We start from the raw sequence: 56,930 nt of genomic DNA on the forward strand, positions 1-56,930 counted from the left end.
CGATCCATGTGCATAAGCATGAACGGCACAACCCGCGGGGTATAGAACGTATTTCGGCCAGCATTTCCCCCAAAAGGCTTAGGCTTGGCGGAGATACAGCTGCATATCCACATGCTACCTTTTGGCAATAAAGAGGAACAACAATAGACAACACTAGGTTGCCATCTATGTATGTCATGGGACTTCTAACATTAGTTGTCGGTATTGTGACACTGATCGTACCTGTTCGACTGTCATTCATCATCATGAGCCTGTCGACGGTCTTTGGCGCTGCTGCCGCCTTCAGCATACCCGGCCTTGGCGGAGCATCCGTGCTGGTGCCAAGCCTCTTTCTGCTGTTTTTCGCGGTCCGATTGTTCGCAGCCTATGGCGAGGCACCTTTCCTCGCTGCCCTGGCCCCCTGGCGCCCAGGCTTCTTCCTTCTGCTCCTGACGGCATTTGGCATCTTCACCGCGATCTTCTTCCCGCGACTGTTCCAGGGTCTGGTGCAGACAATGACGGTGGAGCGGTCGATCGGGGCGCGTAGCCTTATCGCGCTAGTGCCGCTGCGCTTTTCTTCAAACAACATTACCCAATCGGTCTATGCCGCCGGCGGGCTCGTCTGTTTCATCGCCACCTTCGGCTTCTTTCGTGGCAACGGCGTTCCGAAAATTTTCATCAGCGGCATTTTGATTGTAGCGGGCGTCAACCTCGGTTTCGCGCTTGCCGATATCATCACGCATTTCACGCACACGGATTTCCTGCTCGACTTCGTGCGAACGGCCAATTACGCGCTCTTGACCAATGCGGAGAAGGGTGGACTGAAACGCATTTCCGGGACTTTCCCCGAGGCCTCCGCATTCGCCGATTTCACGCTCGTCCTCTTTGCGATCGTCACAAGCCTATGGCTCTCTGGCATCCGCTCCGGCGCGACCGGTATCGTCGCGGGTTTGCTTCTTATGGCGCTGATCCTGTCGACATCGGCAACCGCCCTTGTCGGGCTCGCCATGATCCTGCCGATCCTCAGCCTGCAGTCGTTTCTAGCCTCCCGGCGCGACCAAGGTGCCGGCCGGCCCGTTCTGATCGTATCCATTCTCGCCAGCATGCCGCTCGTCATCTTCTTCGTTCTGATCGTCATGCCGGATCTTGCGCACAATCTGCAGATCTTTCTCGACGAAATGCTGTTCTCGAAGGCCGGCAGCCAGTCCGGGCGTGAGCGTTTGATGTGGAATGCCATGGCCTATGAGGCGTTCGTGGATACGATTGGATTTGGCGCCGGCCTCGGAAGTGCTCGCGCATCGAGCTTCGGTCTCGTCCTTTTGTCCAATATCGGCATCTTCGGCACGTTGCTCTTTGCGCTCTTTGTCGGCCGAGTGCTGATGGTCGATACGCGACCGGGGCATCCGTCATCACGCGAGGCCGTCGCGGTCGTGCGCGCGGCCAAGGCCGGCTTCATGACAGTTCTCGTTTCCGCGGTTATCTCAGGCACGGTCTACGATCTCGGATTGATGTTTTACATCCTCGCGGGCACCGTTTCAGCGCTCACCGCCGGCATGCGCGAGGTCAGGGCTGATTACAGCCCACACTTGAGCACCGCCGGAGGTTTGAGATGAAGATTGTCGTCTTCAACGTCAAATATAGCGAGAACCTCGGCGATGGACTGTTGGCGGAGTGCGTCGAAGCCGCCTTGATGAAAAGCGGAGACGGGATCGAGGTGGAAACGATCGATCTTGCCGGGCGCCGGGCCTATGCCGCAAGCAGTGGCGGTCGCCGGCGCCTGGCGCTCGGATTGCTTCGCAGGCTCCCCTTTTTCGCCCGGCGGCGGCTCGTCCGTCTTGTGCTGGAGCGCCGGCTGAACAAGCTGCGCGGCCTGTGGGACGACAAGATCGCACTTGCGGACGCCGTCATTATCGGCGGCGGCAATTTGTTTCAGGACGATGATCTCAATTTTCCGTTGAAAATCGGCGAGGTGCTCGATTGCGTCTCCCGCTACGATCGTCCTCTGGCGGTTTACGCCGTCGGTGTCAGCAAGCAGTGGTCGGAGCCCGCCTATGACCTCTTTGCGCGCTTGAGGCGGACAAGGCTTGTCCATCTCTCCGTGCGGGACGGCTTTGCCAAGGACAATTGGCAGGAACACTTTCCCGAAGGCCCAAGCGCGAAAATCGTACGGGATCCCGGACTATTGGCCCATGCGACGCCGATCGCGGAAAAGCCCGCCTCATCCGCCAAGCGCCAGCTGACTGTCGGTCTCTGTGTGACCGATCCCGTCATCCTGTACAGGCACGGCGCGGATCATGCCTCCCATATCCCTTTTTCCAGCATCGGTGCCTACAGGGATCTGATCGGCGTGCTCCTGGATGACGGTCAGCGCGTCGTCTTGTTTTGCAACGGTGCGAGGGAAGACCACTTGTTTGCGGAGCGCATCCGGAATTCGGTCAGCAAACATCGTGTCGTCAAACCCGGCGCGCTCGATATTGCCAGTCGTCCGCGGGTTCCGGCGGATCTCATTCAAATGATTCAGTCGATGGATGTGATCCTGGCCCATAGGCTGCATGCCTGTATCGCGGCCTATGCGCTCAAAATCCCGCATGTGGGCCTAGGCTGGGACAGTAAGGTCGAAGGTTTCTTCAATTCTGTCGGCCGTGAGACCTATTTCATAAAAGATTCACTGTCGCCGGCCGTGCATGTCGCCCTGCTGCTGAAAGCGGCTGAAAAGGAAGGGATAGAGGCACTCCGGCACCGTATCACAGTTGCGGAAGCCCGAGCGGGAGTCTCGAACATGCGCCGTCATCTCGTCGGAAGCGACGAATGCGCCATATCGGGAATATAGCCGGCGCGCTGGAAAAAATACTGCTTGATTGGAATATATGTAACGCGCAGATGAGTTCAGTATTATTGCTGATACATTAAAGTTGCATTAGTCTGTAGGTTGCAACGGCATCCGTTAGCAGAATGACGAATATTGATTTGCATTAAAGACATCAGCGGATTTTTATGATATCCAATACTTGGAGATAGCGAAGTTTATATTTTATGATCGTCATTTTGGTATTCGGGATATGCTTGTCGACCGAGGGGATCACAGCATGGCAGGGCAGATTTCGATCGAGCATATCCAGAGCATGGGTGGCACAGCGCGGACCTTTGCCGCCGGTAGCGTGATCTGCGACTACGAGAGCAATGCGCCGCGGCTTCTCTTTCTCTTGGATGGGTGGGCAGCGTCCAGCAAGATGCTGCCGAACGGTACGCGCTTCGTGACTGAATTCGTTCTGCGCGGCGATATGATCTCGACGTCATTGACGGTGCTTTCACGCGAGACCGTGCAAGCCATTACCGATGTATCCGTGATGGCCTTTCCGGATTTCGCCTCCATTCCCAAAATTGATACGCCAGCATTGTTCTATCGAATTGCCATCGCCGAATTGGTGAGGCGCCAGGCTCGCATGTCGGAAAGTCTCGCCAACATAGGACGGCGTGATGCGCTGGAGAGGACCGGCTACCTGCTGCTCGAGCTCGGGACGCGGATCGGGACCGCGCAAGACGACCCCAATGCAGAATGCTTTGATTGTCCACTAACGCAGTCGGACATCGGAGATGCCGTCGGCTTGTCGACGGTTCATATCAATCGCGTGCTGAGGGATATGCGCGAAGCCGGTCTCTTGTCGTTTCGCAACGGTGTCGTTGCTTTTCTTGACCGCCCGCGCCTCATGGATCTCGTCGATTTCGACGAATCTTATTTCGACACAACTATGATTTGAAGAATAAAGCGAATCAAATTCAGACTAAAGTCTGAAAAGAATTCTTTTAGTCAATATTTAAATTCATTGTTAACATATGTTAATGCGCGTAAAAGCAAAATAAGCAATTACTGCAGTAAGAAAAACCTAAAACAAGGGGGACGATATGAGAACGAAAGAAAAGTTTCAATTTAGACAAAGTTCTTGCTGTCCGTATGGAGTCAATACTGAGCTAGTTACAAGAAATACAGAGGCCACTTTAAGAGTTGGGGATGCCGGCCATGAATGGACAAATGCTCACAAGTGAGAAATTCACCTCCGATGCAGGCGCGCGCCTTATTTCGGTTCGGACGTCCGACACCTTGCGGCCGTTCATTGCGTCCGGCACGCCGGGCGTCGACGAATGGGAAGATTACATTCTTCTCGTCGATTCCCGAGCCCTGGATCGCGAGTGCCTGTCGAAGAGCCTAAGCGAATACGACGACGCCATGCATATCGTCACGGTGGGGTCGCTCGACGAATGGCAGATGCGCAACATGCAAGTACTGCCGTCCGCGGTTCTTTTCATGATCGGCGGCCGCAAAGTATCCGACACCGACGTCAGCGCGAAGATCTGTGCCCTGGTGGAGAGATTCCAGACAAGCCCAGTGATCGTCGGCGCAGATGGCGACGAGCTTGCGCAGCTCCTGCATGCGCTGGAGTGCGGGGCTCGCGGCTATATCCCGACCAGTGTCGGGATCCGGGTTGCCGCGGAAGCCGTTGCTCTTGCTCGCGCAGGCGGCGTCTTCGTGCCGGCAAGCAGCCTGCTTGCCGCCAAGGAGGCGATCACCCCCGTGGCCAGCCGCAATGACTGCCTCGACAGCCTCTTCACGCCGCGTGAAGTGGTGGTCGCGGATGCGCTGAGGCGAGGAAAGGCGAACAAAATCATCGCCTATGAGATGGATCTTTGCGAGAGCACCGTCAAAGTTCACATCCGCAATATCATGAAGAAGCTGAATGCGACGAACCGAACGGAAGTCGCCTATAAGATCCGGGAACTTGTCCGCTGAGGGCTCCGCCGGGTCGATCGCCCATCGCGGGAACAATATGGTGAGCCCGCTTGATGTATTTCGCAGCTACCAGTCCCGGCATCGGGGCAGGGCAGGAGTGAGAAAGATTGGCCGGCAAACGCATGCGCTGGCCAATTGCGGCCGATTGCCGAAGAGCAACGGCGCCCGCCCGGGCGCTGAAAGACTATATCGCGAAGCCCCAGACATCCGCCAAGCTTAAACCGTCCCGTCAGGATCCGAGTGATCCGGCCGGGCGGCCGCGCAATATGGCCGTCTCGTATTTGGCTCTGATTAGCTAATGCATGTCGCGCAAAAGTGTGTAGCGGTTTTGCGACAACGACATGCGTAAAGTCAAAGACCTAAAGCGCGAAAAGCGAATCTGAAAGATCGCGACGCGCTTGGAGCATTTCCGCTTTTCTTCAAATCGCGAAGACGCCCTATCTTATTGTTTTGCTACGCATTCCGGACGGAAAACCGCTTGCCCACTTTTCCTGGAATTGCTCTATTGGCGCGAAGCGGCACGAATATCTCCTTAAGTACCCAGCGCAACAAAGATTCGAGGAAGGGCACCAGCCAGATGATCCCGGTGTCGATTGACGAGGGAATTTGAGGGCTTGCTCAGCGCTGGGCTATGCGCAGGGAGGCGATTTCCGCCGGTTTGTCGTCGATTATCGCGCTGACCGTCAGCAGCCCCGGGCGGCGCAGTCTCAACGGTGAAAAGACGAGGCTGGCGCCGACCACGACGTGCATGGGGCCGTCGCCTGTTTCGTACCCATCCGTCAGGTCGCTCTGCTCGTTGAGCTGGGCTGACTCCAGGCGTTCCTCGAGAAGCGGCTGCTGATCTCCGGGCGCGACGCAGCGCAGCACGATGGAGCGGTAAGGCTGCGCCGCCAAGGTGACCAAATTCACATGCACGCAGAACTTGGCTAGTGAAATCGGAAATTCCGGCAGCATCAGCACGCCGCTATAGACGCCGATGAAGCTCAGCTTTTCGCCGACTTCGGTGCGAATGTCATCGCAAAAGATGCAATATCCGTAACGCATGCGTTTCAATCGCCTCTATCAATGGTGGCGCGGGCGATGATGGTGCGGATCGCACGCGAAGAGCTCCAGGAGATGACCTCTCTGAAGCCAATGGGATGAACGGCTGCCCGCGTCTCGACCCTCAGATCGGCCGGTATCTCGGCCGATCTCTCGGGTTGAGCAAGGCAACCGCTTTCCGTTGAACCCGCCGGATCGCGCAGTTCGACGTGAATTTCCTTGTCGAGAGCCCAGGCCAGATCCGCGATTGAGCGAAGCGGAAGCTCTCTCTGCCCGCAAAAATAGCGGTTCAATTCCTGTCGGCTGACGCCCACCAACTCCGCGAGCTGTTGCTGCGTAAAACCTGTTTGGGATCGCCTTTCGACGGCGGCGGCAATGAGATCGCTGCGAACGTTTGCGATGAAGCGGCTGGCCGCACGCGCACGCGCGCCTATCTCAAACCGAAATGACATCTTCCGGGTTTACTCCCTCAACGCACAACGCATCACCCACACCAAGTTCGCGGCGCAGTCGGCGCACCTCCAGCCGATAGCCACGGTAAAGATCATGATCCTTCACATGGTCGGCCCAGTCTCCGAAAACCGCTACAAAGCAATCGCGCATGGCAAACCACCCGAATATGCGCAGATCAACGGTCTTCAATTCCCAAACTGCATTTCGTTCGACCCGGATTGCCCGGAATTGTCTGCAATGAATAAGCGGCTTCCCGGAGACGAACGTATAAAAGAGAAAATCCAGTTGTTCGATCGGGGTGAGGACGGCGCCCAGCGACGATTGTTCGTTCTTGCTTACGCGTTCGCTCAACCAGTATGCAAAGCTCGGCGTCGCGAAAAGCAGCCGCTTGGGCAGCTCCCCTCCACCAAGCTGAATCTCAACTTTAACGATTGCTTCGGATGCTACGAGACTGTCAAACGTAGTCATGCCTGTCAACTAATCCATTATAATGTAGCAAGCCTTTCACTGGGCCTCCTTGAGGGTATCATGAATTGCCGCACATTTGGATTGTATTTATTTGCCTTTCCGATGGCGTAGTCTCGTCTAATCAAAGAAGAGTATACCCGATATGTCATGTCGGCACATGTTTCATTCGGTACCCATTTTGAGGTATGGCATTTATATTTGATGCTATCCTATGTTGTCGTCCTAATACGAACGGTTCTCTTGTTCGGCTCTCCGCTGCCGGCTTATTAACAAGCTCGAGGGCGGCGAATGGTCGCTTGCCCCGTCTTGGACAACAGGGAGGATCATATGAGGACGATTGCAGCTCTCTCCATTTTGCTGGCAAGTACGTCTTTGACTCTTGCCGGCCCCGGTGGCCCGCATGGCGGAAGCCCACCGACACCGGTGGAAAATGAATCATTTATCGGCCAGGTGGGCGCCTTCAACGGCGCTTTCGTCAGCCAGAATAGCGGCAACAATCAAGCGCTGACATTGCAGAACGGCTTTGGCAATTTCGCGGTTACCAACCAGGATACGGCCAAATCCAATACGTCCGCTATCCTGCAGTTTGGTTCCGGCAACTTCGCGTTTGCCGACCAGAAGGGCAAGACCAACGATCAGAGCACCCTGCAGGTCGGCACGCTGAATTTTGCCTCCACCCTGCAGCGTGATGGGGCGGAGAACAACTCGACGATCAGCCAGTTCGGCTTCGGAAATTCCGCCTTCGCGGATCAGTCCACGGGCGACAACTCCCAGGATACGCTGCAGGTCGGTGGCCTGAATTTCGCCTCGACGACCCAGACCGACGGCAAGCCTGGCTCCAATACGTCCAATATCATGCAGTTCGGTTGGGGCAACGGGGCGATCGTGGGGCAGGACGGCGGCAACAACGATCAGACGACGTTGCAGGTCGGCACGGGAAACTTCGCCGCAACCTCCCAAGGGGGCGTGATCGGAAGCAACGGCAATTCCTCTTCGACAACGCAGTTTGGCTGGGGCAACATCTCCTTTGCCGATCAAGCGGGCGGCAATAACTCACAGGACACGTTCCAGGCCGGCGGGCGTAACTTCGCCGTTACGGGTCAGTCCTCGTTCTTCGGCGTGAACAAGTCGGCGACGGCGCAGTTCGGTGTCGGCAACACCGCCTTGACCTCTCAGATCGCCAACCCGCTGGGCTCCAACGATTCGATGATCGTGCAGGCCGGCTATCGCAATACGGCGATCGCATCTCAGACCGGCGTGCAGACCGTGTTCCCCTACGGAGGCTCCAACCTCCAGGGAACCATTCAGATCGGTACGGGTAACTATGCCGTTACCTCTCAGAACAGCAAGAGTGCACTGACGAACACGTCGGTCACGGCGCAGTTCGGCTATCGAAACATGGCCGTTACGGTCCAGCACTGAGTGATTAGACGGAGGAGGCGAGAACAAATGTCCGCCTCCTCCTGCCCATCGACTGAGCCAGTTCCATGCGCCGGGATAGATTGCGGGCGATCAGTGTTCACCTTGCTGCTGAAGCCTTTCTTCCTGTCGACCCTGTTGTTCTCATGCGCCGTTCCGACCGCATCGCAGGCCGGTGTCGAATGCTTGATAAAGACGGACAGGAAGGAACCGTTTCTTGTCGTCAAGGCCATCGCAAGGTCCGAAGCGGCGGTATCCGGAAGGTACAGGCTGGTTCTCGTCAAGCATAGCGCCGCGGGCACGAGCCAAAGCATCCAGCAGGGCAGTTTTTCCTTGCTGCCCGGTTCGGATGGCCTTCTTGCGACGACGATGGTCGATGCGACGGACCAGACAGAGCTGACTGCGAGGTAATTGATCGAAACCGATCGAGGTACATCACAATGCGGATTACCAGAATGAAATGCCTGAACGGTTCAAAACACGCGCTCAGCGCTGTTGTCGCGTTGATTGCTTTGACGGCAGCGGAATGCCGGGCCGAAACCGCATATGTGGCCCAGATCCCGGCCAATGTGACGACGAGTGTGCCGTTCAGCGGCGTGATGCCCCAGCAGCCGCAACAGCAATATCATCACTCCGCGAATTATGCCTCGGCCGGCGTCGTGGGCTTGCCCGAGGCTCCCGTCGCGACGCACGGCGCCAATCTGGCGCAAACGCTGGAAATAGGTGTGCGCAACAGCGTTTTTCATCTTCAGTCCGGAGCCAGCAATACTTCAACTGCGGGAATTATCGGGAACTATGGCAATATAAATGTGCTTCAGGCCGGAAATAACCTGAAATCGAATGTCGTATTGCTGAATGGAGCGGGGTTGAGCGTAAGCGTTCTTCAGCCCGCCGGTTCCGCGCCGGTCAATGTCCTGATCGCGCGGTTGCCGGGCGGTGGTTTGCTTATCAAGCGTTGAGCGGCGCAGCGGCGTCCGGAAACAGGGGAGGGGAATGGTAATGATGATACGTATGACAGTGGTCGCAGTTGGTTTGGCGGCCGTCATGGCAGTGCCGGCTTTGGCGGGACAATTGGTCTACCAGCCGACCAATCCGACATTCGGCGGCAACCCGTTGAATGGCTCATTCCTGCTATCGACGGCGCAGACGCAAGGCGCTGGCGTCAAGTCCGGGCAGCAACAGACGCCGGATCTCTCAGGTCTCAACGATGCGCTGGGCAATCTCGGAAACGTAAATCAGGGTACGGGCTCGACCGGAACGTCTCCGATCATCGTGATTGGAAACGGTCAGGTGCCGACCAATCCTTGAGCCAAATTGATTGCGTAGCAATTCAGTTCTGTTGGGAGCGATTTATTCGAGCGGCGATGTCACGTATCGGTTTTCCCGTTGCAGCCATTTTGTGCGGATTAGGTTTAGGCGGTTGCGCTGCTGCGGGCAGCAGTCTCGATCCGATGAGTACTCCAGCGACGCTGATGCCTTCGACGAAGACCGGCGTGGCGCTGGAAAGCCTGCCACGGCCGAGGCAAAAGCTCGATGTGGCCGTTTACTCGTTTCCCGATCTCACGGGGCAAAACAAGCCCAATGAGAACTTTGCCGAGTACTCCCGCGCCTTGACGCAGGGTGGCGCGCAACTGTTGACGGACGTTCTGACCAGGGCCGGAAACGGCAATTGGTTCAGCGTCGTCGAGCGCACCGACCTGCAGTCGCTTCTGCAGGAGAGGCAGATCATCCAGAACACGCGGGCCGCCGTTTATGGCGCAAAGGCGGGTGGCATACCGCCGCTTCGCTTTGCCGGCGTGCTGCTCGACGGCGGCGTCATAGGCTATGATTCCAATGAAACCACCGGCGGCGTCGGCGCCAACTACCTGGGGATCGGCGGAAACACGCAATATCGCAAGGATATCGTGACCGTATCGCTACGCGCGGTGAGTGTCAGCACGGGTCGCGTGCTTGCATCCGTGAGCACGACCAAGACCATCTATTCCGTGCAGTTGCAGGGCTCAGCCTTCCGCTTCGTCGGCGTCGATCAGTTGCTGCAGATCGAAGGCGGCATAACTCGAAATGCGCCGACGACCCTGGGGGTCCAGGAAGGCATACAGCTCGCAGTCTGTTCGCTGATCTTCGAAGGCGTGAAGAACGGGCTTTGGGAATTCGAGGATGCCGCCGCCGGCGCCGCATTCATGCGGTATCTGGAGCAGCATCAAAGAGCGATGACATACAAGCTCGATGCGAATGGTCGCCCGATCGCGCCAGTTGTCGATCCCGCCGCGGTCAGCGCTGCGCAACCGGCTGCCGAGGCGGTATCAAGTCCGCCCGCGATCACGAGCAAGCCGACGAATTCGTGATTGCTGCCGCGCCGCCTCATTTTTTCCGGCAGAATTCGGATTGCGCGTTATCGGGTCCGCAGGTGGCGGCTCCGCCCTGCGCGTTTCCGCTTTGGCTTGGCTTGACTGCGGTCTTGGCGGTCGTTCCCTTTTCGAGGTTACCGTTCTTCTTGATGGGAACACGCCCATTGACCTGCGGAATACGGGTCTCTGAAAATCCGGGGCGCCGAATGACGGGCTGGTCCTTGGCAGAGGCATTCCCCGGACCGAGCGCACCTGCAATCAGCATGATGGCTGCGGCCGCAATGATTTTATTGGGATTTACCATTTCGATGCTGCTCCTGGATCATGGCTGCGAGCCGAGGTTGAGCCATTGGCCTTGGACATGCCGCTCCCGAAATTTCAACGGGATGGCCGCTTTTCAGTTCCCCCATTCACCGGGGATTCCTTCATCGGCATCGTTCCGGCTGCAGCCTCAGGATTTTGGCCCGGCGCCTTTGCGCCGACCGGCCATCGCAATGCCGTCAATGTCCCACAGTGCCCGGCCCCACCGTCGGCAGGCGATTGTCCGCAGGTCCAGGCGCGGATCGCTCCGTGACGCCGCCACCTACGCTCGGAAAGAGGCTGTTTGCCAAGAGAGCTGGCGGCCGGGCTCGCGGTTGCTGCCTTGGCCTATGCGAGAGCTTTCGGTTGTCGGCTGGCGGCCGCGCTGCGGGCACGACGGAAGTCTCCGGCAGCTGCTCGACGAAAGCGGGATTCGTTTCCAGGGGAGGTGCCTGCTGCAGGTAGCTTTCACCGAATACAGCGCTCTCACTCAGTGCCAGCAACACGACCAGAGCATGGTTTGCAATGATCATTTGCGCCATCTGAATTACTCCTTTGGAGGTATATTAAAATATAAAATTCAAATTCTCTCGAATTTCCGCGATAAATTTGAATAAATATAATAATTTAACTCTGCTAAACTGCAATTTCTCCGTGATTTATTCGACATTATTGTTCATTTATTATAGGATTGCAAACTAAATTATGGAGGAGTGTATGCGTCCATCCTGGCAGTCAGCTATGTGCTGTATCGCATTTTTGCTTTTACAGGCCGTCGCGCCCTCGGCATTCGGCGGGGACAATGCGGTGACACCGCAATCGGCTCCCCCCAAAGCGGCCGAACCTGACAAGAGCAATCCGGCACCCGTTACCTCCGCGCCGTCGACAGGCTCACCAGCGACCCCGTCGGTCGGACCGCAAGTCACGGAACAGAAGTTTGACGCGTGGACGCTACAATGCAGCACCGACAAAGCGCTGAAACCCTCCTGCCAAATCATGTATCGGTTGACGTCGCCGGATCAAAAGCAGGTGTTCATGGTGATCAGCATGGCGCGCTCCGCCGAAAACAAGGTCGGCATGCAGATGGCCCTTCCGCTCGGCTTCTCCATTCAGGCCGGCGTCAAGATCGGCTTTGGCGGCAAATATTCGACGATGGCAAAGGTGTCGCGCTGCACCAACCAGGGCTGCCTCGTGGAGGGCCTGTGTCCGCCTGGAATGCTCGATGCATTGCTGAAGGAAAAATCGGGAAAGGTTTCAATCCGCATGATGCAGGGAAATATGGCGGAACTACCCATCTCCCTTGGCGGTTTCAGCGCGGCATACCGGGCAATGGAAGCCAATAACGGGCAATGATGTAAGCGATTTCCGCCAATCCATCTAACTGGTCTCTTCCGTGGTGATGCGCTGCCCGGCCTCGTCAAACAGATGGACAGCGTCACGGGCCGGCGCAATCCGCAGTACATCGCCGGGTGCGGCCCTGATCCGTTTACGGAAAACGCAAGTGATCGTTTGCGTGCCCAGACGCGCAATGACCATGGATCCCGGATCCCGTCGATTCGACCACGAAGATGCCCACCTCGATGCCATCGGGATCGAGCCTTCGCGGCCGTGTCAGTTGTTCAGGCGATCCATGAATCTGAGTGGTGAGCGCGTGCGTTAAACCTGGTCAGCCGAGGCAAGCATGAGTGCTGCCGCCATGGGCATTGCCGCTGCGCCGATCGCGCAAGAGTCCTCGCCGAGCGAAGCGAATGTCCACGAGTTCAGAATTTTTGGCGCTACCTTTCCCTGATATTTACTCGCACTACATTCACTGATGGAATTTGAGCATGATCGAACGATATGACCAAGTACAACGACTTGTCGTACAAAAGTTACTCAATCTAAAATTTGGCTATGCGACCCGCTTGGAGGAGACGGGACGTGGGGCTTGCGACCTATTCGCGCTGATATGTTCTCCTCACCATCAATTGCCCATTTCCCGATAGGACCCGCCATGTCTCTCACCATTGCCCAACGCCTCGATCGCCTGAAGGTTCGTATTGCCGAGCTCGCCTATTGGCGCGACCGACAGAGCCGCGACATCGATGGCTGGACTTTTGACGGCGAGCCGATCGCGCATCGCCAGGATTGGCCGCACCGCAAGGGAACGGTCCATTTCGCCGCAGCGGTAACCGCCCCGCATGATTGGCCGCTTGAGCGGACGCGCCTGCAGCTCGATCTTGGCGGCGAGAGCCTGCTGACATTGCGTTATCCCAATGGTGAAACGGAGACGTTCGGGCTCGATCCCAATCACCAGGAGTTTCCGATCAAAGGGCGCGACTTCCAGATCGCGACCGAGAGCGTCGCGCGCTTTCCTTTCGGCGAGCCGAACAGGGCGCCGAAGCTGAACAAGGCGCGGCTGATCTGGCTGGACGAGCCGGTCCACCGGCTGCATCTCCTGTTGCAGCAGATCGGCGAGGCCGCCGATGTGCTCGATGGTCACGACGTCGTACCGCATTTGATCGATGCGGCGGAACGGGCGCTGCGCAGCCTCGATTGGCCTTCCGACACGGTTGCCTATATCGCGCGCATATCGGGTGCGGAAATGCAGCAGAAGATCTGGGAACTGCCGGAACTCCAGGACAATCCAGCTGGGCTCAGCGAGGTGCAGAGCGCTTCTGCCTCAGCCGCTCACGATCGGCTGCTTGAGCAATTGAAAGAGCTTCAGAAGCGCTTTCCGCAAAATGGCGAACTGCTGCTGACCGGCCATGCGCATATCGATCTCGCATGGCTTTGGCCCTACGGCGAGACGCGCCGGAAGATGCGCCGCACTTTCAATACGGCGCTGTCATTGATGGAACGCTCCGACGATTTCCGCTTCAATCAATCGACCGCCCATTACTACGCGCAGATGGAAGAGGATGATCCGAAGCTTCTCGAACGGATCAAGAAGAAGGTCGCCGAGGGCAAGTGGGAGACCGTCGGCGGCATGTGGGTCGAGCCCGATACCAATATGCCGACGGGTGAAAGCCTCGCCCGCCAGGTGCTCTACGGGCAGCGCTATTTCGAAAAGCATTTTGGCCTGCGCCATACTGTCTGCTGGCTGCCGGATTGCTTCGGCTTTTCGGGTGCCCTGCCGCAGATCCTGCGACTCGGGGGCATCGACAGCTTCTTCACGATCAAGGTGAACTGGAGCGAGACCAATCACATTCCCTCCGACCTCTTCTGGTGGAAGGGGCTCGACGGCAGCAAGGTGCTGACCCATACGTTCGACAATCCCATGCAAGGCTATAACGGCTTTGTGCAGCCGGATTGCTTCGTGCCGACATGGAAGAATTTCCGCGGCAAGACAGAGCATGATACCTCGCTGCTGGCCGTCGGCTATGGCGACGGCGGCGGCGGCGTCACACCGGAAATGGTCGAGCGCGAAGTGCAGCTGCGCGACTTCCCGGCAATCCCGAGGGCACGCTGGGGCACCGTGAAGGGCTATTATGAAAAGGCGCATCGCACGGCGGCGGAAAAGGACCTGCCGGTCTGGGACGGAGAAATCTATCTCGAACTGCACCGTGCGACGCTGACGACGCAAAGCGGTGTCAAACGCAAGCATCGCCAGGCCGAACGTGCGCTGATCACGGCCGAGACGCTGGCTTCGCTCGGCCACATGTTGGGCGCTGCCAAGCCTCAAAGTCTCGAAGCGGATTGGCGCACCGTCCTGAAGAACGAATTTCATGACATTCTGCCAGGATCGAGCATTCGCGAGGTCTACGCCGATGCCGAACGGGAACTTGATGGTGTGATCGACAATGCCAAGGCGGAGCAGGCCAAGGCGCTGAAGGCACTATCGGCCCACCTGCCAACGGGTGGCGTCACGGACGCATTGATTGTCGTCAACCCGTCCCTTTCGCCGCGGCCGCTCACGACAGCGCTGTCCGACGGAACGGTTCTGTCATCCGCCGATCTTGTCGCACCGCTTTCCGTCGCGATCTTCGACCGCAAGGCGCTTAAGCCTGCCAGCATGCTGAAAGCCGATGCCCATCGCCTCGAGAACGAGCATCTCTCTGTCGTCATCGGCAAGGATGGGTCTGTGTCGAGCCTTGTTCACAAAGCGACGGGACGGGAGGCAATCGAAGGTGCTGCCAACCAGCTCTGGGTCTATCCCGCCGACAAGCCGCGCAACTGGGATGCGTGGGACGTCGACGCCGACTATGCGGAGAAAGGCATCCGCCTTGATGAGCCCGAGAGCATCGCTCTGGTCGAGGAAGGGCCACATCGCGCCGCGATCCGTGTTGTCCATCGATATCGCAACTCGACCGTCACCCAGCTTTATGTTTTGACAGCCAATGCCCGCAGGCTCGATATCGAGACGACGATCGACTGGCATGACCGCCGCACCCTGCTCCGGACCCTGAACCCGGTTGCCGTGCGTTCGCGCGCAGCGACTTTCGAATGCGCTTTCGGCATCGTCGAGCGGCAGACGCATACGAACACGCCCTGGGAGCAGGCGATGTTCGAGGCGGCGGCCCATCGCTTCGTCGATCTCAGCGAGCCAGGCTTTGGCGTCGCCTTGCTCAACAACGCCAAATACGGGCACAGCGCCCGCGGCAATGTCATCGGCATGAGCCTGGTGCGGTCGCCGATCTATCCCGATCCGCTTGCCGACGAAGGCCAGCAGAGTTTCACCTATGCGGTGATGCCGCATGAAGGCGCCTGGCATGAGGGCGGCGTTCTGTCGGAGGCGATCGATCTCAACCAACCGCTCGTCACCATGGAGGCAAGCGGCCTCTCGGAAGGCACGCTCTCACCCCTCGGCGTCGAGGGTATACCCGTCGCCTTCTCGGGATTGAAACCGGCGGAGGAAGGCGAGGGCCTTGTCCTGCGGCTCTACGAGCCTGCCGGCCGACGTGGCCGCCTGTCGTTGAACCTAACGTCGGGATGGAAAGCGTCGGGACCACTGAATATCCTTGAAGAGCCGATCGAGCGCGAGGGAGCAGCCGACATCATGCCGTTCGAGATCCGGACGTGGAGGCTGCAGAGAAGCTGACGGCGAAAATCGGCTTCGATCGACGAACGGCGAGAAAAATGGCCGCCATTTTACTTTTACGTAAGTGTCGCTAGAATTCCCGGCAAATATCTATTCGCTGGGAGGTCGAATGGGCAGTTATGCGGATGTCGTCGTCGTTGGGGCAGGCCTGTCTGGTCTTGTGGCTGCCTCGGAGCTGATTAAGCGCGGAAAGCGGGTGATCCTCGTCGAGCAGGAACCCAGGGCAAGCCTCGGCGGCCAGGCTTTCTGGTCTCTCGGTGGGCTGTTCATGATCGATACGCCGGAACAACGGCGCATGCGAATTCGCGATAGCATCGAACTTGCTCGTCAGGATTGGCTGGGCTCGGCCGCCTTCGACCGGGCCGAGGATTTCTGGCCGCGCGCCTGGGCGGACGCCTATCTCGATTTTGCCGCCGGCGAGATGCGTCGCTGGCTGCACGGGCTCGGCATGCGCTGGTTCCCTGTCGTCGGCTGGGCCGAGCGCGGCGGAAGCCTCGCTCATGGGCACGGCAACTCCGTGCCGCGCTTTCACGTCACATGGGGTGCGGGTCCGGGCGTGATCGATCCATTCGTGAGGCGGGTGCTGGCAGCCGAGAAGGAGGGAAAGATCGAGCTGATGTTCCGCCGGCGAGTGACGCGGCTGATCGGCGACGGCACCGGCATTACCGGCGTCGAAGGAGAGATCCTGGCCGAGGACGATATTCGGCGTGGTCAGCAATCGAACCGCGATGTCGTCGGGGATTTCCGCATTCAGGGCGCTGTGATCGTGGCGAGCGGCGGCATTGGCGGCAATCCGGAGCTGGTTCGCCGCGCCTGGCCTGTCGAACGCCTCGGCCCACCGCCGGAACGGATGCTGAGCGGGGTGCCTCACCATGTCGATGGCTTGATGATCGGCCATGCCGAAGCGGCGGGCGCACGGCTCATCAACGGCGACAGGATGTGGCACTATACCGAGGGCATCCGCAATTGGGATCCCATCTGGCCGAACCATGGCATCCGCATCCTGCCCGGACCGTCGTCGCTCTGGTTCGACGCCAACGGCAATCGCATGCCTGCTCCCTGCCTGCCGGGTTTCGACAGCCTCGCGACGCTGGGGCATATCTGCAAGCTCGGGCATAGTTACAGCTGGTTCGTAACCACGCAGAAGATCATCAAGAAAGAGTTCGCGCTCTCGGGGTCCGAACAGAATCCCGACCTTACGGGCCGCGACATCGGCCTGCTCCTGCGCAGCCGGCTCGGCCGTTCGGCCCCTCCGCCGGTGGAAGCCTTCAAGGAGAAGGGCGAGGATTTCATCGTCGCCCAAACGCTGGAAGAGCTGGTCGCCGGCATGAACCGTATCGGGGATCATCCGGTCGATCTTGCCCATCTGCGCACCCAGATCGAAGCCCGTGACCGCGAATTGGACAATCCGTTCGCCAAGGACGCCCAGATCGTTGCCTTGAGACAGGCACGCGCTTATCTCGGCGATCGGTTCATGCGCACCGCGCCACCGCACCGGATATTGGATACCAAGGCGGGTCCGCTGATAGCCGTGCGTCTCAACATCCTCAGCCGTAAATCTCTGGGCGGGCTCGAAACCGATCTGAACAGCCAGGCGCTCGGGCATGACGGTGCGCTTATCCCAGGACTATACGCCTGCGGCGAAGCGTCGGGTTTCGGCGGCGGCGGATACCACGGCTACAATGCGCTGGAGGGCACGTTCCTGGGAGGCTGCATTTTTTCCGGACGCAATGCCGGGCGGGCCGCGTGAGGATCGACGTTTTCGCAGCCGGTGTTTCCGGTAAAGACTGATCCCGCACGAGGCCATCGATGTCGGCGGTGGGCTGCAGCCCTTGGCGCCGGCATTCATTTCCCCTTGGGGTGTCCGACGACACTGCGAGGGCATGCAGTCTCGTCGGACGCTGTAGTGATCGGCTCGGGGGTGGCGTCCGAGCCGACAGCTGAAACAATAGCGGCCACGAGAATTTAGTGAACCTACCCGAATGGACGGCTGGTCCGTGCTTCAGCGAGAAAGGTCTGCACTGGGCCGTCTCCCGAATAGTTTCCGGTACTCGCGATTGAACTGCGACTGATTTTCGTAACCGACCGCAAATGCGATGGATCCGATTTTGCCGACACCCAGCTGCAGCCGTCGCCGTGCTTCGTGCAGGCGCAGCCGTGTCCGGAATTGCAAGGGGCTCATCGCGGTGGCGGCCTTGAAGGCGCGATAATAGGAGGTCTGGCTCATGCCGGCGATATCGGCCAAGGTCGCGACATCGACCGGCTGATCGAAGTTGGCTTTGATCCAGGCGGTCGTGCGGGCGACGCGTGACAGGCGGGAACTTCCTAATCCGCGTTCGACGACCATGTCGCCGAGGCCGCCCTGGATGAGCCTGTAGAAAAGCTCGCGTTGAATAAGCGGCGCAAGCATCTCGATGTCCTTGGGCCGATCCAATAGCCGCACCAGTCGCTCAAGGGGTTCCAAAATGTCGGCGGTGAGGCCGGCAATTGCGGCGCCCTTCGTCTTGTTCGCCGATCCTCGTTCGCTCTTATCCGCCACCAGCTCGGCAATGATTGCCGGATCGAGGTCAAGCGTTATCGCATAGTGCGGGCGCTGAGGGCTAGCCTCGGCGACACGCGCCGTCACCGGAAGATCGAGGACGACGACGAGATAATCACTCGGGCCGATTTCAATGTGTTCCCGATTCAGAACGAGCTCCTTTCGACCCTGCAGGACGACGCAAAGACGCGGATCGTAAAGGCTGCGGACTGGTTCGGTCGGTGCATCGCTGCGAAAGAGTGTCAAACCGGGAACCGGCGTTTTTTGCTTGGGCACAGTGCAATGAAAGCGCATCAGTTCGATCAAGCTTTGTCGTGTGGTTTCCATCGCTCTTCCCGTCTTCTCGCATTGTCGAGATCAAGATAGGCCAGGATGGTAGGATTGTGCAAAACTTCGAAAGGATCGGCCTAAGCCGACGCCATTGCCAAGCGTATCTCTTCCGCAAGCGAGATCACCATGACCGCAGCATTTGGAAGGATAAGAGAATGAGAGATCATCGATCGATATGGCTCATCACGGGAGCTTCATCAGGACTTGGATATGCGATTGCCGAGGCGGTGCTGGAGGCAGGCGATATCGCCATTGCCACCGCACGTAACCCGGAAACGCTCCGCGAACTCATTGAAAAATTTCCGGATCAGGTCGTTGCCGCGAGGCTTGACGTGACCGATCGCGCAGCCATCAAGCAGGTGATCGGCGAGGCAGAGCGGCGTTTCGGTCGGATCGATGTGCTCGTCAATGCGGCGGGCTACGGCTATCTCGCGGCGATCGAGGAGGGAGAAGATGCCGGGATACGCGCCCAATTCGAGACTAATGTCTTCGGTCTGCTTGATGTCGTCAAGGCTGTGCTTCCGGGCATGCGCGCAAGGCGAAGCGGGTGCATCGTCAATCTTTCCTCGCTTGGGGGATTGGTCGCGTTCGCGGCGACCGGATATTATCACGCAACGAAATTTGCCGTCGAAGCGCTTTCGGAATCGCTGTCTTATGAAGTCGGGTCGCTCGGCATCAAGGTTCTGATCGTGGAACCCGGCGCCTTTCGCACCGATTGGGCCGGACGCTCCATGGTCGAGTCCCCGGTTGTCATCGATGACTATGCCGGGACGGCGGGAAAAAGGCGGAGCGCAACGCGCGCGGTTTCCGGTTCGCAGCCGGGAGATCCGAAGAAGGCGGCGCAGGCGATCTTGAATGCGGTCAAAGCCGAGCAAGCGCCGCTTCGACTTCTCCTCGGGACATCCGCGCTGAAGGTCGCCAAGGCACGGCTGGAGACGCTGAAGGCCGAATTCGAAGCCCTGACCGAGGTGACGACAAGCGTTGACTTCGAAAGCTGATATCTCGCGCAACCGGCTATTTAAGGTGGTGTTGTGTTAACGCTCTATTCACCGTGCAATTACTAAGGTCCCCTGACGATTGAGAAGGAAGCCCAATGAAGAAGATCTTTATTATCGCCATGGCCACGGTAACGCTTGCAGCGCCTTTGGCCGACGCACAGGAATGGCCCCGTCATCATCGAGATCGCCGCGGTGACGTCCATCGCGAGATGCCGCGGCGGGATCATGGACGTCCGGGATGGGGGCCATATCGCGGCAGGGACCGCGCAGGCTATTATCACGGCTATCGGGGCTATCGCGATCGCCGTCCCGGCTATCGTCGTCATAACGACGGCCTCTGGTATCCCGCAGCCGCCTTTGCGCTCGGTGCCATCATCGGTGGTGCTTTGAACAACTAAGCCTGCGCTCTCCATCGGAGCGCTCTGCAGAGCGAGATTCATCGTTCACAAATAAGCGGGCGGGCGGCAGAGCTTCATGCTTGCAAGTCGGCCGCTCGCCGATCGAGACAGTATCACGCTGAAAATGGCGTGGGCAATGGTGAAGATGCGAACCCGCAGCTTCACCATTGCCCGTGATCGCGTCGCATATTGACCGGCACGACGCACCATAGAACCAAAAGCCGCGCAGACATTTGCTGTTGCAGTCGAGCGCATTCACCCCAACCAGATTGTCAGTTGATATCTCACTCACGCGGGGTCCCGCTTGCGTCTGCGGGGCGGCTGCGAGCCGGGTCGTGAATGTCTCATCAGGTCGATGGTGTTCAGCAATCGTCATCGTCGGCATGGGCTGCCGCAACGCACCGACAGCTTCGAAAAGAACACTTATAATTGTAATGAAACAATATACAGATTGACATGATCCATTGCCTCTTTCACGCTGATGTCATGAACATCCAGCGCGAGAGAGGAATGAAAATCGTGATGGTATCGCTCAGATCGATAGCAAGGCACCGGTGCGCGCCATGACGATGATGGTGACGCTGCAGGATATCGAGGCAGCGCAGCGGCGCATTGCTGGATATGTGCAGCGCACGCCGCTGCGGCCTTCACATGCATTGTCTCAGCGCCTAGGCGTGCCGATCCATCTCAAGCTGGAAAACCGTCAGCAGACCGGCAGTTTCAAGCTGCGTGGTGCCACCAACGCACTTCTGTGCCTGGACGAGAAGGCTCGTTCGCGCGGACTGGTGACGGCATCGACCGGCAATCACGGCCGGGCCGTCGCCCATGCCGACAGGCAGATGGGCGCACGCGCGACCATCTGCCTGTCGGCACTTGTTCCGGCCAACAAGGTCGAGGCGATCCGAAGCCTTGGAGCAGATGTTCGCATCGTCGGACATTCGCAGGATGATGCCATGCGGGAGGTCGAGCGCCTGGTCCGTGAAGAGGGCATGTATTTCATTCCTCCCTTCGACGATGCTGCCGTCATTGCCGGCCAGGGCACGCTCGGGCTCGAGATCGCCGACGATCTGCCGGAGGCGACACTCGTTCTCGTGCCGCTGTCGGGTGGCGGGCTGGCCTCGGGTGTCGCCGCCGCGATCAAGGGCCGTCTGCCGTCCGCCAAAATCGTCGGCGTGTCGATGGAGCGCGGTGCGGCGATGGCGGCGAGCCTTGCGGCAGGGCGGCCGATCGATGTGCAGGAGGTCGAGACCCTGGCGGATTCGCTGGGCGGCGGCATAGGGCTCGACAATCGCCTGACCTTCCCCATGTGCCGCGCGCTTCTCGACAATGTGATCCTGCTCAGTGAAGACGAGATTGCCGCAGGCATTCGCCATGCGGCCGGGATCGAGGGCGAGACCGTCGAAGGGGCGGGTGCAGTCGGCATCGCAGCCTTGCTTGCCGGTAAGATCAGGCCCGATGGCCCGACCGCGATTGTCGTTTCCGGGGGCAATATCGATCCGGCGGTCCATAAGGCGATCATCGATGATCTCAAGGTGGTGGCGCCATGACCCGTGTGCTGATCCTGACGGAAACCGACCTTCGCAAGATCGTCCAGCTCGACAATGATGCCGTTGATTGCGTCGAGCAGGCCTTTGCGGCGCTCGCGACAAAGGCCGTGGAAATGCCGCCGATCCTGCGGCTGGATATTCCCGCCCATCGCGGCGAGGTTGATGTGAAGACGGCTTATGTGCCTGATCTCGACAGTTTCGCGATCAAGGTCAGCCCCGGTTTTTTCAACAATCCCTCGCTTGGGCTACCGAGCACCAACGGATTGATGATGCTTCTGTCCGCGCGCACCGGCCTAGTCGAGGCGCTTCTGCTGGACAATGGCTATCTGACGGATGTGCGCACCGCCGCGGCAGGTGCCGTCGCCGCGCGACACCTTGCCCGCCCGGACGCCCGGATCGCCGCAATTCTCGGCGCGGGCATGCAGGCCCGCCTGCAATTGCGTGCGCTCACGCTCGTCCGGCCGATCGAGGCTGCCCGGATCTGGGCAAGAGATCTGGCAAAGGCCGAGAAGCTCGCGAGAGAGATGACGGCAGAGCTCGGCTTTCCCGTATCAGTGGAAGCGGATCCCGAGCAGGCCTGCAGCGGCGCCGACATCATCGTGACGACGACGCCTTCGGACAAGCCGATCCTCGACGCCGCCTGGCTGCAGCCCGGCCAGCACGTCACCGCCATGGGCTCCGACGCCGAGCACAAGAACGAGATCGATCCGGCCGCTATTCCGAAGGCCTCGCTCTATGTCGCCGATAGCCTGAAGCAGACGCGGCGGCTGGGCGAGCTCCATCATGCGATCGCGGCGGGACTTGTGAGGGACGCTACCGACTTCCCCGAACTCGGCGCCATCATCTCGGGCCAGGTGGAAAGTCGCCGGTCGCGCGAGGCAATCACGCTTTGCGATCTGACCGGGACGGGCGTGCAGGATACCGCCATTGCCACGCTTGCCCATCGCCGCGCCGTTTCGGCGGGCGTGGGACAGGCGATCGAAACGACAAAAGCATCAGGAGACCCAGCGTGAGCGAACCGACCCTCAACTTCACCCGCGCCGAATATGCCGAGCGGCTCGCCAAGACGCGCCGCGCCATGGAAAGAGCCGGTGTCGATCTCGTCATCGTCACCGATCCGTCCAATATGCACTGGCTGACCGGTTATGACGGCTGGTCTTTCTATGTGCATCAATGCGTGCTGGTCCCTGGCTCCGGCGAGCCGATCTGGTACGGGCGTGGCCAGGATGCCAATGGCGCGAAGCGCACGGCCTATCTCTCCCACGACAACATCATCGGCTATCCCGATCACTATGTGCAGTCCAACGAGCGCCACCCGATGGATCTGCTCTCGAAGATCATCGAGGAACGCGGCTGGGCCAAGGCCTCGATCGCCGTCGAGATGGACAATTACTGGTTCACCGCCGCAGCCTTCGCCTCGCTCGTCAAGCACTTGCCGAATGCCCGCTTCAGGGATGCCCAGGGGCTCGTGAACTGGCAGCGCGCCGTCAAAAGCCCGACCGAGCTTGATTATATGCGCAAGGCCGGCCGCATCGTCGAAGCCATGCACCAGCGGATCGTCGAAAAAGTCGAGCCGGGCATCCGCAAATCCGATCTCGTCGCCGAGATCTACGATGCCGGTATTCGCGGCGTCGATGGCTTCGGCGGCGATTATGCGGCCATCGTGCCCTTGTTGCCATCGGGTGCCGATGCCTCCGCGCCGCATCTGACCTGGGACGATAAGCCGATGAAAAGCGGCGAGGGCACCTTCTTCGAGATCGCCGGCTGCTATCGCCGTTATCATTGCCCGCTGTCGCGCACCGTCTTCCTCGGCAAGCCGACACAGGCTTTTCTCGAAGCCGAGAAGGCGACGCTCGAGGGCATGGAGGCCGGCCTTGCCGCCGCCAAGCCCGGCAACGCCTGCGAGGATATCGCCAATGCCTTCTTTGCGGTCCTGAAGAAATACGGGATCGTCAAGGATAACCGTACCGGCTATCCGATCGGCCTTTCCTATCCGCCTGACTGGGGCGAGCGGACCATGAGCCTGCGCCCCGGCGATCGTACCGAGCTCCTGCCCGGCATGACCTTTCATTTCATGACCGGCCTCTGGCTGGAGGACATGGGCATGGAGATCACCGAGAGCATCGTCATCACCGCGACCGGCGTCGAATGCCTCTCCAATGTGCCCCGGCGGCTGGTCGTGAAGTGATTGCCTGAGATGAACAGCATGAGCATTTCCAAACGACCATCGCCGATTACCCCGACCGTCGACTTTGAGCGCGATGGCATCCAGCACGGTCACCTGCGACTGCCCTGGTCGCGCGACGATTCCGCCTGGGGTTCGATCATGATCCCGATCTGCGTCATCAGGAACGGCGAAGGGCCGACAGCGCTTTTGACCGGCGCCAATCATGGAGACGAATATGAGGGTCCTGTTGCGCTCTTCGATCTCGCCCGGACACTGACGTCGGAGGAGATCAAGGGGAGGATCATCATCGTTCCAGCGATGAACTATCCCGCTTTTCGAGCCGGTACCCGCACCTCTCCGATCGACAAGGGCAACCTCAATCGCAGTTTCCCCGGCCAGCCCGACGGCAGCGTCACCGAGAAGATCGCCGATTACTTTACCCGCTACCTGCTGCCGCTGGCCGACATCGTGCTCGATTTCCATTCGGGCGGCCGGACCCTCGATTTCCTGCCCTATGCCGCGGCACACGCTCTGCCGGACAAGGGCCAGGAGAAGGCTTGCTTCGATGGCGTCGCCGCGTTTTCCGCACCCTATTCCATGCGGATGATCGAGATCGATGCCGTCGGGATGTATGACACGACAGCCGAGGAGATGGGCAAGGTCTTTGTGACCACCGAGCTTTCCGGCGGTGGAACCATATCGGCGCGTACGGCTTCCATTGCTAAGCGCGGCGTTCTGAATGTCCTGAAGCATGCGGGAATTGTCTCTGGCGCGCCGGAGATCGAAGCGACGCAATGGCTCGATATGCCGTCGTCGGATTGCTTCGTCTTTTCCGAGGCCGACGGGCTTTTTGAGCCGCTCAAGGATCTGGGCGACACGGTTGCACAGGGAGAGATCATCGCCCGCATCCATCCGATCGGCCGCACCGGAACCGAACCCTTTGACTATCGGGCGGCGCTGGACGGTGTTCTTGCCGCACGTCATTTCCCCGGGCTGATCAAGACCGGGGATTGCCTCGCCGTCGTCGCGACTTTGACGGAAGGCCCTTGAATTGCCGCGTCGCGACAGCGCGGCGCGGATCACCACCCTGTTAACGGCAAAGATCCGGAAAACCAGACAGCCGATGACGGATTTCAACCACAGAGGAGTGAACGATGAGATCGAATTTTTACCGCAGCCTTGCCACCATGGGCCTGACCGTCGGCCTGGCCGCATCCGCCCATGCCGCCAGCCTCGAACAGGTCAAGAAGGATGGCTATATCCGAGGTGCCAGCGCCAATGAGGTTCCCTATAGCTATATGGATGAGAGCGGTGCGGCCAAAGGCATCGGTCCCGATGTCGCGGCTGCCGTCCTGAAGTCGATGGGTGTCAAGGAAGTCGACTGGACCGTGACGCCATTCGGATCGCTCATTCCCGGCCTCAAGGCCAAGCGCTTCGACTTCGTTGCCGCCGAGCAGAACATCCTGCCCGAACGCTGCAAGCAGGTGCAGTTCACCACGCCGAACTCCAGCTACGGCGAGGGACTGCTGGTGCCGAAGGGCAATCCGAAGAAGCTGCATTCCTATGAGGACATCAAGAAGGATCCGTCGCTCAAGGTCGCGATCGTGTCGGGTGCCGATCAGCTCGACTTCTTCCATGGTCTCGGCATTCCGGAATCCCAGATCGTCATGATCCAGGCGAATGCGGACGCGCTTTCCACGATCCAGACTGGCCGTGCCGACGCCTATGCGGCAACCGAGCTGACGGTCGCCAAGCTGGTTCAGGGCAGCACGAATGTCGAGCACGCGGAGCCGTTCACCGATCCGGTGATCGCAGGCAAATCGGTCAGAAGCTATGGCGGCTTCGATTTCCGGCCTGAGGACAAGGATCTTTATAAGGCGTTCAACACTGCTCTTGAAGCCTTCAAGAAGACGGACGACTACAAGAAGATCCTGATGTCCTATGGTCTCAGCGCCGAAAGCGTCGAGGCTGCACGCACAAAGAGCACCGAAGACCTGTGCGCGGGCAAGTGACTCTATCGATAGTCGAGAACGACTTGGCGGCCGTCTGCGGACGATCGCCAGGTCGTTCGGCCCCTTCGATCCTGGAACGGAGGTGACCCGGATATGAGCTGGACACACTATCTGCCGGCGCTGCTGAAGGGCGCGGAGGTGACGGCGCTCATCGCCATCGCCTCCATGTTTCTTGGTGCGATCTTCGCCTTTGCAGCCGGCCTCGCGCGCTTCGCCGGCGGGCGCCTGCTGTCCTCAATCGCGATCGTCTATATCGAGATCTTCCGCGGCACGTCGCTTCTGGTGCAGCTTTTCTGGCTCTATTACGCACTGCCGCTGATCGGAATCTCCTTCGACCCGATTACCACGGGCATAGCCGGTCTGGCGCTCAACATCGGCGCCTATGGGGCCGAAGTCGTGCGCGGCGCGCTGCAGGCGGTTCCCGACACCCAGCATGAGGCGGCGCGAGCCCTGAATTTCCGGCAGAGCCAGGCGCTCTTCCATATCGTCCTGCCGCAGGCCGTGGTCGAAATGATGCCGGCCTTCGGCAATCTTGCCGTCCAGAATCTGAAGGATACGGCGCTGGTCTCACTGATCTCGATCAGCGATCTGACCTTCCAGGCGCAGCAATTGCGCAACATCACCTTGGACAGCGTGACGATCTATTCGCTGACGCTCGTCGGATATTTCATCATGGCGCTCATTCTGGTTGCCTTCATGCGCTGGCTGGAGACGGTCCTTAGCCGTGGCGTCGCTTTCCCGGGGAGGGCGCCGGCATGATGTATGGCTTCGCCTGGGACACGTCGACCACCCTGTCCTTTGCATTGTCGATCCTGCCGATCCTCGGCATCGGCCTGATCGTCACGCTGGAGGCGGCAGCCGCCGGCTTTGCGATCGCGCTTGTTCTTGGCCTGGTCTTCGCTTTGCTGCGGCGTAGCCGTTTCGTGGCGATCTCCTGGCCGACGGCTTTCGTCATCGAGTTCCTGCGCGATACGCCGCTGCTCGTCCAGCTCTTCTTTCTCTACTACGTCTTGCCGATCTACGGCATCGTGCTGCCCGCCTTCCTGACCGGCGCGCTGGCGCTCGGGCTGCAATATTCCGCCTATACGTCGGAGGTCTATCGTGGCGGCCTGGATGCGGTGCCGCTCGGGCAATGGGAAGCTGCGACGGCGCTCAATCTCGGCCGCGGCCGTACCTATTGGGATATCATCATCCCGCAGGCCATTCCGCGCATCATACCGGCCATGGGCAACTATCTCGTCTCCATGCTCAAGGAGACGCCGGTGCTCTCCGTCGTGACGGTGGTCGACATGCTCAACCTTGCCAATCTCATCGGGGATCGGACGTTCGAGTATCTGGTGCCGCTTTCCCTCGTCGGCCTGATCTTCCTCATCCTCACGCTCGTCTGCTCGGCAGCCATTCATTGGCTCGAAAAGGCGCTGCCGAAAAACGGAATTGCTCTGAGATGACGCAACCATTGATCCGCTTTCAAGATGTGACCAAACGCTACGGCCACCTGACCGTGCTCGACAATTTCTGCTTCGATGTCACCCCCGGTGAGAAGGTGACATTGATCGGCCCTTCCGGCTCAGGAAAATCGACGGTCCTGCGCATTCTGATGACGCTTGAACCGTTCCAGGAAGGAACCCTGCATCTGGCCGGCATGTCCTACCATCAGGACAATGGGCGGGGACGCTTCCTCGCCAGCGAGGCGCATCTGCGCCAGATCCGCACCCATGTCGGCATGGTGTTCCAAAGCTTTAATCTGTTTCCGCACATGACGGTGCTGCGCAACGTCGTCGAGGCGCCGACGCGCGTGCTCGGGCTTGGCCGGGCGGAAGCCGAGTGCCGCGCCGTCGACCTCCTGCGCATGGTTGGGCTCTCGGAAAAGAAGGATCATTATCCAAGCCAGCTTTCCGGCGGCCAGCAGCAGCGTGTTGCGATCGCCCGCGCGCTTGCCATGCGCCCAAGAGTCCTGTTGTTCGACGAGCCGACATCGGCGCTCGACCCGCAGCTGGTCGGCGAGGTGCTCGGCGTCATCCGCGATCTCGCGCACGAGCATGATCTGACCATGCTGCTGGTCACGCACGAGATGCGCTTCGCCCGCGAAGTGTCCGACCGTGTCTGCTTCTTCGACAAGGGCCGCATTTGCGAACAGGGCAAGCCTGAAGAGATCTTCAGTGCGCCCAAGGAAGAGCGCACCAAGGAGTTTCTGGGCTCGATACTTTGACGGAATTGGGCTGCGGCAAGGCTAGACGATTGAGCCGACGTCGAAGACCGGGGGCAGTTGTTCGAAGGTGCCGCGAACTGTCTCAAGCGCCGAGCGAAGGGCGGAATGGGACAGGCGGCCGCCGAGGCAGATGCGGATACCGCCGACCGGCCGCTCTCCGCCGGCGACGAACGGATCGGACGGCGTGACCGCAACACCCTTGCGGGCAAGGGCGCGCACAAGTCCTTCCTCCGTCCAGCGCTCGGGAACAGACAACCATGCGCAAAGCGACAGGGGATGGCTGCCGGCGACGAACGGCGCCAGCACGCCGGAGACGATCGCCTGCCGGGCCTCCGCCTCGCTTCGCTGGACGGCAAGCAGGGCTTCGGCCGTTCCATCCAGAACCCAGCGCGAGGCCATTTCGGCCACGACATTGGTGGCGCTCCAACCGGTCACGCGCAGGATCGAGGCGGCGCGGATCGAATAATGCGCCGGTACGACAAGATAGCCGATGCGCAATCCCGTCATCACGGATTTGGTGAAGCTGGTCACGAAGAAGCCGAGCTCGGGTATGAGATCCGCCATCGAGGGAAGGGGATCTCGCAGCATGGGCTTGTAGACCTCATCCTCGATGACGAAGATATTGTGCCGGCGGGCTATGTCGGCGATCGCGCGTCGGCGCTCGGTCCCCATGACATGGCTGGTGGGGTTGCCGAGCGAGGAAACGATTACCAATGCCGACACGTCACCGATCGCGCAGGCGGCCTCGAAGGCCTCGGGCAGGATACCCTCGCGATCGGTCGGAAGGCCGCGCAGTGTAAAGCCCAGGACGTTGGCAAGGCCGATGATGCCGTGATCGGTCAGGTTCTCGGTCAGGACCACTTCGCCCGGACGAACGACCGAAGCGACGGCAAGGAAGAGGCCGTGAGCGGCGCCATTTGTGATGAGGATGCGATCCGGATCGGTTTTGACCGATAAGCCGGCGAGCCAGACCTGCGCCGCAGCGCGATGGGCATCGAGGCCGGCGATCGGCCGGCAGGGCCGCATGAAGCTGCTATTGTCGCTTTCGGCCAAAGCCTGCATGAGTTCGCGGGCCGACCGCTCATGCGCCTCGGTATAAACAGCACGGATGATGGAAAGATCGGCGCTGCCGCTCGGATCGCGATCGAGCATGAAGCTGTCGGCGCGTTCGGTGACCCGGCTGCGCACGAAGGTGCCGCGCCCGACTTCGCCGCGCAGATAGCCGCGGCGTTCGGCCTCCTTGTAGCTGAGGCTCACGGTCTGGACTGAAATTCCCAGCGCATGGGCGAGATCGCGATGCGTCGGCATCTGTGCCTGCACCGGCAGGATGCCGTCATCGATATCGGCAATGATCTTGTCGGTAAGCAGCTTGTGCTTGGTCACGCCCTTGCGATGCTGAAGGACAGGCTTCCAGGCGCCATTGTCCTGGTCTTTGGAATCATGACGATACATGGATTGATCCGGTACAATTATCGAGATCCATGTACACCATCCAATGCTGGATGGCGATGATCGAATGCAATAGCGCGGCCCATTGTCAACAACGGGTCGCGCTTCATCGCGTAGAACACACGGAGTTAAACCGACAACGACCGGATCAGCGGCTTGAAAGCACGCTTTCGATGGCGCCGGCGGCAGCCTTGACGACGATATCTGCTTCCTCGCGCGTCAGGCACAGTGGCGGCGCAAAACCGAGGATATCTCCCTGCGGCATGGCACGGCCGATGACGCCGCGCTCGAGCAGCGCCGCCGCCACCTGCGGTCCGATCTTCTGCGCGGGGTCGAAGAACTTGCGGTCGTCCTTGTCCTCGACGAATTCGATAGCAGCCATCAGCCCATCGCCGCGGACCTCGCCGACATGCCTGTGGCCGCCGACGGCCTTGGCAAGTTCGGAGCGGAAATAGGCGCCTGTGGAACCCGCATTTTCGACGATGCCGAGTTCATCGACCAGTTCGAGATTGGCGATGCCGGCAGCCGCGCAGATCGGATGGGCGGAATAGGTCCAGCCGTGGCCGATGGCGCCGAGCTGATCGGATCCCTGGACGAGAACCTGCCACATCGTGTCGGAAACGATGCTGCCTGAAAGCGGGGCATAGGCCGAGGTCAGACCCTTGGCGATAGTAATCAGGTCCGGCTTCATGCCATAGTGATCGGAGCCGAACATCGTGCCGAGGCGGCCGAAGCCGGTGACGACTTCGTCGGCCACAAGCAGGATATCGTATTTGTCGAGAATGGCCTGAATCTTCTGCCAATAGGTCTTCGGCGGCGGAACGATGCCGCCGGTGCCGAGGATTGGCTCGCCGATGAAGGCGGCGACCGTTTCCGGACCTTCTGCAAGGATCATTTCCTCGAGCCTGTCGGCACAATGCTGCGCGAACTGTTCCTCGTTCATCGACCGGTCGGCGCGGCGGAAGAAATAGGGCGCTTCCGTATGGAGGATCGGCGCGCGCGGCAAGTCGAAGGCCTTGTGGAAGAGTTCGAGGCCGGTGAGGCTGCCCGTCATGACGCCGGAGCCATGATAGCCGCGCCAGCGAGAGATGATCTTCTTCTTTTCCGGCCGGCCGAGAATATTGTTGTAATACCAGATGAGCTTGATGTTGGTCTCATTGGCATCGGAGCCGGAAAGGCCGAAATAGACGCGGCTCATGCCCTGAGGCGCGCGGTCGATGATCATCTTCGAAAGCGTGATCGAAGCTTCCGTGCCATGGCCGACATAGGCGTGATAATAGGCGAGGTTCTTTGCCTGCTCGGCGATCGCATCGGCGATCTTCTGCCTGTTATAGCCGACGTTAACGCAGTAAAGGCCGGCAAAGGCGTCAAGGCTCTTCTTGCCGTTGGTGTCGGTAATATAAACGCCTTCGGCGCCGGCGATGATGCGGGTCGGGGTTTCGCCGCGCGCATGCATTCCCATATGGGTCGAGGGGTGAAAGAAATGGTCCCGGTCCCAGGCGTTCAGTTCGTTGCGCTTATCCAGCATATTCTTATTCCTTCTTTTTCTATTCCAGGCGTCAGGCTGTCGTGTCGACGCAGAGATATTTGAGCTCGGTGAAGGCCTCGATGCCGTGGCGGGAGCCCTCGCGGCCGAGGCCTGATTGCTTCCAGCCGCCAAAGGGGATCGGGCCGCCGGTAATCTTCACCCGGTTGACGGCGACCATGCCGTATTCGAGCGCCCGGCCGAGCCGCATCTGCCGCGCGCCATTCGCGGTGACGACATAGGCGACAAGGCCGTATTCGGTATCGTTGGCACGCGCGATGACTTCGTCTTCGCTATCGAAAGCGCTCACGGCGGCGACCGGCCCGAATGTTTCTTCATGCATGATCAGAGCATCCGGCGAGGGCTCGACGAGCAAGGTCGGCTGAAAGAACAGCGGACCGGCCGGGTGACGTTTGCCGCCGGTCACAAGCCGCGCGCCGTGCTTCAATGCGTCGGCGACATGCTCCTCGACCTTCGCAATGGCGCGTTCGTGCATGAGCGGGCCGATATCGACGGCACGCTCCAATCCGTTTCCAACCTTCAGGGCTTCGATGCGCTTGGCAAACGCCGTAACAAAGGCTTCCATGATCGGGCGCTGAACGAAGATGCGGTTGGCGGCGAGACAATCCTGGCCGGAGGTTGCGAATTTGGCATTGATGGCGATGTCGACGGCGCGGTCGAGATCGCCATCGTCGAAGACGATCAGCGGCGCATGGCCGCCAAGTTCCATCACAAGCCGCTTCATGCTTGCGGCACATTGGCCGGCGATCAGCTTGCCAATCTCGGTCGAGCCGGTGAAGCTCAATGCCCTGACCCGCGGATCGTCGCAGAAGGCGCCGACGATGGTCGCGGCATCGCCGGTCAGTACGTTGAAGACACCGGCGGGGAGCCCGGCGCGTTCGCCGAGTTCGGCGAGCGCCAGCGCCGACAAAGGCGTTTCCGACGACGGGTGGGCAACGACGGTGCAGCCGGCGGCAAGCGCCGCGGCTGCCTTGCGCGTGATCATGGCGGCCGGAAAGTTCCAGGGCGTGACGATCCCGACGACGCCAAGGGCTTCCCTGCGCACGAACATTTCGGTGTCGGGCAGATGGCTGGTCACACTTTCGACGTTGATCCGCTTGGCCTCCTCGGCATACCACTCGACAAAGCTTGCGGCATAATCGATCTCGCCGCGGGATTCATCGAGCGGCTTGCCCTGTTCCAACGTCATGATCAGCGCCAGATCCTCGCGAGCGTCGATCATTAATTCGTACCACCTGCGTAGGATCGACGCTCGCCGTTGCGGCAAGAGCGCGCGCCAGGCTGCAAAGGCGTCCATCGCAGCATCAATGGCCCCGAAGGCTTCTCTCTGGTCGAGGCTGGTGACCCAGGCGAGCGTTGCGGAGGATGCGGGATCGGTGACTTCGAAACCCCGATCGGCCTTGGCGGCGACCCAACGGCCGGCGACATAGGAGAGGTCTCGCAGCAAATGGCGATCGTTCAGCCTTGAAAGGGCTTCATGATAGGTGGCGCGGGCGTGGAGCGCGGTCATGATCGGATCTCTCTTTCCAGATGGTCCAATGCTGTCACGGAATGCCGCGAGAGATTGTCCATTGCTGGCGGTCGGAAGAGAGAAAGGAGCTAAAGAGAAAGGCGTCGGTAGAGAATCTCTCTATTCGCCGTCGGGCACATCCGGGGCAAGCAGGTTGATGACGGGCAGCACCGTCTCCTCCTTCACGGTCTTGGTGACGATGTAGGTGAAATAGCGTTCGATGCCGAGATCGCGATCGAGGAGATCGTCGATCAGGCGCTGATAGGCATCGATATTGGCTGCCATGATCTTCAAAATGTAATCGACGCCGCCGCCGACGGCCCAGCAGGCAACGATTTCCGGAATGGTCACGACAGCCCGCTCGAAGCGCTCGAAATCGGCCTGTCGATGGTTGGCGAGCGTAAGCTCGACCATGACATTGGCGATCGGAGCGAGCCGGCGCAACGACAGGCGCGCGTGATAACCGGTGATGATGCCTGCCTTTTCCAGCTTGCGAAGGCGCAGCCAGCATGGCGTCGGCGACAGGCCGACCTTTTCGGCGAGCGCAAGCTTGGTGATGCGGCCATCGCGCTGAATGGCATCCAGTATCCGCAGGTCGATTGCATCCAGTTTCATTTAAAGCTGCTATCCGGCATCCGAGGTTCCAAGAGCAATGGCATTCGAAACCGGCACTGACAAGCAGGCTAGAGCGGGATGCCGAAAAGTGTGAGCGGTTTTCGGGCGACATCCGGCTCTAAGCGGAATTGAGTGGTCAGCTGTGCCAGCGGCAGGTCCGGCATGAGAGCATTTCTGGCGTGACGCTGCGCTGCTGGCGGCGATGCAGCAGCCTCATCACAGTGTATCATTCGGGCGCAACGACCAGCGTCTCGTCGATTTCGGCAGCTTTTTCCGGATGGGCGCCCAGATCCATCCAGGCCGCTTCATCTGGCTTGCCCCAGGGAATGCCCTGAAACTATTCTGGTTGCTCGCTGGTCAAAGAAAGATATCGCGGTTCATCGCGACATCTCTTGTGCAAGCCGCCGCCTTACCCATCGTTTTTGACTACTGCGCCGCCGTCCTCGGCGCTCCCGCCTGCAGGTTCGCCTCGTCGGCGAGGATCGCGGCAGCTTCGTTCAGCAGCACGTCCTTTGCATTCTTGCGGGCTTTCTCGATGGCGATATCGGCACTCAGGCTGCGTTCGTTGGCCTGCAGGCCATCGTCCTCGCCCGTGTCCACTCCATCGTTGATCTGGTCGCGCGATTTGAGGCGGTTTGCCTGAGCGGCCATTTCGTTGCGACGTTCGGTTTCGTTGAGCGAAATGACCTGCTTGTCGCGCTGTGCCTTCAGGATGGCGATGTCTTCGACAAAGCGCTGGAAGTCCTTGTCGTTCTGCACCCGCGCATCATGGCGGCTCTGCAGCTGCGGCAGCAATGCCTTGATGTTACCGGCGGGCGCATATTTTGCCGGCTTGACCTGCGTCCATGGCAGGGCGTTGTCATAGCTCGATTCACCAAAGCTCTTGGGGTCCGAAAGACCCGGCAGGCTGATGTCGGGCGTCACGCCGCGCAGCTGCGTGGTCCCGCCATCGACCCGGAAAAACTGGGCCACGGTCAATTTCAGTTCGCCGAATTTCGGCTTGGCGTTATGGGCTACCTGGTCGAGATTGACAACGGTTTGCACCGTGCCCTTGCCAAAGCTGGGTTCGCCGACAATGACGCCCCGGCCATAATCCTGCATCGCCGCGGCGAAAATCTCGGAAGCCGAGGCCGAGCCGCGATTGATCAGCACACCGACCGGGCCGGTCCAGGCGGGGGTGGAAAGATCGTCGCTTTCCACTTCCACCTGGCCGTCCGCATTGCGTTGCTGAACCACCGGGCCTTTACCGACAAACAGACCCGTCAAATCGATCGCTTCGGCGAGCGAGCCGCCGCCGTTGTTTCGCAGGTCGATCAGAACGCCTTCGACCTTGTCCTGCTTCAGCTCATCGAGAAGCTTGGCGACGTCACGGCTTGCGCTCCGGTAATCCTTGTCGCCCTTTCGCCGCGCTTCGAAGTCTTCGTAGAATGCCGGCAGGGTGATGACGCCGATCTTGCGGCTGGCATCGCCATCCTTGACCGACAGGATGGTCTTCTTGGCGGCCTGCTTATCAAGGCTGATCTTATCGCGCACCAGGCTGATGACGTGATGCTTGCCATCGGGGCCGGTATCCGACGGCAGGATATCCAGACGCACGACGGAACCCTTCGCGCCGCGTATCATCTGCACGATTTCGTCGAGGCGCGTCCCGACGACCTCCTTAATCGCACCGTTTTCGCCTTGGCCGACACCGATAATGCGGTCACCGACCGCCAGCTTGCCGGACAATTGCGCCGGGCCGCCCGCCACGAGCTCGCGGATCGTCGTGTAATCATCCCTTTCCTGCAGCACCGCGCCGATGCCGACCAGCGAGAGCTTCATGGAAATATCGAATTCAGCCGATGCAGTCGCGCCGAAATAGTCGGTATGCGGGTCGACCGAGGTCGTGTAGGCATCCATGAACGACTGGAACACGTCGTCGCTCTTGTACTTGTAGGCGCGTTCGAGCGAGTTTTCATAGCGTTTGTCGAGCGTGTCGCGGATGGCGGCATCGTCCTTGCCGGCCAATTTCAGGCGCAGCCAATCGTTCTTGACGCGTTTACGCCACAGGTCGTTGCTTTCCGCTTCGGATTGCGGCCACGGCTGCTTGTCGCGCACCAGGGGATAGTCTTCCTGCACGCTGAAATCAAACTTCTGCTTGAGCAGGCTGCGCGCATAGCTCATGCGATCGACCACCCGCTGCTCATAGACGTTGAAAATCGAAAACGGGATATTCAGATCTTCCTGGTTGATGGCGTCGTCGATCTTGGTGCTGCCGGCCATGAACTTATCGATATCGGCCTGCGAGAAGATGATCCGGTCCGGGTCTAGGGATTTGATGAACCGGTTCATGACCTTGGCTGACAAAGCATCGTCCAGGGGAACCGGCCTGTAATGGAAACGGGTGAGGAATTCTGCGCTCAAATGCGCGGCCTGCGCCTGTTGCGGCAGTGGCGTCAAAATTGGCGGCGAACCTGCTTCCAGAGCATATGCCGACGGAGCAATTGCCAGGAAAAGGCAGAGTAAACCATATTTCATACGCATCAAATCTTGGTCCGCTTCTGGATCGTTGAGTGTTGAATGTATGATCTTAGGTGGAACAATTATGGTTTTTTGGCAACCAGACAGATGCTTTCCTTGCGGAAAGATTTTTCCAAACGCTGCCGGGAGGGCCAGCCGACACCGTCTTCGCAAATCCGTTGAAGGTTGATTCCGAACGGTTTCTTCGAGCGGCGCCAGCTTTTGCGGGAGCAGGCCGTGAACGATCCGCGCAGGGACCTAATTTCCGACAAATCGCTTCGGAACCTCGTCAGACTTCCATGACGTCTTCGAAGGCTTCCGGAAAATTTTCACGAGCCAGCTTCTCATTGATGACAAGCATTGCCTCATAGGACATCGGATCGAAATCCTTGTCCGCCGCGATGACCTCGCGCCCAAAGAGAAGGTTCAAGCGGGCAGCGTCGAGGTTGCCGCGCTCGAAAGGCTCGGCTCCGAATTGGTGCCAGAGCGCGTGCAGGAAGGCCGCATCGACCCGGTGTTCCTGCGATCCCGGTCGCGCACGGCGAGGGAGCTGCTTGATCGGCGTCACACCCCTGGGGTTCGCGCGGCGAATGGTGAATTGGATGCCTGTTCCCGGCATGCCGGACGGAAAGCCGCGATGCTTCGTCATATCGGAGAGCTTGGGCATGGCTATCGTTCCTGCTCGCTACGAGGTTCTGTCGAGCCCTTCCAACGCCAGGGCAACTCGATGGAGAGGGTTATGCAGGCGCACTCTGTCGTGATTTCCGTCGCTCCGTCAATCCCGGGATGGGGCTTTCAAAAGGTTTAGTCCGGCGGTCAGGTTGGGGCTGATCCACATTGCTCACGCGCCATATCGGAATAGATGGTCGAAACACCTTACCGATGGGCAAGGGGGCCGGCATGGCTCGGCAGGCCCGAACTTTGTCGGCAAGAATGGGATGCTACGACTGTGCAAGATGCCACCGGATGTTCAGGCCCGGTGGCATTCTTTGTCACAACTCTCTATCGGGGATCGGACGTTTCTTCGGTTTCGACGTAGCCATAGACTTCAGGCAGGATGAATTTGGCCGCGAGGAACCCGGTCAGCGATAGGATCGCCACCGAAAAGGTCGCGCCGGCCTTGCCAAACTGCTCGCTGAGGATGGGAAACACAAACGCGCCGAAGAATGATGCTGCTTTGACGAATACATAGCCAAACCCCGAAGCCGTGGCCTTGAACCGGCTTGGAGCGACCATGGACGATATCGTCATGCCATTGGACGCATCCCAATAATGGCCCCACATGAGAATGCAGGCGCCGACGACGATGATGATCTTCCAGTCGTACTGTATGGCGAAGCCGCCGAGGATGAGGCCGAAGAAAGCCAGACCGAAACCCCACATGGCAACGCCGCGATGACCGATTCTGGGAAGCATAAGGGGCGCCACATAACCGGAAACGGTCGCAAGGCAGAAGATCAGCGCGGTCACCATGTTCGTGCCGGTAATATTGCCGTCGCTCGATACGCCGACGCCGCTCAGCACTAGGATGACCGGCAGGTAGAAGCCCCAGGCGGTGAATTCCGCGCCTTGGCATGCATTGGAAATCCACGAGAAGATCGTCGCCCGTTTCTTGATCGGATCCGCCCAGATAACCTTGAGGAAATCGCTGAGCTTGGGTTTGGGGAGCTGCACATCCTCGTTCGGAAGCATGTCGAGCGGATCGTCGAACAGCCGCTTGGAAACTTCCTTGGCTTTTCTGAAATGGCCGCGCTGCAGCAGGGAAAGCGGCGTCTCCGGCAGGTCGAGGCGCCAAAACAGCAGGATCGCCGCCGGAACGGCGCCGAGTGCCAGCGCGACGCGCCACAACAGCGAATGGTCCATGCCAAAGATGTACATCACCGTGATGATGATAATGGCGAATACTTCGCCGAGGCCGAACATGAACTGCCAGCGGCTGCCCATTTGTTCGCGCTTGCCCTTGGACATCGATTCCATGATGTAGGCATAGCCATTGGAGATGTCGCTGCCGAGCGGAATGCCGATCAGGAAGCGGATAAGGATCAGCTCCCATATGTCGCGCACGAAGGCCTGCGCGAGCGCAAGCACGATGAAGAGGATCATCGTGCCGATGAAAACCTTCTTTCGTCCGAAATAGTCGGCAAAGATCCCCCCGAGCAGCGCACCGATCAAGGCGCCGCCCTGGACGGCAGCAGTGGCGAGACCGAGCTGCGCCGCCGTCGGATTGAAATCCGTCTTGATGAAGATCAGTACAAACGCGATGGCATAAAGATCCCAGGCCTCGATGAGGATAGTTGCGATCATCATCCAGCCGCCGCGCGTGCTGGACATCGTATTGGGCTTGTTTAACAGGACTCTCGTCGCTTCATCCGACAATTTACGTATGGTTGCCGGATCATGAGTATCAACTACTGCCATTCACTCCTCCTCCACATTGTCGATCATTGCGCCGTGATTGCTTATGTCGCGAAGCTGAGCTGCACCTTCATTTGAGTGGTTCGGTCGCGGACGATATTGAACGCCTCGCGGATGTGTTCCATCGGCACCGTCGAGGTGATGATCGGCCGCACATCTATGCGTCGCTCCGCTATCATCCGGGCGGCGAGGGCATATTCGCCATGGAAGCGATGCGTGCCGATCAGCCGGATCTCCTTTCCGACCAGGGCATTGAACGGGATATGCGAGCCGTTGCTGACACCGACCGCGACGATGGTGCCGCGCGGCTTCACGATCGGAAACAGATTGCTCAGCGCGATGCCCGATCCGGTACATTCGAAACCGGCATCGAAGTATCCCTTGTCCTCGGAATAGCTGGCGAGGCTGTCGCCGTCGCCGCCATTGATGGTCAGGGCGGCTCCCATTTTCTCCGCCGCCTTCAATGGGGCTTCCGCCAGGTCGACCGCCACGACTTCGCGTGCGCCTGCCATGCGTGCGGCACCAATCAGGAGGGCGCCGATCGGGCCTGCTCCCATGACCACCACGCGTCTGCCAAGCAGGCTGCCGGCATTGTTGATGGCATGAAGGCCGACCGACAGCGGCTCCGCGCAGGCTGCTTCGTCCAGGCCTGCCTCGCCGATGGGCTCGCATTGAAAGTCCTCGACGACGATGAGATCGCGAAAGCCGCCGTCGCAGTGCGGCTTGCGCATTGCGCTTCCGAAGAACTGCATGTTCAGGCAATGCTGCTGTTGTCCGATCTGGCAGAAGCGGCAGTGGCCGCAGGGCCGGCTCGGGCAAAGCGCCACCCGATCCCCTGGCTTCACATTTCCAACGCTTGCGCCGACCGCCTCAACGGTGCCGGCGACCTCGTGACCAAGGATGATCGGCTCGGTGACGCGGATCGTGCCTATCCCGCCATCCCAGAAATAATGGATATCCGATCCGCAGATGCCGCCGGCTCCAACACGCACCAGGACTTGTCCATCGCCGACCGCACCGATATCGCGTTCCTCGATGCGTATGTCGCCCTGGGCGTGAAGCACGCAAGCTCTCGTCTTCATGAGCTCCCTCCTGTGTTTCTGGGACGCTATCTCCGGTCAGACAGGACGGCGCAGCCATCCGCCGCCGCTGTTCTGGCTGCGCCGATTGGCAAACGGCTAAGTCGATGGCGTGAAAAAATCGGGATATTGCGCCTCGACCGACGGCAGATCCTCCAGGATGAGCTGCAGGTGCTGTCTCATCTCGCGCTCGGCCTCATCCGGGGCGGAGCGTTCGATGCTGTCGACGATGGCGGTATGCTGTCGCACGAGTTTTTGCTGCGGAAAGCTTCTCAATGTGAGGTGACGCACGCGGTCCATCTGCAGCTTCACGTCCTCGATGACCTTCCAGCCATAGGACCGGCCCGCCGCATCGGCCAAGGTCCAATGAAACTGCTCGTCCAATTTCATGAAGTCGTCCGGGCTGTCGATCGGGATTGCCGCCTGCTCTTCCAGCTGCAGGCGAAGATGTCTGATCAGGCGGGCATCGCTCTTGGCCGCAAGCTCGCGTACGATATGGGTTTCAATCGCCTCGCGCACGAAACGCGCGTCGACCACCTGAGCGATGCTGATCTTTCGAACGAAGGTACCGCGTTGCGGCCTGACTTCGAGCAGACCGTCCTCGGCAAGCTTGATGAAGGCCTCGCGCACCGGCTGGCGGCTCGTGGCAAATCGTCCGGCAATATCCACTTCCGACATCGCCGTGCCCGGGCTGAACTCGCCCCGCACGATCAGCCGGCGGAGCGCCTTATAGATCTGCGGTCCCACGGGGGCTGTCGCTTCCAGCGTCCACACGGTCGACTGGGGCTCGCCCGTGCGTTGCGCCGTTGTTCGGATTGGGGGTTCCATCGTCGCCATAACGCAATGGCATATAGTGGACTACCATACTAGTCAATCACAATCCTGCATGCTAATGCAGTTGCATAGGCAGATCATGCCGTCTCGGAAGGGAGTAATATCGTGAAGCAGACTTGGCGATGGTTCGGACCGCGGGATCAGGTTTCGATCGACGATATGCTGCAGGCCGGCGTGCAGGGTGTTGTCAGCGCACTGCATCACGTCCCCACCGGAGCCGTGTGGTCCGCAATCGAGATTGCAAAGCGCAAGGCCGAAATAGGCCGCATGACGGATGGCAGCCCCTCGGGTCTCGCCTGGGACGTGGTCGAAAGCCTGCCTGTTTCGGAGGATATCAAGAAGCAGAAGGGCGAGTGGCGCGAGCATATCGCAAACTACAAGCTCAGCCTTGGCCATCTCCGCGATGCCGGTATCGAAACGATCTGCTATAATTTCATGCCGGTGCTGGATTGGACGAGAACGCATCTGCGATGGCGCCTGCCCAACGGCGCCACTTGCATGCGGTTCGATCTGGTCGATTTTGCCGCCTTCGATCTATTTATCCTCGCCCGAGCCGCTGCCGCGCAGGAACTGCCCGACTGGCTGGTGGAGCAGGCGCGCGCGAGGCATGCTGACATGAGCCAGGAGCAACGGCAGGAACTCGCAAACAATATCGTCTGCGGCCTGCCTGGTGCCGCCGAAAACTTCACGCTGGCGGATGTGCGTGCCCATCTGGAGGATTATGATGATGTCTCGGCGGACCGGCTCCGGGCTCATCAGATAGATTTTCTTTCCGAAGTCGTTCCCATGGCGGAAGAGCTTGGCATGCGGCTATGCTGTCATCCGGATGATCCGCCGTTCGCGCTTCTCGGCCTACCGCGCATCATGTCGACGGAGGCGGATTATGCGGCACTGATGAAAGCCGTCGACAGTCCGGCAAACGGCATCACGCTGTGTACCGGATCATTGGGTGCCCGGCCGGACAATGACCTGCCCGGCATAATGGAGCGACTCGGAGATCGCGTGCATTTCCTGCATCTGCGCAACGTCAAGCGCGAATCCAGCGATGTCTACAGCTCCTTCTACGAGGCCGAGCACCTTGGTGGGGGCACCGACATGGTGGCGATGATTGCCGCCATCCTGCGCGAGGAGCGGCGTCGCGCTGCTAGCGGGCGCGCTGACTGGCAAATCCCGATGCGGCCGGATCACGGGCAGGATATTCTCGATGACCTCAAGCGCGAAGGTCAACCCGGCTATCCGGCAATCGGGCGCCTCAAGGGCCTTGCCGAACTGCGCGGCATCGAGACGGCATTGTCTCATCCCTCGGCAGGGCTGCGACCGTGACCGATCGAAAGCGCCTGTCTTCGCTCGCCGAGATAGCCGGCGTTGCGTCGAGGCCCGGCTATGAGCCCGGCCGTCATGGTTGCGGCATCGTGCATTTGGGGGTGGGCGCGTTCCATCGCGCTCATCAGGCCGATTACGCGGATGCGGCCCTTGCGGCTCGCGGCGGTAATTGGCGTATCGTGGGCGTGAGCCTTCGCGGCCATGACGTTGCCGACGCCCTCAATCCGCAAAACGGCCTCTACACGCTGATCGAACGCGATGCTGCCGGAGCACGCGCAAGGGTCATCGGCAGTATCGAGCGCGTCATCGCCGCGAGCCGCGAGCCCGCCGCGCTGATGCAGGCGCTTGTGGATCCGCAGACGCGCATCGTGTCGATGACCGTGACGGAGAAGGCCTACGGCATCGATCGCGCCAGGATGACGGCCGATCTCAACCATTCCGCCGTTGCGGTGGACCTGGCAAAACCCGCGCAGCCGACCGGCGTGCTCGGCGTTCTGACCGAGGCGCTGAAGCGTCGGCGCGCGTCCGGCATTGCACCTTTTACCGTGTTGTGCTGCGACAACCTGCCTGACAATGGAGCCTTCGTCCGGGCAGGGGTTATCGATTTTGCTCGCAGATCCGACCCGGCGCTTGCCGACTGGATTGCAACCGATGTCGCCTTTCCGTCGAGCATGATCGACCGCATCACGCCTGCCGCAACCCAGCGGACACTTGACGATGCCCAGCAAATGACCGGCTGCCTGGACCAGGCTGCGATTGAAACAGAGCCTTTCCGGCAATGGGTGATCGAGGACCGCTTTCCCAGCGGACGCCCGGCCTGGGAGGCGGGCGGCGCATTGTTTGTCGAAGACGTGCGTCCCTATGAGACGATGAAGCTGCGCATGCTCAACGGATCGCATTCGATGCTGGCTTATGCGGGTTTCCTGACCGGCCGGCGCTATGTCCGCGATACGGTCGGCCCGGCCGGTTTCCGACCGTTGATCATGCGGCATCTGAGCGCTGTGGCCTCGACGCTTCAGCCGCTACCCGGCATAGAGCTTGACGCCTATGCGGCGGATATTCTCACCCGCTTCGCCAATCCCGCCATTGCCGACGAGACCCGTCAGATTGCGATGGATGGCACCGAGAAGTTGCCGCAGCGCCTGCTGGCACCGGCCGTTGAACTCTTGGCCCAGGGCGCGGATGTCAAGCCCTTTGCCTTCGCCGTTGCCGCCTGGATGCGCTATTGTCTCGGACGCCTGGACGATGGCACGGTCTATGCGCTCAACGACCCGCGCGAGACCGATATCGCCAAAGCTGTTTCAGGCGTCGGTTCGCCGCCGGACCTAGCCAGGGCATTGCACGCTCTTCCAGGGCTATTTCCCGACCGCCTTCGCTCCGACCCCAAATGGCTGGACGCCGTGTCGTCCCGGCTTGGCAGGATGATGACGGATGGGATGCAGGCGGCGGTCGCTTCCGAACTGGCGCATTAGAGCAATTCCAGGAAAAGTGCATAGCGGTTTTCCGTCCGGAATTGCGAGAAAACAAAGGGCTAGAGCGGTTCAGAGATTCCATGAAAAGCTGAACCACTCTAGCATGCGGCTGATGCCGTCCGTGATGACGGGCAAAGTCTTCAAAAATATCCCCTGTGGACGAATCACATGCTTCCCTTGTCGAAGGGCCGATCGGCTCTAGTTTGCGAATCTCTAATGATTTGCAAGGGTTAGTGATTGTGAGTTATGACTGGAGCGGCGTCAGGACACGGCGCATCAAGGCGATCAAGATGGCGGTTTCGGTGGCGATTGCCGCGGTAATCCTGGGCGCGCAGACAATGCTTTGGCTGAACGGTTCGTTTTGAACGTTTCGGGACTTAAGAGTTCAAAAAGCACTCAATGGAACGAAGGCCGATTTCCCTGCCTTCGCCCTTGTTTTCTCCGAGGTACCGCTGGGGCACGCTCTTCGGATAAAGTCGAGCCATTTCACACAAACCGTCATGGCGCGGCACTTTCTTCAAGATCGGCAAAGACCAGATAGCGAAGCGGACCCGATGTCACGGCGTCGAAGGGAAAGCACGTCGCAAGCACAAGGTGAACACCACGCGCATCTGAGTCGATTTCGGCCTCATCCCAGCGGGCCACGGCCATATGCGTCGCGCGGAAGGCGAAGATACGGCCGTCGCGACGCGTGATCCTGATCGGGTCATTTTCCTTGATATTTCGTAGGAAATTGAAGTGCGTATCCCGATGCGCCGCGTAAACCGCCGTACCCTCGTCACCGGCCTCCGGCGTATTGTCGAGATGACCGGGGCCAAAGGCCAGCGCCTGGCCGCTTGCGCCGTTGAGCGCGATGGCGGAAACGCCGAGATGTGGAACCTCTATGCGTGCCACCGGCCAGGTGTCGGCCCAGCTCCAGGGCTTGACCGGTGCGCCGGACGTCACGCTCTCGGCAAAGGCGCGTTCCAGCAGAACCTGCGCCAAGGCCGCTTTCGCATAGATCCATCCCCCCTGAGCGGCGAGGAAGAGGCCTGAGGCTATCAAAATGCCGGCGGCCAGGAAGAGAAGGGAGCGCGCTGGCGCGCTCCCGATTGATTGGATCCGAGCGGCGGCGATCATGCCTTGCTCCTTCTCGATACGGAGACCAGCAGCAACGTTCCGAACAGCAGGGCAAGCAATCCCTGCAGGATGAGGAGCGTTGCGGGCGTTGCCGTCTGCGGCAGGGGAGGGCTTGCGGAAGGCGGTGCCGAGATCTCCTGGATATCCGCATCACCGTCGACGGCTTGCGACGTGTCGCTCGCCCGGTGGTGCTTGTGGTCTGCCTTCGCTTCCCGCGTCGTATCGATGCCGAGGAGCTTGTCGTAATCCCAGCCGGCCGGCAGCTGCAACGGAATGTCGGCCGCAGTCAGCGGTGCGTTTGCCGGGCGCAGGCGCTTGCTGTCGACTGCGACGAGGCTGGTCAGGCGCGTCACCAGATGATGATTCAGCGCCAGCTGCAGGATGCGCTTGTCCGCTTCCGGCTGCGTGATCTTGCCAAGCGTGAGATTGACCTCGGCATCGTCGATCTGGCGGCGTGCCCAGATCTTGGAGATGCCCTTGGCGTCGCTTGCCTGATCGAGCGGCAAGGAGATCGTCCACGGGCGGTCGCCGACCATGCCGCTGACGGTCAGTGTACCGGCAGCTTTCCCCATGCGCGCGGCCAGGACCAGCGGTTCGCCGTGGTAGATGTCGGGCAGGAGGTTGGGCGACAGGTTGACATTCTTTTCCGAGAAGTTGGCTGCGACATCGGTGACGGCGGGGTTCTCCAGCTTGTCGAAGAGGGCGCGCATGCGTTCGTTCACCTCGGCAACCGATCCGATATGGGTGAAGCTGCCGCGGCCGAGTTCGGCGGCGCGGCTCATCAGGTAGGTATTCGGCGCAGAACCGATGCCGACCATGAAGATGCGCGAGCGTCCGCGCGATTGGGCGATGGCATCGAGAAGCTGCTGCTCGTTGTTGACTTCGCCGTCGGTCAGGAACACGACCTGACGCAACCCGTTGGCCTGATGGCTGTCATCGAGGGCTGCATGCAGCGGCGGCAGCATTTCGGTGCCTCCGGCAGCCTCCAGGCTGCTGACGAAGCGGCGAGCGGAGGCGATATTGTCAGGCGTCACCATGACTGAATCCGGGAAGAATTTCGTCATCGTGTCGTCGAAGCGGATGACGTTGAAGCGATCGTTCGGCTCGAGCCGGGACAGGGCATAGTCGAGGCTCGCTCTTGCCTGCTCAATCGACGTACCGCCCATGGAGCCGGAATTGTCGATGACGAAAACCACTTCGCGGCCGGCCTTTTGCGGTGTCGTCACAGCCGGCGGCGTCACATAGGCAAGCACGTAGTCATCCTTGCCGACATGTTCGCGGAACAGTCCGACGCTCGGCACATTGCTTGCGACTGCGTTCCATTCGAGCACGAAGTCGCGGTCAGCCGTCGCATCGCCGTCCAGTACGATCTGCCGCGCGCTGTCGTTCAGCCTGTCGATCCTGACCGCATGATAGAGGCTTTTGACATCGTCGAGCGGGAAGCCGGCGTTGAGATTGACCTTCAGCGTCACGGCATTGGTGCGATTGCTGTCGGGTGCCGACAGAGGCGCGGCGACGGGCTTGTCGACGGACTTGCGCGACGAGCTCTCCTTGCTCTGCCCCCAGCCGGCCTTCAGGTCGGCCTGCTGCGTGATGGCTTCCGCATTTTGCGGCGTGTAGCGGGGAGCGACGACCAGAGGAACCCGCAAGGAGAAGCGGCCATCGGCCAGGTGTACAGCCTGCTGATATTCTATCTGGACGACGATTTTTTCATGCGGACCTATGTTGGCGACCGCATTGGTGAAGACATTCGGCCGCTGCTGCGCGACCAGCGTCGCCTTCTTTCCTTCTCTGCGCGCCTTCTCGTAGATGGTACGGGCAGCCTGCTTCTCCTTGATGTCGGCGACCACAACGCGGTTGCCGACGATCATCTTCAGCGAATAGACGGCGCTATCCTCCGGAAGAGGGAATACGTAGTGGGCTTCAACCCATTTGTCCGTCGAGTTCTCGAAGGCCTGGGTGAGCACGGCCCTTGCCGTCGGGCCGTTGACGTCGAGGTCGACATCGGTCGCAAGCCGCGGCGCCTCGATATATTTGCCGTCTTGCGTCGTCTGGAGAAGAAGGCTGCCCGCACCCATTTCGTTTGGGGTGACGAAGGCGGCAGGTTGCGCGTGCGACTCCAGGGGATGCAGCAGTGCAAAAATGACGGCCAGCACCGGCAGCAGGATGGCATTGCTGAACCACAATAACAGGCCGACCTTCGTAAGGACGGCGCGCCGATTTCGGTTGTGTGAAAGGCTTGGCGAGGTTGACATGACAGGCTCCTTGTTCGCTGAGGAATGACTGAAGCCATTGTGAACAAAGGCTATTTTCTCGCCAGCGTAAGCTTTGCCCCGTTTCGTCCGCATCTTGCCGCAAACCGTCTTGCCGGTGGCGGCCATGTGTGGAATTGTGAAGGAAATTACGCAATCGGGAAACGAATGAATGGTCCAGGGCGACCCGTATCTATCCGATCATCAGAACAGTGCAGTGGCGGAGCGGGTGCGGGAGGAAATTGCCCGGCGGCGCATTTCCAGGCAGCGACTTGCCAACGATGCGCGCATCAGTCTTTCGACCTTGGAAAAGGCTCTTTCCGGGCACCGGCCTTTCACGCTTGCGACCCTCATCCGCCTGGAGCAGGCAATGGGAGTCGTCCTGCGCGATGCGGGCGGAGCGCAATCGGCTGTCATCAACGACAAGCCCGGTCATGCGCCGGAAGAGCTTGGCGCTTATTCCCGCGCTTCGGTCTCATGGCTTGAGGGCACTTACCTGACGCTGCGTCCGTCCTTCGGCGATCCGAATGCGATTTTTGCCTATTGCACCGAGATCGCCTGGGATGGTGAGCGCACCTGTCTGAGCTTCAGGGAGCGCGAGCGCAGCGACGCCTCATTTTCGCAACAGGGCTCGGTCTCCGTTCCGCATTTGTCGGGCCATATCTATCTCGTGACGAACTCCTCCGGACAATACCGCATGGCGATATTGTCGAGGCCCAGCATCACCGGCGAGATGTTTGGCCTGCTGACGACCTTGCGCGCCGGTCAGGGATCGCATCTGACGCCTGTCTCGACGCCGCTCGCCCTGCTGCCGATCGCCGCCTTCGCGCAGCCATCCTTGGGCCGCGTTTCGGCGGGAGATCAAAATCACGAGGCCTATACCTCTATAATGCGCAGGATTACCGGCGAGAGCTATGCTGGCTTCGTCGGCTAAAGCATGTCGCGCAAAAGTGTGCAGCGGTTTTGCGATAACGACATGCTTCAAGAACTGGTGTGCAGCCGTCATCGGGCATCGTGAAAGATGATGCCGACAGTGTGACGCATGCCCGAGCGAACCCGGCTAACCCCGTGCCGGAGATTGACGCGGTAGTTCCCCTTGGTTCCCTGCACAGGGCGGTTATGAACTGCGAAGGCGACGGCATCTCCTTGCCGGAGCGGCACGACCTCCACGCGGCTTTGCATGCGCGGCCGCTGCTCGGTCAAAACGAACTCGCCTCCGGTAAAGTCTCGGCCCGGCTCGGAAAGCAGGATTGCGACCTGGATGGGAAAGGCAAGCTCGCCATAGAGATCCTGGTGCAGGCAATTGAAGTCTCCGGGCACATATTGCAGCAATAGCGGCGTCGGGCGTCTCTGGCCGGCCTCATGGCATTGCTTCAGGAAGGCTGCATGCTCATCGGGATAGCGTTCCTCGGCGCCCATGCGTTCGTTCCATCCGTTCGCGACCCCGGCCAGATGTGGATAAAGCGCGGTGCGCAATCCGCCGAGAAGTCCGGGCAACGGATAGTTGAAGTAGCGGTATTCACCTTTTCCGAAGCCGTGACGCGCCATGATGACATGGCTGCGGAAGTGGCGTTCCTGCGGGTATAGCCTGGAGATCGCATCACACTCCTTAGGCGCGAGCAATTGTGGGAGGACGGCACAACCAAAGCCGTCGAGCTCTCCCGTAAGCGACTTCCAATCATAGGCGTCGACCCGCCCCTCGACAGGGTTTTCCATGGCGGCTGGCGCAAAAATGGATGTCGGTGTGTTCATGTCAGGTCCTCGGTCTGGGCGGCTTTGGGAGCTTCGATGCCCCCGGCGTCGCGAGAGCTTGAATCCTAGCTCCCAAACCGGAACGGCGGCCACCCGATTTCCGATGAACTGCTCGGATGAATGAGGCGCTCAATCTCCGTCGTATCCGATCCGTCGGCCTGTCGCCCCGTCGAAAAGGTGAAGCTTGCCAAGATCGGGCTTCAGGGAAATGACGTCGCCGGCGCGCGATCCGATGCGCTCGCGCAAGGCGATTACCAGATTGTCCGCACCGATGTTCGAGACGATAAGCGTTTCGGCGCCTGTGGGCTCGACGACCACGACTTCGGCATCGATACCGCCTTCGCCGATCGAGATATTCTCCGGCCGAATGCCGTAGACAACCTCCGCCCCTCGCGAGAGACCGAGCCTTTCCGGCAGTGGCAGGCGTCCGCCGCCATCTGCGATGAACTCCAAAGGTCCGTCGGCGCTGACCTTGCCACGAATGAGATTCATGCCGGGGGAGCCGATAAAGCCCGCGACGAAGAGGTTGGCAGGCCGGTCGTAAAGCTCGAGAGGCGAGCCGATCTGCTCGACGTAACCGTCGCGCATGACCACGATCCGGTCCGCCATCGTCATGGCCTCGATCTGGTCGTGGGTGACGTAGATGGTCGTCGTGCGCAGGCGCTGGTGCAACTGCTTGATTTCGGAGCGCATCTGCACGCGCAGCTTGGCATCGAGGTTGGATAGTGGCTCGTCGAACAGGAACACCTGTGGCTGGCGCACGATCGCGCGCCCCATAGCAACACGCTGGCGCTGGCCGCCGGACAGGTTGCGCGGATAGCGGTCGAGCAGGTTTTCGAGCCCTAGAATCTGCGCCGCGTCGCGCACCCGCCGCTGGGTCTCCTCCTTCGGCGCCTTCGCCAGCCGGAGCGAAAAGCCCATATTCGCCTCGACAGTCATATGCGGATAGAGGGCGTAGGATTGAAACACCATGGCGATGTCGCGGCTTTTGGGTTCGACATCGTTGACGACCTTGCCGCCGATGGCGACATCGCCGCCGCTGATCTCCTCGAGCCCGGCGATCATGCGAAGAAGTGTCGATTTTCCGCAGCCTGAAGGCCCGACGAGAATGACGAATTCGCCGTCCTCGATATCGATATCCACCCCATGCAGAACTTCGAAGTGACCGTAGCTCTTGCGGACATTCGTCACGCTGACCGATGCCATAATGATCTCCAATTAGAAAAGCGTGTTGTTTGAGCGCCCGTGCTCTATCGACCTATGCGATCGTTGCGGCGGAGTAGGGAGCCAGGGCCGCATCGATCGCCGCAATGCAGAGGTCGCGCGCGCGAGGCGGAACCTTTTTGGCGGCGACTGCTGGATAGACCCGGCCGAGATATTGGCTGATGAGGGTTTCGGGAATATCGCCATCGAAGCGTGCAAGCAGGGTCTCGACTGCCACTGTTGCCCGTTTGTCCGGCCAATAGTAACGAATGCGGTCGCTATAGCTGAAGTGGCGCTGCAAGCGCTGTTCTTCGACTGAGCCGCCATAATGCGAATTCCAGTGAGCTGGATTTTCGAGCATGACGGCTTCCATGGTCGCATAGATGGTATCAGGCAAAGCCCCTCCGGCGAGAACCGACGCGATGGCGTCGAGGCCGTAAAGCGCTTCTCGCAAGGCGAAGGTCAGACCCGGGCCGACCTTGAGGATTGCCAATCCATCATCCACGAGGGCGGCAAGCGCCTCCGCGGGCTGGTAATCCGTGGAGTGAGCCTCGAAAAGCAGGCCGGGCATTTGCTCCAGCGCGCCAATCAGAGCGGACGCCCGATCAGGCTTGTAGATGGCGACATTGGCATTGCCGAACTCGACGCCGGGCTGCACGACGATGGCAATCACCCGCTCCAGAGCACTTTCGACACCGGCCTTTGTGAAGGCGGCACGATGCACTGCCAGCGTGTTCATGGCCGCTTCGGGTCGCGTCACCTCAAGCTCGTCGAGGGCATGGGTAGCGCCGCCTGGCGGCGGCACCTCGGTGCCGATGATGTAGACGGGCGGCCGGCGGCTGGAGCGAAGAGCGGTCTCTTCCGCCACCCGGGCCAGCCTTGCTGCGCGCTTGGCCGTCAGTTCGTCCGCCAAGGCGACGGGCTCGCCGGCGCAGCCCATCGATGTATCGAGATGGATCTTTTCGAAACCTGCCTCGATATAGGCTGCAATCATCGCCTCGGCCTTCGCCATCGCTTCCTCTGCGGGCAGTTTCCTCCATGGGTTCGGCCCGAGATGATCGCCGCCGAGGATGATGCGCTCGACGGGAAAGCCGACCGCTGCGGCGATGTCCTCGACGAAACGCCGAAAGTCTCGCGGCGTCATCCCGGTGTAGCCACCGTCCTGATTGACCTGGTTGCAGGTCGCCTCGATCAGCGCGACCGCCTCGTCGGAGGCCGCACGCCTGAGCGCCGCTTCGATGACAAGCGGATGCGCGGAGCAGACCGAGGTGATCCCGCGCGGTAATATCTTGGCGCGGTCGCCGAGAAGCTGCTTCAGCGCAGCATGGCGATTGTGTTCGACGGAGGCGTTCATCCTAGCATCACGACCTTGGTCAGATGACGGGGCGATACCGTGTCGACGCCCTTGGCCTGCGCTGCGCGCTCGCCAAGCACCTGCAGAGCCGGCAGGAGGCAGAGACCGGCAAGTGCCGGGTCGCAATCGACTGTCAGTTCCAGATCGCCCGGGCCGCCGAAGCCGATGACGGCCACGCCTTTTTCCCGCAACTCTTCGACCAGTAAAGCTTCCGCGGGCTTCTGGTCGGCGCTGTAGAGCATGACGACCGCCGTCTTTTCATCGACGAGGCTGATCGGTCCATGACGGTATTCCAGCGGATGGAAGCCCTGCGTCACGATCTGGCTCATTTCCATCAGCTTCAGCGCGCCTTCCAGAGCGATGCCGTAGAGCGCTCCGCTGCCGAGGAAAACGAAATGCGAGCGACCTTCGATGATCTTTGGAAGAGCCGCATCGAGCTGATCGCCCAGACGACGGGCGGACTGCACAATCGATGGCGGGACCTGCACCCCGACCATCTGCATGCCCAGAAGCAGCATCAGGCTCGCCGAGACCGTCATGACGATTCCTTCGTCGTCATGAGTCTGAGCTTCGATCAGCCGGTCGCAGTTTTTGGCAAGCGAGCTTTCGGGCTCGACCGTGATGGCGGTGACGAAAACGCCGGCTTCGCGGCTTGCCTTGGCGGCGGCAACGGTTTCCGTTGTTTCGCCGCTGCGGGAAAGGGCCACCAGATGGACCTTCTGCCAGCGCGGCCAGAAGGCGGCTGGTCGATTCAGCCATTCCGCACCCGGTACCGCAATCGCCGGATAGCCGGCGCGATTGGCATGTGCTGCAAGCGACAGGGCAAGATTGTAGGATGTGCCGCAGCCGAGAAAAACAGTCAGTTCGGCATCATGCGGGGCGGAGATTGATCCGATCGCCTTCTCCCAATACGAGAATTGCTCGAAAATCACCTTTTCCGTCGTATTCATACTAGCTCCGATTTACTTGACCGATCCGGCCAGCAAGCCGCTGACGAGGTATCGATTGAGAAAGATGACGACCAGGGCGGGAATGATGATGGCAATCGATCCGCTTGCCGTGATCAGCCCATAGTCGATGAAGTTCTTGGTGACGAATTCGGGGATCAGCACCGTCAACGGCTTCGTCGCCTGCGGCGAGAAGATGAGCGGCACGAGATACTGTCCCCATGCGCCAAGAAATGTCAGGATCGCCGCTGCCGTCAGGCCGGGACCGGCGAGCGGCAGAACGATGTTGAAGAAGATGTAGAGCCTGCCGGCGCCATCGAGCTGCGCCGCCTCCTCAAGCGCGATCGGCAGCGCCTCGAAGACGCTCCGCAACAGCCACAGGGATAGAGGCAGGTAGGCCGAGACGTAGATCAGCGCGATGCCGACATAGGTATCGACCAGATGCAGGCTGATCATGATGCGGTAAAGCGGGATCAGCACCGCATAGCCGGGGATTGCGAGTGTCGCAACGACAGCGGCAAACAGAAAGCCCCTGCCGGGAAACCGGATCCGCGTGAAGGCGTAGGCCCCAAGCGCGGAGATCGCGACGCAAAGAAGCGTTGCGGCAACCGAGGTCACGATGCTATTGATCAGCGCGGCACGGAACTGCGACCAGACCTGCACCCCGCCAATTCTCGCGACGTCGATGCCGAACAGGCGCGAGAAATGATCGAGCGTAAAGTGCTGCGGGAAGAAATGGATCGGGCGTGTCGAGAAGTCCTCGGTCGGGGTGATCGAGCTCGCCAGCGTCCAATAGATCGGTCCGAGCGACCAGATCAGCAGAAGCGCGACGCCGGCCCAAATCAGCAAACGATAGGAAAGGCTCTGTTTCATCAGTCAAACCGGGTGTTGCGATAGACGCGCAGGACATAGACGAGCGAAACCAGCAGCGAGACCAGCGTGATCACGAGTGATAGCGCCATGCCGTAGGAGAAACGCAGGTTCTGAAACGTCTCGAGATAGATCTGGACGAGGACAGGCCGCGTCTCGAGGCTGGAGCCCGCCAAGACCCAGGCCTCGTCGAAGAGGTTGAATGCATTGACGGTCGCATTGGTCATGGCAACGGCGATTGCGCTGCGCACCAGCGGAAGCGTGACCAGGGCGAACATCTGCGTGCGCGTGGCACCATCGATGCGCGCCGCCTCATAAAGATGTGCCGGAATGCTCTGCATGGCGGCAAGCACGATGACCACGGTCAACGGCATCATCCGCCAGACGTGAACCACGGTCACCGCGATAATGGCGCTGGTGCGATCGTTGAACCAGACGTGGTTTTCAAAGGGCACGCCCGCCGCTGACAGAATGCCGTTCAACAATCCCGCACCGGGCTGATAGATCCAGAGCCATATCACCGCGTTGACGACACCGGGCAGCGCCCAAGGCAGGACGACAGCGGCGAGCAGCCATTGCCGGCCGGCCTTGACCTGATTGATAAGAGCGGCGGCCAGCACGCCGAAGACCGTTTCGGCCACGACCGCGAGCACAACGTAGAGAAGCGTGTTGATCCAGGTCGTGCCCAATTGGGCGTCGGAGAACATGCGGGTGTAGTTCTCGATGCCGATGAAGGGCGTCCCGGCCTGCATTGGATTGATCCTGTGCAGGCTGTCCCAAACGGTTCTTCCGATCGGGAAGAAGACCAGGGCTGCCATCGTGATCAGGATCGGTGAAACAAGCAGGATCCCGAGCGTAGTGTCGGCGTTGACGCCGGCACTACGCTTGCTCCTGCCACCGGCAGAAATTGCGATTGTCATTGCGCCGATGCCTGTTTTGCCGCTTGCGCAATGTTCTGCATGGCCTGATCGACGGTGACCTGACCTTTCGCGGCGCTATTGATCGCCGTATTCACCGCGCTCGAAAATTCCGGATACCACGGAGGTGTGCCCTGTTGGAACAGCGGCTCGACGGTCTTCGACTGTGCCACCAGCGCATCGCCGCTCTGCAGCTGGCCGGCGGCATTGAGCTCGGACAGCGCCGAAGTGCGGGTCGGCAATGCGCCATTGGCCGCGTTCTTCTTCTGGAACTCCTTGCCGGTGAACCATTTGACGAAGGCGATGGCAGCTTCCCTGTTCTGCGAAACGCGGGGGATGGCGAGCGCTTCCGGGAGGCCGAAACTGCGGGTTTCGCCGCTTGCCGTCGGCACCAGGATGGCCTCGACCTGTCCGGCCACTTTCGACTGCTTGGGATCGTTCATCTGACCGATCCTGCCCGGCTCCCCGGAAATCATGATGCTGGTGACGCCTTGGGCGAACATGCTTTCATTGATTTGGCTATCCTTGAGGCCGGTGGAGGCGGGGTCGACCAGTCCCTCCTTCAGCAGCATCAATTCGAAGGCGAGCGCCTTATAGCCGGCGGAATCCTTGGAAACGAAGAGCGGCTTGAAATCCTTGTCGAACAGCTCGCCGCCGAAGGCTTTCGTCAGCAGATACCAGCTGGTCGATGCACCTTCCGTCGCCGAAAGCGGCAGGCCGATCGGATAGGTCGCGACCTTCTTCTCCTTGATCTGCCTGGCCGCGGCAACAAGCTCGTCGAGCGTCTTCGGCATCTTGGTGATGCCGGCGTCTGCGAAGTGCTTCTTGTTGACCAGCATGACGCGGAAATCATTGGTGTATGGCACGCCGAGCAGATTGCCGTTGACCGTGAAGATCTTGGAAACACCGATATCCTTGACCGTGTCCGCATCGATGATGTCGTTGAGCGGCAGATACCAATCAGCGGCGCTGAACTGGCCTGTCCAAGACCAGTCGAATTCGGTGACATCGGCCGGCGCGGTGCCGGCGATCAGCGAGGTGACGAGTTTCGGGCGGATATCGTCCCAGGAAAGCGTCTGCATATTGACGTGGATGCCGGTCTCAGCTTCGAAATCGCCGGGAATATTCGGGGCTTGAGGCGAGGGCATCAATACCGTGATCGATTGGCCGCTCAGCGGTTTCGCATTCTGAGCGAGAGCCGGAGCGGCGGCAACGAGCGCCGCCAAGGCGACGAATGACAGAGTATATTTACGCATGTTCCCTTCTTCCTTTTTATCGAGGTTATTGAGGTCTGCATTCACCTGAATGCGCCGCTGCGGTCTTTGCCGTGGCGGCGACTTGCGTGATCCAGCCGTCATCCACCGGCCAGTCGAGGAGCCGCGCGGCTGCCAGGAGGGCGCCGCCGATGGGAGGAAGCATCGGTAGCGCGGCCGGCCGGCCGATGCACCGTTCGAGTGCGGCAAGCAATGAGCGGCTTGCAAATGTTCCGCCCGCATAGGTCCAGTCGGTGGCCGGATCGCAATGCGGTGCTATGGCTTCGACATGCTTTGCGAGCTCGGATGCGGCCTGCTTGATCAGCTGCTTCGCCGCGCCATCACCGGCCCGCGCGACGCGGTCGACGAGAACCGAAAGGGCGGCGATATCGCCGCGGGGGTTTTCGAGTTCACTCACCCATCCTCCCAGCGCGTTGACCGGATCGAAGCTGTCGAGGCTCAGGAATTCGAACATGGCCTTTGCCAGCGCGGTCGGGGCCGCGCGCCCGTCGAGGCTCTGGCTGACGAGGCCGAGCGCTGCCCGTCCGATCCAATAGCTGCTACCTTCGTCGCCAATGACATCACCCCAGCCGCCGACGCGCGCCGACAGGCCGGCGCTGTTGCGCGCCCAGGCCATGGAACCGGTGCCGGAAAGGACGAGAATGCCGGGCCGGCCGGCAAAGGCGCCGAGATGGGCTGCATCGACATCGTTGAGAATATGCCGTTGCACCTCAGGAAAGCTGCTTTCTATCGCCTCGCGCTGCTGTTCCGATAGCCGCACCACTTCGCCATAGGCGGGCAGTGCGGCGGCGACGGCCGCCAACTGCTCCCGTTCCAGAAAGGGGCGGAGCGCAAGATCCAGTTCGTGCCGCCAGTTTGGATTGTCCATCGGATTGACGCCGCCGCTGCGCGACATCCGCAGCACATTGCCGGCTCGATCCGCAAGCGCGACCAGCACCTTGCTGCCGCCGCCATCGATGCCGAGGATCAGATCGTCGCTCATTCCGGCGCTCCGAGATCCGCTATCGTCGTTTCGACGTCGAGATTGGCAAGTTCACCGCGCCAATGCGTGGAAAGGCCCGCATCGGTAATCACCCTCGCGGCGCTCAACGGGGCGACCTTGTACGTTGCCATCGTGCCGAATTTCGAGGAATCAGCCAGCACGAAGCGGTGAGCCGAGCGGCTGAGCATGCATTTGTTGAGGCTCGCCTCGGCGCTGTCGACGCTGTAGATCGCGCCGTCGGGGCTGATGGCGCTTGCGCCGAGAAAGAGCTGATCGAACCAGATAGATTCCAGCATCGCTTCGGCCTGCGGCCCGACGAGCGAGGCATTTTCGCTGCGCAGCTGCCCGCCGAGCAATACGACGTCCAGATTGGGGATGTTGAGGAATTCCTGCGCCACCGTCAGGCCGTTGGTGAAAATGCGAAGCGGCATCGGGTTGAGACGGATAAGGCGCGCAAGCTGCAACACCGTGGTGCCTGCATCGAGAAAGATGGCGGTGCGCGGCGTCAGCAGATTGTAGGCGGCAGTCGCAATCGCGCGTTTGGCCGACAAGTGCCGCTTGGCTCGCTCGTGAAAGGCAAGCTCCACCGAAGAACCTTCAGCGATCCGGGCGCCGCCGTGCACGCGATCGATCGCGCCTTCTCTTTCGAGAACCTGAAGGTCTCTGCGCACTGTTGCCAGCGAGGCGCCGATGGCATCGGCAAGCGCCTGAATCGTTGAAAATCCGTTCGCATATAAATGGCTGCGAATGGCGTCCAGACGATCGACTTTCATTCCCCCGGCCTGGCTCAACGAAGGCTCCTTTTCCACAAAAAATTCTATTTCGCTCAGATTTCCATCCAATAAGATCAATGTCAATCAGTGTTCTGATTTTTTTTGATCTAATTTGGTTTTGAAAGACCCTGTTAATGAAAAGCGCGGCTTCCTCTCACGAGAAAACCGCGCTCCATGGATCACTGTTCGGCGTAGAATGCGGACTAGTGATAGGCAGGCAGAAGATTACCGTGCTGCTCGATCATATCATCCACGAGCCTCCAGATCTGATCGGGCGAGAGCTCCGCCGAGGTGTGCGGATCAAGCAGCGCGGCCTGGTAGATGCGGTCCCGTTTCTTCGTCAGCGCCGCCTCGACCGTCAGCCCCTGCACGGAAATGCTTAAACTCATCACTGCCGCGAGCTGCGAGGGTATGCGTCCGATGCGGATCGGCTGAATGCCGTTGTGATCGACATGGCAAGGCACCTCGACGATACACTCGTCCGGCAGATTCTGGATGAGCCCGTTGTTCGGGACATTTCCGTAGATCAGCGAGGGCTGGCCGGTGACCGCGGCATGAATGATGCCGGCCGCGTATTCGTTGCTGCGGCAAACGTCGATCGGCTTGCCGCCTTCAAGGTCACGGCGCAATTCATGCCACTCGGCAATCTGCACCTCGCAACGGCGGATATATTCGTCCAAGGGAATGTTGAACTGCTCGATCAGATCGTTACGCCCTTCTTTGATGTACCA

At 60.1% G+C, this 56,930-nt stretch carries 54 protein-coding genes and 1 pseudogene (2 of these 55 only partly in view); 26 read left to right on the plus strand and 29 right to left on the minus strand.

The annotated features are described in order from the left end of the window. Positions 1–113 carry the start of a glycoside hydrolase family 16 protein gene (locus tag ACPYOP_RS05705; RefSeq protein WP_481409423.1) on the minus strand. Its footprint begins 835 nt before the window's first position, so only the first 113 of its 948 coding nucleotides appear in the window; its start codon is at positions 111–113; its stop codon lies beyond the left edge, outside the window. A 93-nt stretch (positions 114–206) separates the two neighbouring features. Between ACPYOP_RS05705 and ACPYOP_RS05710 the strand changes: the two genes are divergently transcribed. From ACPYOP_RS05710 to ACPYOP_RS05725, 4 genes are all read left to right on the plus strand, one after another. Next, positions 207–1,592 (plus strand): hypothetical protein, encoded by a 1,386-nt coding sequence (locus ACPYOP_RS05710; protein WP_481409424.1) that lies wholly within the window; start codon positions 207–209, stop codon positions 1,590–1,592. Further along, entirely contained in the window at positions 1,589–2,809 is a 1,221-nt protein-coding gene (locus tag ACPYOP_RS05715; RefSeq protein ID WP_481409425.1) for a polysaccharide pyruvyl transferase family protein, read from the plus strand. Before ACPYOP_RS05710 ends, ACPYOP_RS05715 begins: the two co-directional genes overlap by 4 nt. Positions 2,810–2,987: 178 nt before the next feature. Then, complete coding sequence (locus ACPYOP_RS05720; protein ID WP_481409426.1) at positions 2,988–3,737, plus strand: Crp/Fnr family transcriptional regulator; 750 nt, start codon at positions 2,988–2,990, stop codon at positions 3,735–3,737. A gap of 260 nt (positions 3,738–3,997) precedes the next feature. Continuing rightward, positions 3,998–4,765 carry a response regulator transcription factor gene (locus ACPYOP_RS05725; RefSeq protein WP_481409427.1) on the plus strand — a complete coding sequence of 256 codons (768 nt, stop codon included), beginning with the start codon at positions 3,998–4,000 and terminating at the stop codon, positions 4,763–4,765. Positions 4,766–5,383: 618 nt separating this feature from the next. Here ACPYOP_RS05725 and ACPYOP_RS05730 read toward each other — a convergent pair. From ACPYOP_RS05730 to ACPYOP_RS05740, 3 genes are read right to left on the minus strand one after another with little or no spacing between them, the layout of a single operon-like run. After that, positions 5,384–5,809 (minus strand): DUF6941 family protein, encoded by a 426-nt coding sequence (locus ACPYOP_RS05730; RefSeq protein WP_481409428.1) that lies wholly within the window; start codon positions 5,807–5,809, stop codon positions 5,384–5,386. Positions 5,810–5,814: 5 nt separating this feature from the next. Beyond that, positions 5,815–6,258 (minus strand): helix-turn-helix domain-containing protein, encoded by a 444-nt coding sequence (locus ACPYOP_RS05735; protein ID WP_481409429.1) that lies wholly within the window; start codon positions 6,256–6,258, stop codon positions 5,815–5,817. Further along, entirely contained in the window at positions 6,242–6,727 is a 486-nt protein-coding gene (locus tag ACPYOP_RS05740; protein WP_481409430.1) for a hypothetical protein, read from the minus strand. Before ACPYOP_RS05740 ends, ACPYOP_RS05735 begins: the two co-directional genes overlap by 17 nt. Positions 6,728–7,054: 327 nt before the next feature. Between ACPYOP_RS05740 and ACPYOP_RS05745 the strand changes: the two genes are divergently transcribed. The 5 genes from ACPYOP_RS05745 to ACPYOP_RS05765 all read left to right on the plus strand — a co-directional run bounded on the left by ACPYOP_RS05745 (position 7,055) and on the right by ACPYOP_RS05765 (position 10,491). Beyond that, positions 7,055–8,149, plus strand: coding sequence for a hypothetical protein (locus ACPYOP_RS05745; protein WP_481409431.1), 1,095 nt, complete (start codon positions 7,055–7,057; stop codon positions 8,147–8,149). A 93-nt stretch (positions 8,150–8,242) separates the two neighbouring features. Further along, the gene (gene csgH / locus ACPYOP_RS05750) at positions 8,243–8,557 is read left to right on the plus strand and encodes a curli-like amyloid fiber formation chaperone CsgH (RefSeq protein WP_481409432.1); all 315 of its coding nucleotides are present in this window, start codon (positions 8,243–8,245) and stop codon (positions 8,555–8,557) included. 44 nt (positions 8,558–8,601) lie between these two features. Then, a complete protein-coding gene (locus tag ACPYOP_RS05755; RefSeq protein WP_481409433.1) occupies positions 8,602–9,105 on the plus strand; it encodes a hypothetical protein in 504 nt (167 codons plus the stop codon). Between the two features lie 43 nt (positions 9,106–9,148). Continuing rightward, positions 9,149–9,454, plus strand: a complete 306-nt coding sequence (locus ACPYOP_RS05760) for a curli assembly protein CsgF (protein WP_481409434.1) — start codon at positions 9,149–9,151, stop codon at positions 9,452–9,454. Between the two features lie 143 nt (positions 9,455–9,597). Next, a complete protein-coding gene (locus ACPYOP_RS05765) occupies positions 9,598–10,491 on the plus strand; it encodes a CsgG/HfaB family protein (protein WP_481409435.1) in 894 nt (297 codons plus the stop codon). A 16-nt stretch (positions 10,492–10,507) separates the two neighbouring features. Here the strand turns inward: ACPYOP_RS05765 and ACPYOP_RS05770 are convergent, their stop codons facing one another. Continuing rightward, on the minus strand, positions 10,508–10,798 hold the full coding sequence (locus ACPYOP_RS05770) for a hypothetical protein (RefSeq protein ID WP_481409436.1): 291 nt from the start codon (positions 10,796–10,798) through the stop codon (positions 10,508–10,510). 196 nt (positions 10,799–10,994) lie between these two features. Continuing rightward, positions 10,995–11,336 (minus strand): hypothetical protein, encoded by a 342-nt coding sequence (locus ACPYOP_RS05775; RefSeq protein ID WP_481409437.1) that lies wholly within the window; start codon positions 11,334–11,336, stop codon positions 10,995–10,997. 175 nt (positions 11,337–11,511) lie between these two features. Between ACPYOP_RS05775 and ACPYOP_RS05780 the strand changes: the two genes are divergently transcribed. Next, positions 11,512–12,147, plus strand: a complete 636-nt coding sequence (locus ACPYOP_RS05780) for an invasion associated locus B family protein (RefSeq protein WP_481409438.1) — start codon at positions 11,512–11,514, stop codon at positions 12,145–12,147. Positions 12,148–12,171: 24 nt separating this feature from the next. Here ACPYOP_RS05780 and ACPYOP_RS05785 read toward each other — a convergent pair. After that, a pseudogene (locus tag ACPYOP_RS05785) lies at positions 12,172–12,394 on the minus strand (sugar ABC transporter ATP-binding protein); the annotation flags it as partial. Positions 12,395–12,787: 393 nt separating this feature from the next. Between ACPYOP_RS05785 and ACPYOP_RS05790 the strand changes: the two are divergent. After that, complete coding sequence (locus ACPYOP_RS05790; protein WP_481409439.1) at positions 12,788–15,814, plus strand: alpha-mannosidase; 3,027 nt, start codon at positions 12,788–12,790, stop codon at positions 15,812–15,814. Between the two features lie 109 nt (positions 15,815–15,923). Continuing rightward, positions 15,924–17,564: an FAD-binding dehydrogenase gene (locus tag ACPYOP_RS05795; protein WP_481409440.1), complete on the plus strand. Its 1,641-nt coding sequence runs from the start codon at positions 15,924–15,926 to the stop codon at positions 17,562–17,564. Positions 17,565–17,816: 252 nt separating this feature from the next. On the opposite strand, the gene ACPYOP_RS05800 is transcribed toward ACPYOP_RS05795, so the two are convergent. Next, positions 17,817–18,680: an AraC family transcriptional regulator gene (locus tag ACPYOP_RS05800; protein WP_481409441.1), complete on the minus strand. Its 864-nt coding sequence runs from the start codon at positions 18,678–18,680 to the stop codon at positions 17,817–17,819. Positions 18,681–18,838: 158 nt separating this feature from the next. Here ACPYOP_RS05800 and ACPYOP_RS05805 point away from each other — a divergent pair, with 158 nt between their 5' ends. The 10 genes from ACPYOP_RS05805 to ehuA all read left to right on the plus strand — a co-directional run bounded on the left by ACPYOP_RS05805 (position 18,839) and on the right by ehuA (position 28,014). Then, the gene (locus tag ACPYOP_RS05805; protein WP_481409442.1) at positions 18,839–19,681 is read left to right on the plus strand and encodes an oxidoreductase; all 843 of its coding nucleotides are present in this window, start codon (positions 18,839–18,841) and stop codon (positions 19,679–19,681) included. A 95-nt stretch (positions 19,682–19,776) separates the two neighbouring features. Then, entirely contained in the window at positions 19,777–20,079 is a 303-nt protein-coding gene (locus tag ACPYOP_RS05810; protein WP_481409443.1) for a hypothetical protein, read from the plus strand. Positions 20,080–20,642: 563 nt separating this feature from the next. Beyond that, positions 20,643–21,626: a hydroxyectoine utilization dehydratase EutB gene (gene eutB, locus ACPYOP_RS05815; protein WP_481409505.1), complete on the plus strand. Its 984-nt coding sequence runs from the start codon at positions 20,643–20,645 to the stop codon at positions 21,624–21,626. After that, positions 21,623–22,639, plus strand: coding sequence for an ectoine utilization protein EutC (gene eutC, locus ACPYOP_RS05820; protein ID WP_481409444.1), 1,017 nt, complete (start codon positions 21,623–21,625; stop codon positions 22,637–22,639). Before eutB ends, eutC begins: the two co-directional genes overlap by 4 nt. Then, positions 22,636–23,814 carry an ectoine hydrolase DoeA gene (gene doeA / locus ACPYOP_RS05825; protein ID WP_481409445.1) on the plus strand — a complete coding sequence of 393 codons (1,179 nt, stop codon included), beginning with the start codon at positions 22,636–22,638 and terminating at the stop codon, positions 23,812–23,814. The genes eutC and doeA overlap by 4 nt, the downstream gene beginning before the upstream one ends. A 9-nt stretch (positions 23,815–23,823) precedes the next feature. Beyond that, positions 23,824–24,843, plus strand: coding sequence for a N(2)-acetyl-L-2,4-diaminobutanoate deacetylase DoeB (doeB, locus tag ACPYOP_RS05830; RefSeq protein ID WP_481409446.1), 1,020 nt, complete (start codon positions 23,824–23,826; stop codon positions 24,841–24,843). A 104-nt stretch (positions 24,844–24,947) separates the two neighbouring features. Next, positions 24,948–25,805, plus strand: coding sequence for an ectoine/hydroxyectoine ABC transporter substrate-binding protein EhuB (gene ehuB / locus ACPYOP_RS05835; protein ID WP_481409447.1), 858 nt, complete (start codon positions 24,948–24,950; stop codon positions 25,803–25,805). A 93-nt stretch (positions 25,806–25,898) separates the two neighbouring features. Further along, positions 25,899–26,564 (plus strand): ectoine/hydroxyectoine ABC transporter permease subunit EhuC, encoded by a 666-nt coding sequence (ehuC, locus tag ACPYOP_RS05840; RefSeq protein ID WP_481409448.1) that lies wholly within the window; start codon positions 25,899–25,901, stop codon positions 26,562–26,564. Then, on the plus strand, positions 26,561–27,253 hold the full coding sequence (ehuD, locus tag ACPYOP_RS05845) for an ectoine/hydroxyectoine ABC transporter permease subunit EhuD (protein WP_481409449.1): 693 nt from the start codon (positions 26,561–26,563) through the stop codon (positions 27,251–27,253). The genes ehuC and ehuD overlap by 4 nt, the downstream gene beginning before the upstream one ends. Further along, entirely contained in the window at positions 27,250–28,014 is a 765-nt protein-coding gene (ehuA, locus tag ACPYOP_RS05850; RefSeq protein WP_457889276.1) for an ectoine/hydroxyectoine ABC transporter ATP-binding protein EhuA, read from the plus strand. The genes ehuD and ehuA overlap by 4 nt, the downstream gene beginning before the upstream one ends. Before the next feature lie 21 nt (positions 28,015–28,035). On the opposite strand, the gene ehuR is transcribed toward ehuA, so the two are convergent. The 9 genes from ehuR to ACPYOP_RS05895 all read right to left on the minus strand — a co-directional run bounded on the left by ehuR (position 28,036) and on the right by ACPYOP_RS05895 (position 39,955). After that, positions 28,036–29,466, minus strand: a complete 1,431-nt coding sequence (gene ehuR, locus ACPYOP_RS05855; protein WP_481409450.1) for a MocR-like ectoine utilization transcription factor EhuR — start codon at positions 29,464–29,466, stop codon at positions 28,036–28,038. A gap of 145 nt (positions 29,467–29,611) precedes the next feature. Beyond that, positions 29,612–30,991 carry an aminotransferase gene (locus ACPYOP_RS05860; protein WP_481409451.1) on the minus strand — a complete coding sequence of 460 codons (1,380 nt, stop codon included), beginning with the start codon at positions 30,989–30,991 and terminating at the stop codon, positions 29,612–29,614. Positions 30,992–31,022: 31 nt separating this feature from the next. Continuing rightward, positions 31,023–32,519, minus strand: a complete 1,497-nt coding sequence (locus ACPYOP_RS05865; protein ID WP_481409452.1) for an NAD-dependent succinate-semialdehyde dehydrogenase — start codon at positions 32,517–32,519, stop codon at positions 31,023–31,025. Between the two features lie 120 nt (positions 32,520–32,639). Beyond that, complete coding sequence (locus tag ACPYOP_RS05870) at positions 32,640–33,134, minus strand: Lrp/AsnC family transcriptional regulator (RefSeq protein WP_481409453.1); 495 nt, start codon at positions 33,132–33,134, stop codon at positions 32,640–32,642. A gap of 426 nt (positions 33,135–33,560) precedes the next feature. Then, entirely contained in the window at positions 33,561–35,657 is a 2,097-nt protein-coding gene (locus ACPYOP_RS05875) for a carboxy terminal-processing peptidase (protein ID WP_481409454.1), read from the minus strand. 265 nt (positions 35,658–35,922) lie between these two features. Next, entirely contained in the window at positions 35,923–36,300 is a 378-nt protein-coding gene (locus ACPYOP_RS05880; protein WP_481409455.1) for a hypothetical protein, read from the minus strand. Between the two features lie 335 nt (positions 36,301–36,635). After that, the gene (locus ACPYOP_RS05885; protein WP_481409456.1) at positions 36,636–38,051 is read right to left on the minus strand and encodes an MFS transporter; all 1,416 of its coding nucleotides are present in this window, start codon (positions 38,049–38,051) and stop codon (positions 36,636–36,638) included. Positions 38,052–38,092: 41 nt separating this feature from the next. Then, positions 38,093–39,130: an L-idonate 5-dehydrogenase gene (locus tag ACPYOP_RS05890; RefSeq protein ID WP_481409457.1), complete on the minus strand. Its 1,038-nt coding sequence runs from the start codon at positions 39,128–39,130 to the stop codon at positions 38,093–38,095. A 96-nt stretch (positions 39,131–39,226) separates the two neighbouring features. Continuing rightward, a complete protein-coding gene (locus ACPYOP_RS05895) occupies positions 39,227–39,955 on the minus strand; it encodes a GntR family transcriptional regulator (RefSeq protein WP_481409458.1) in 729 nt (242 codons plus the stop codon). 111 nt (positions 39,956–40,066) lie between these two features. Between ACPYOP_RS05895 and uxuA the strand changes: the two genes are divergently transcribed. From uxuA to ACPYOP_RS05910, 3 genes are all read left to right on the plus strand, one after another. After that, positions 40,067–41,284: a mannonate dehydratase gene (gene uxuA, locus ACPYOP_RS05900; RefSeq protein WP_481409459.1), complete on the plus strand. Its 1,218-nt coding sequence runs from the start codon at positions 40,067–40,069 to the stop codon at positions 41,282–41,284. Beyond that, complete coding sequence (locus ACPYOP_RS05905) at positions 41,281–42,756, plus strand: mannitol dehydrogenase family protein (protein ID WP_481409460.1); 1,476 nt, start codon at positions 41,281–41,283, stop codon at positions 42,754–42,756. The genes uxuA and ACPYOP_RS05905 overlap by 4 nt, the downstream gene beginning before the upstream one ends. A 155-nt stretch (positions 42,757–42,911) precedes the next feature. Further along, a complete protein-coding gene (locus ACPYOP_RS05910; protein ID WP_481409461.1) occupies positions 42,912–43,121 on the plus strand; it encodes a hypothetical protein in 210 nt (69 codons plus the stop codon). Positions 43,122–43,254: 133 nt separating this feature from the next. Here ACPYOP_RS05910 and ACPYOP_RS05915 read toward each other — a convergent pair whose 3' ends face one another. Beyond that, positions 43,255–43,875, minus strand: a complete 621-nt coding sequence (locus tag ACPYOP_RS05915) for a class GN sortase (protein WP_481409462.1) — start codon at positions 43,873–43,875, stop codon at positions 43,255–43,257. Beyond that, on the minus strand, positions 43,872–46,130 hold the full coding sequence (locus tag ACPYOP_RS05920) for a marine proteobacterial sortase target protein (protein WP_481409463.1): 2,259 nt from the start codon (positions 46,128–46,130) through the stop codon (positions 43,872–43,874). The genes ACPYOP_RS05915 and ACPYOP_RS05920 overlap by 4 nt, the downstream gene beginning before the upstream one ends. A gap of 169 nt (positions 46,131–46,299) precedes the next feature. Between ACPYOP_RS05920 and ACPYOP_RS05925 the strand changes: the two genes are divergently transcribed. Then, complete coding sequence (locus tag ACPYOP_RS05925; protein WP_481409464.1) at positions 46,300–47,061, plus strand: helix-turn-helix domain-containing protein; 762 nt, start codon at positions 46,300–46,302, stop codon at positions 47,059–47,061. Between the two features lie 68 nt (positions 47,062–47,129). Here ACPYOP_RS05925 and ACPYOP_RS05930 read toward each other — a convergent pair whose 3' ends face one another. The 10 genes from ACPYOP_RS05930 to melA form a co-directional block, all read right to left on the minus strand. Then, complete coding sequence (locus ACPYOP_RS05930; protein WP_481409465.1) at positions 47,130–47,879, minus strand: 2OG-Fe(II) oxygenase; 750 nt, start codon at positions 47,877–47,879, stop codon at positions 47,130–47,132. Between the two features lie 129 nt (positions 47,880–48,008). Further along, the gene (locus tag ACPYOP_RS05935; protein ID WP_481409466.1) at positions 48,009–49,085 is read right to left on the minus strand and encodes an ABC transporter ATP-binding protein; all 1,077 of its coding nucleotides are present in this window, start codon (positions 49,083–49,085) and stop codon (positions 48,009–48,011) included. 52 nt (positions 49,086–49,137) lie between these two features. Continuing rightward, positions 49,138–50,436, minus strand: a complete 1,299-nt coding sequence (locus ACPYOP_RS05940; protein WP_481409467.1) for a D-tagatose-bisphosphate aldolase, class II, non-catalytic subunit — start codon at positions 50,434–50,436, stop codon at positions 49,138–49,140. Beyond that, on the minus strand, positions 50,433–51,386 hold the full coding sequence (locus tag ACPYOP_RS05945) for an SIS domain-containing protein (RefSeq protein ID WP_481409468.1): 954 nt from the start codon (positions 51,384–51,386) through the stop codon (positions 50,433–50,435). Before ACPYOP_RS05945 ends, ACPYOP_RS05940 begins: the two co-directional genes overlap by 4 nt. Positions 51,387–51,398: 12 nt before the next feature. Further along, positions 51,399–52,256 (minus strand): carbohydrate ABC transporter permease, encoded by an 858-nt coding sequence (locus tag ACPYOP_RS05950; RefSeq protein WP_481409469.1) that lies wholly within the window; start codon positions 52,254–52,256, stop codon positions 51,399–51,401. Next, complete coding sequence (locus tag ACPYOP_RS05955) at positions 52,256–53,173, minus strand: carbohydrate ABC transporter permease (protein ID WP_481409470.1); 918 nt, start codon at positions 53,171–53,173, stop codon at positions 52,256–52,258. The genes ACPYOP_RS05950 and ACPYOP_RS05955 overlap by 1 nt, the downstream gene beginning before the upstream one ends. Beyond that, the gene (locus tag ACPYOP_RS05960; protein WP_481409471.1) at positions 53,170–54,426 is read right to left on the minus strand and encodes an ABC transporter substrate-binding protein; all 1,257 of its coding nucleotides are present in this window, start codon (positions 54,424–54,426) and stop codon (positions 53,170–53,172) included. The genes ACPYOP_RS05955 and ACPYOP_RS05960 overlap by 4 nt, the downstream gene beginning before the upstream one ends. Before the next feature lie 25 nt (positions 54,427–54,451). Beyond that, on the minus strand, positions 54,452–55,426 hold the full coding sequence (locus ACPYOP_RS05965; RefSeq protein WP_481409472.1) for an N-acetylglucosamine kinase: 975 nt from the start codon (positions 55,424–55,426) through the stop codon (positions 54,452–54,454). Then, positions 55,423–56,217: a DeoR/GlpR family DNA-binding transcription regulator gene (locus ACPYOP_RS05970; RefSeq protein ID WP_481409473.1), complete on the minus strand. Its 795-nt coding sequence runs from the start codon at positions 56,215–56,217 to the stop codon at positions 55,423–55,425. Before ACPYOP_RS05970 ends, ACPYOP_RS05965 begins: the two co-directional genes overlap by 4 nt. Positions 56,218–56,402: 185 nt before the next feature. After that, positions 56,403–56,930: the 3' portion of an alpha-galactosidase gene (gene melA, locus ACPYOP_RS05975; RefSeq protein ID WP_481409474.1), read on the minus strand. The gene runs 789 nt beyond the window's last position; the window shows 528 of its 1,317 coding nt (coding positions 790–1,317); its start codon lies beyond the right edge, outside the window; it ends in the stop codon at positions 56,403–56,405.

This window comes from Rhizobium sp. KNZ2-6A (genome assembly GCF_056755475.1).

Bases quoted from the DNA above. Each gene is read 5' to 3' on its own strand.
- ACPYOP_RS05895 (WP_481409458.1), bottom strand. From the start codon at position 39,955: ATGGAACCCCCAATCCGAACAACGGCGCAACGCACGGGCGAGCCCCAG.
- ACPYOP_RS05865 (WP_481409452.1), bottom strand. From the start codon at position 32,519: ATGACCGCGCTCCACGCCCGCGCCACCTATCATGAAGCCCTTTCAAGG.
- ACPYOP_RS05735 (WP_481409429.1), bottom strand. From the start codon at position 6,258: ATGTCATTTCGGTTTGAGATAGGCGCGCGTGCGCGTGCGGCCAGCCGC.
- ACPYOP_RS05920 (WP_481409463.1), bottom strand. From the start codon at position 46,130: ATGTCAACCTCGCCAAGCCTTTCACACAACCGAAATCGGCGCGCCGTC.
- ACPYOP_RS05805 (WP_481409442.1), top strand. From the start codon at position 18,839: ATGAGAGATCATCGATCGATATGGCTCATCACGGGAGCTTCATCAGGA.
- ehuD (WP_481409449.1), top strand. From the start codon at position 26,561: ATGATGTATGGCTTCGCCTGGGACACGTCGACCACCCTGTCCTTTGCA.
- ehuB (WP_481409447.1), top strand. From the start codon at position 24,948: ATGAGATCGAATTTTTACCGCAGCCTTGCCACCATGGGCCTGACCGTC.
- ACPYOP_RS05810 (WP_481409443.1), top strand. From the start codon at position 19,777: ATGAAGAAGATCTTTATTATCGCCATGGCCACGGTAACGCTTGCAGCG.
- ACPYOP_RS05915 (WP_481409462.1), bottom strand. From the start codon at position 43,875: ATGATCGCCGCCGCTCGGATCCAATCAATCGGGAGCGCGCCAGCGCGC.
- ACPYOP_RS05745 (WP_481409431.1), top strand. From the start codon at position 7,055: ATGAGGACGATTGCAGCTCTCTCCATTTTGCTGGCAAGTACGTCTTTG.
- ACPYOP_RS05760 (WP_481409434.1), top strand. From the start codon at position 9,149: ATGATACGTATGACAGTGGTCGCAGTTGGTTTGGCGGCCGTCATGGCA.
- ehuR (WP_481409450.1), bottom strand. From the start codon at position 29,466: ATGTATCGTCATGATTCCAAAGACCAGGACAATGGCGCCTGGAAGCCT.
- ACPYOP_RS05925 (WP_481409464.1), top strand. From the start codon at position 46,300: ATGGTCCAGGGCGACCCGTATCTATCCGATCATCAGAACAGTGCAGTG.
- ACPYOP_RS05885 (WP_481409456.1), bottom strand. From the start codon at position 38,051: ATGGCAGTAGTTGATACTCATGATCCGGCAACCATACGTAAATTGTCG.
- ACPYOP_RS05945 (WP_481409468.1), bottom strand. From the start codon at position 51,386: ATGAATACGACGGAAAAGGTGATTTTCGAGCAATTCTCGTATTGGGAG.
- ACPYOP_RS05875 (WP_481409454.1), bottom strand. From the start codon at position 35,657: ATGCGTATGAAATATGGTTTACTCTGCCTTTTCCTGGCAATTGCTCCG.
- ACPYOP_RS05755 (WP_481409433.1), top strand. From the start codon at position 8,602: ATGAAATGCCTGAACGGTTCAAAACACGCGCTCAGCGCTGTTGTCGCG.
- ACPYOP_RS05770 (WP_481409436.1), bottom strand. From the start codon at position 10,798: ATGGTAAATCCCAATAAAATCATTGCGGCCGCAGCCATCATGCTGATT.
- ACPYOP_RS05800 (WP_481409441.1), bottom strand. From the start codon at position 18,680: ATGGAAACCACACGACAAAGCTTGATCGAACTGATGCGCTTTCATTGC.
- ACPYOP_RS05730 (WP_481409428.1), bottom strand. From the start codon at position 5,809: ATGCGTTACGGATATTGCATCTTTTGCGATGACATTCGCACCGAAGTC.
- ACPYOP_RS05790 (WP_481409439.1), top strand. From the start codon at position 12,788: ATGTCTCTCACCATTGCCCAACGCCTCGATCGCCTGAAGGTTCGTATT.
- ehuA (WP_457889276.1), top strand. From the start codon at position 27,250: ATGACGCAACCATTGATCCGCTTTCAAGATGTGACCAAACGCTACGGC.
- ACPYOP_RS05715 (WP_481409425.1), top strand. From the start codon at position 1,589: ATGAAGATTGTCGTCTTCAACGTCAAATATAGCGAGAACCTCGGCGAT.
- ACPYOP_RS05890 (WP_481409457.1), bottom strand. From the start codon at position 39,130: ATGAAGACGAGAGCTTGCGTGCTTCACGCCCAGGGCGACATACGCATC.
- ACPYOP_RS05950 (WP_481409469.1), bottom strand. From the start codon at position 52,256: ATGAAACAGAGCCTTTCCTATCGTTTGCTGATTTGGGCCGGCGTCGCG.
- ACPYOP_RS05725 (WP_481409427.1), top strand. From the start codon at position 3,998: ATGAATGGACAAATGCTCACAAGTGAGAAATTCACCTCCGATGCAGGC.
- ACPYOP_RS05870 (WP_481409453.1), bottom strand. From the start codon at position 33,134: ATGAAACTGGATGCAATCGACCTGCGGATACTGGATGCCATTCAGCGC.
- ACPYOP_RS05940 (WP_481409467.1), bottom strand. From the start codon at position 50,436: ATGAACGCCTCCGTCGAACACAATCGCCATGCTGCGCTGAAGCAGCTT.
- ACPYOP_RS05965 (WP_481409472.1), bottom strand. From the start codon at position 55,426: ATGAGCGACGATCTGATCCTCGGCATCGATGGCGGCGGCAGCAAGGTG.
- doeB (WP_481409446.1), top strand. From the start codon at position 23,824: ATGAACAGCATGAGCATTTCCAAACGACCATCGCCGATTACCCCGACC.
- eutB (WP_481409505.1), top strand. From the start codon at position 20,643: ATGACGATGATGGTGACGCTGCAGGATATCGAGGCAGCGCAGCGGCGC.
- eutC (WP_481409444.1), top strand. From the start codon at position 21,623: ATGACCCGTGTGCTGATCCTGACGGAAACCGACCTTCGCAAGATCGTC.
- ACPYOP_RS05960 (WP_481409471.1), bottom strand. From the start codon at position 54,426: ATGCGTAAATATACTCTGTCATTCGTCGCCTTGGCGGCGCTCGTTGCC.
- ACPYOP_RS05740 (WP_481409430.1), bottom strand. From the start codon at position 6,727: ATGACTACGTTTGACAGTCTCGTAGCATCCGAAGCAATCGTTAAAGTT.
- ACPYOP_RS05765 (WP_481409435.1), top strand. From the start codon at position 9,598: ATGAGTACTCCAGCGACGCTGATGCCTTCGACGAAGACCGGCGTGGCG.
- ACPYOP_RS05935 (WP_481409466.1), bottom strand. From the start codon at position 49,085: ATGGCATCGGTCAGCGTGACGAATGTCCGCAAGAGCTACGGTCACTTC.
- ACPYOP_RS05795 (WP_481409440.1), top strand. From the start codon at position 15,924: ATGGGCAGTTATGCGGATGTCGTCGTCGTTGGGGCAGGCCTGTCTGGT.
- ACPYOP_RS05930 (WP_481409465.1), bottom strand. From the start codon at position 47,879: ATGAACACACCGACATCCATTTTTGCGCCAGCCGCCATGGAAAACCCT.
- ACPYOP_RS05955 (WP_481409470.1), bottom strand. From the start codon at position 53,173: ATGACAATCGCAATTTCTGCCGGTGGCAGGAGCAAGCGTAGTGCCGGC.
- ehuC (WP_481409448.1), top strand. From the start codon at position 25,899: ATGAGCTGGACACACTATCTGCCGGCGCTGCTGAAGGGCGCGGAGGTG.
- ACPYOP_RS05780 (WP_481409438.1), top strand. From the start codon at position 11,512: ATGCGTCCATCCTGGCAGTCAGCTATGTGCTGTATCGCATTTTTGCTT.
- ACPYOP_RS05775 (WP_481409437.1), bottom strand. From the start codon at position 11,336: ATGGCGCAAATGATCATTGCAAACCATGCTCTGGTCGTGTTGCTGGCA.
- ACPYOP_RS05880 (WP_481409455.1), bottom strand. From the start codon at position 36,300: ATGCCCAAGCTCTCCGATATGACGAAGCATCGCGGCTTTCCGTCCGGC.
- ACPYOP_RS05860 (WP_481409451.1), bottom strand. From the start codon at position 30,991: ATGCTGGATAAGCGCAACGAACTGAACGCCTGGGACCGGGACCATTTC.